Source organism: Streptomyces sp. NPDC007917 (assembly GCF_042959105.1).
Lineage (GTDB): Bacteria > Actinomycetota > Actinomycetes > Streptomycetales > Streptomycetaceae > Streptomyces.
Map to the genome: position 1 here is coordinate 1 of NZ_JBIBKK010000023.1, position 56,050 is coordinate 56,050.

A 56,050-nucleotide genomic window follows, 5' to 3' on the forward strand; every position below is an offset into this window, starting at 1 on the left:
GACGGCCTGGGCGAATTCGGCGTTCTCGGACAGGAAGCCGTAGCCGGGGTGGATGGCGTCGGCGCCGGATTCGGCGGCGGCGGCCAGGACCTTGGCCTGGTCGAGGTAGCTGGCGGCGGGGGTGTCACCGCCCAGCGCGTACGCTTCGTCGGCCGCGCGCACGTGTACCGCGTCCCGGTCCGGATCGGCGTAGACCGCAACACTCGCGATCCCGGCATCCCGACAGGCACGGGCAACGCGGACCGCGATTTCGCCACGATTGGCGATGAGCACCTTGCGCACGATGGCTCCCTCCTTGAAACAAGCCGAGTTTAGGTACTGGCGACACCACACGCCGAGAAGAACTCGGGCGTGAGCTTGACCACACGGAGCGTGAACCCTGCCGACAAGAGGCAGCCGACTCCCCCGTCGTTCCACGGTACGCCCGGTTTTTCGGGCCGCGCGGCGGTTCTCGATGTGGCCAGGATCTCCGGTGACCCAAGCGGCCGTCCTGGACGTTTCTTTGTGGAAACCCTACGAACGGGGGACGGAAACTTTGCCGCGGCGTTCCGGTCGAACAAGTGCGTTCACGACCCCTTGTCGGGGGGCTTACCCGTTAGTAGCGTTCGCGATGTCGAACCTCCTCGGGGGGACGGCCCCGAACCGGCGCAGCGGAAGAGGTGGGCGGGGTGGCGCGCAGACCCGTGGCCGTGGTGACGGCCGTGATGCTGATCGTGGAGGCGGCCGGGATAGCGCTGCTCAACTGGGTCCTCGGCCTGGTGGTCGACCGGCAGCAGATGTCCCTGGCGGGCCTCGACACGGACGCGATGTCCGTCGGCACGTGGGTCGCGGGCGGCCTCTTCGGCCTCTACCTGCTGCTGTGCGGCCTGGTGCTGCTGCGCACCGCCGTACGGGACCGCGCCCCCGGGCGGCTGGGCCGCGTTCTGCTCATCACCTGCGCGGTGGTGCACGGCCTGGTGGGCGCCTTCGCCGTCGGCCTGGTCGGCTGGACGGCCTTCGCGCTGATGATGGTGATGCTCGGTCTGATCGTGCTGAGCCTGCTGTCGTACGACGAGCCCTCGGGCGCGCCCGAGGGCGACGCCGCCGCCCCGGGCGCCACGGGGGCCCGGGGCGCGTCGGGCGGGGACGCTCCGCATCCGGATCCGGCGTGAGGGGCTGAGAGCCGCCGGCCGGGCGCCGCTTGAAGGCCTGGGGTCACTGCCCGGCGTCGGCCCACAGATCGGTGATGCCCACGCCCAGCTCGGCCAGGAGCCGGCGCAGCAGCGGCAGGGACAGCCCGATGACGTTCGCCGCGTCGCCCTCGATGCCGTCGACGAAGGGCGCGGAGCGGCCGTCGAGCGTGAACGCGCCCGCCACGTGCAGGGGTTCGCCGCTGGCGACGTACGCCGCGATCTCGGCGTCCGTCGGCTCGCCGAAGTGGACCGTCGTGGAGGCGGTGTCGGAGGTGCGGCGGCCGGTCGCCGTGTCGATCAGGCAGTGCCCGGTCCGCAGCACGCCGGAGCGGCCGCGCATGGACTTCCAGCGGGCGGTGGCCTCCTCGGCGTCCGCGGGCTTGCCGAGCGCCTGGCCGTCGAGCTCCAGGACCGAGTCGCACCCGATGACCAGCGCCCCGGCCGCCTGCGGAAGCGCGGCCACGGCGCCCGCCTTGGCCTCGGCGAGTATGCGCGCCAGCTCGGCGGGGGTGTCGGCGCTCAGCGCGTCCTCGTCCACGCCGCTGACGATCACCTCGAAGGCCAGGCCGGCCTGGTGCAGCAGGGCCCGGCGGGCGGGGGAGGCGGAGGCGAGGATGAGGGTGCGCTGCGAGTCAGTCATGCGCCCAGCGTAGGCGGCGGGCTGTGCCTCCACCCCGCCCCTGCCCGCGGTATCGATGTGCGGCTCCGCCGCGCGCGGGGCGCCCGGCCTCCGGCCCCGGTCGGAACCCGGCGCGGGCAGCCTCGGCCGCGGCTCACGGCCGCAGGCTCAGCAGCACCATCAGGGTGAGGGTCGCCACGGCGAGCACCGTGCCCGCGCGGCGGAGCATGTCCTGGGCCCGCCGCAGCTCGTCGGGCGGCTCATCAGGCGGGTCGGACCACAGCATGCGGTCGATCCTGCGCCGCCCCATGCCGTGGCGCCTGAGTACGCGTACTCAGGCGCCACGGGCGGAAGGGACCATCTTCGCGAAAAAGGTGCTGTCGCGAAAAAGGTGCCCGTCGCGAAAGCGATGACTCGGTGAGGCCGCGGGCTCGCCTCAGGTCGGCCAGTACGTCGTGCGCCACGCCCGCGGCCCCGGGTGCGGCACCCGGCGGGCGGGGACGGTGCGGGCCGGGTCGGACCACTCCGGTGGCGCGCCCTCGCCCTGCGCGGCGGCCGAGGCGGCCGCCGCGCGTGCTTGGACCACCGCGAGTGCGGCGGCCAACTCCTCCGGGGTCGGATTGCCCCGTACTATCTTGATCATGGAAACAGCCCTTCCGGGAGGTGGACGGGGGATGTTGCCTGAGCCGGGCGTTCGCTTTACAGCGGGATGTTGCCGTGCTTCTTCGGGGGCAGGCTCTCGCGCTTGTTGCGCAGCGAGCGCAGGCCCTTGACGATGTGGCGGCGGGTGTCGGACGGCATGATCACCGCGTCGACGTAGCCGCGCTCGGCGGCGATGTACGGGTTGAGGAGCGTGTCCTCGTAGTCGGCGATCAGCTCGGCGCGGGTCGCCTCGGGGTCCTCGGCGGCCGCGATGGTCCGCCGGTGCAGGATGTTGACCGCTCCCTGGGCGCCCATGACCGCGATCTGCGCGGTCGGCCAGGCCAGGTTGAGGTCCGCGCCCAGGTGCTTGGAGCCCATGACGTCGTACGCGCCGCCGAAGGCCTTGCGGGTGATGACCGTGATCAGCGGGACGGTGGCCTCCGCGTAGGCGTAGATCAGCTTGGCGCCGCGCCGGATGATGCCGTTGTACTCCTGGTCGGTCCCGGGCAGGAAGCCGGGCACGTCCACGAAGGTCAGCACGGGCACGTTGAAGGCGTCGCAGGTGCGCACGAAGCGGGCGGCCTTCTCCGAGGCGTCGATGTCCAGACAGCCCGCGAACTGCAGCGGCTGGTTGGCGACGATGCCCACCGGGTGGCCCTCGACCCGCCCGAAGCCGGTGATGATGTTCGGCGCGAACAGCGGCTGGGTCTCCAGGAACTCGCCGTCGTCCAGGACGTGCTCGATCGCCTTGTGCATGTCGTACGGCTGGTTCGCCGAGTCCGGGATCAGCACGTCCAGCTCCTGGTCCTCGTCGCTGACCTCCAGGTCGGCGTCGTCGGCGAAGGCCGGGGGCTCGGAGAGGTTGTTGGACGGCAGGTAGGACAGCAGCGCCTTGACGTACTCGAAGGCGTCCTTCTCGTCGGCCGCCATGTAGTGGGCCACACCGGAGGTGGTGTTGTGCGTACGGGCGCCGCCCAGGGCCTCGAAGCCCACGTCCTCGCCGGTGACCGTCTTGATCACGTCCGGTCCCGTGATGAACATGTGCGAGGTCTGGTCGACCATCACCGTGAAGTCGGTGATCGCGGGCGAGTAGACGGCCCCGCCCGCGCACGGCCCGACGATCAGGCTGATCTGCGGGATGACGCCGGAGGCGTGAACGTTTCGGCGGAAGATCTCGGCGAACAGGCCGAGGGCGACCACGCCCTCCTGGATCCGGGCGCCCCCGCCGTCGTTGATGCCGATGATCGGGCAGCCGGTCTTGAGGGCGAAGTCCATGACCTTGACGATCTTCTCGCCGTAGACCTCGCCGAGCGAGCCGCCGAAGATCGTGAAGTCCTGGGAGTAGACGCAGACCGGACGGCCGTCCACCGTGCCGTAGCCGGTGACCACGCCGTCGCCGTACGGGCGGTTCTTCTCGATGCCGAAGTTGGTCGAGCGGTGCCGCGCGAACTCGTCGAGTTCGGTGAACGAGCCCTCGTCGAGGAGCAGACCGATCCGCTCGCGCGCGGTCAGCTTGCCCTTGGCGTGCTGCTTCTCCACCGCTCGCGCCGAGCCCGCGTGCGTGGCCTCGTCGATGCGGCGCTGAAGATCCGCGAGCTTGCCCGCGGTGGTGTGACGATCGGGAATCTCGGGGGAGATCTCAGGCTCGGACATCGGGTTGCGGCTCCTGCTCGTCCTCGGGGGCCTGGGGGATCAGGCCCTGAAACGGGGGTCGGCGGGCGGGAAAGGGGCGCTTGCGCCGGCTGGGCTACCGGCTCGTAGCGTATCGGCGGGACTGCATGTGGGCACTGCGTCGTTGGCCACACCTCCTGACCCTAGGCTGGCCCTTATGACGCCATCTGACACCCCGGGGAGCCCGGGCACCCCGGGCGGCCCCGGCGGACGCTGGTCCGACCTGGAACGTCCCCCGCTGGTCGCCACCGCGCTGCGGCGCGCGCTGGTGCGGCCCGGCAGGCTGTGGACCGAGCTCGACGTGGTGCAGGCGACCGGCTCGACCAACACCGACCTGGTCACCCGGGCGGCCGCCGGGGCCCCGGAGGGCGCGGTGCTCATCGCCGAGGAGCAGACCGCCGGGCGCGGCCGGCTGGACCGCGCCTGGAGCGCCCCGCCCCGCTCCGGGCTGTTCTTCTCGGTGCTGCTGCGCCCGGGCGCCGCCGGGGTGCCCACCGAGCGGTGGGGATGGCTGCCGCTGCTCGCCGGGGTCGCCGCCGCCGGGGCGCTGTCCCGGACGGCGGGTGTGGACACCGCGCTGAAGTGGCCCAACGACCTGCTGGTGACGGTCGGGGGCCAGGAGCGGAAGTTCGGCGGGATCCTGGCCGAGCGGACCGGCGACGCGGTGGTCATCGGCATCGGGCTGAACGTCTCGCTGCGCGCCGATGAGCTGCCCGTGCCCACGGCCGGGTCGCTGGCGCTCGCGGGCGCCGTCTCCACCGACCGGGACCCGCTGCTGCGCGCGGTGCTGCGGTCGATCGAGGAGTGGTACGGGGAGTGGCGCCGGTTCGAGGGCGACCCCGGGCCGTGCGGGCTGCAGGAGACGTACGCGGCCGGGTGCGCCACCCTGGGCCGTAGGGTGCGCGCCGAGTTGCCCGGCGGCGGGGAGCGCGTCGGCGAGGCGGTCGCGGTCGACGGCGACGGGCGGCTGGTGCTCGCCACGGAGGGGGGCGTGCAGGAGCCGGTCTCCGCCGGGGACATCGTGCATCTGCACGCCGCGTCATAGCTCGCGTCATAGCCCCCCGGGCAGGGAGCGAGCAGAGATCCGCGAGAATTTTTGCGCCCCTGAGCAAAGAGTTTTCCCAGCTTCGCAGGGGAGAGTGAGCTAGGGCACACCTGACGTATCGTTGTGGCGGTCCGCCCAGTTCGGGGCGGCCGTGGGCCGGAACCGAACCGGAAGAGGGAACGGAAGGGCAGTGCGCAGGGATCGGACAGGGGGCCGCCGGTGACCGCCGACGACATGGATTCCGGCGCGGCTCCGGAGGCCGGGGCCCGGGACGCGGTCGGCGACGAGGCGACGGTCGGCGAGCGAGCGGCTGCCGACGGGCGTGCGGCTGCCAGTGAGCGTGCAGGTGCCAGTGAGCGGGCGGCTGCCGACGGGCGTGCGGCGGCCGGCGAGGACACCGCGGCCGGTGCCGGCGAGATCGAGCTCGACCCCCTCTCGCTCCGGCTCGAGCAGCTGATCCTCGGGGCGGAGCGGCAGTACACCCCCTTCCAGGCGGCCCGCAGCGCAGGGGTGTCCGTGGAGCTGGCCACCCGCTTCTGGCGGGCCATGGGCTTCGCCGACATCGGCCAGGCCAAGGCGCTCACCGAGGCGGACGTGCTGGCGCTGCGGCGGCTGGCCGGCCTGGTGGAGGCGGGGCTGCTGAGCGAGCCCATGGCCATCCAGGTGGCGCGGTCCACGGGCCAGACCACGGCGCGGCTGGCCGACTGGCAGATCGACTCCTTCCTGGAAGGGCTCACCGAGCCGCACGAGACGGGGATGACGCGGACCGAGATCGCCTACCCGCTGGTGGAGCTGTTGCTGCCGGAGCTGGAGGAGTTCCTGGTCTACGTCTACCGGCGGCAGCTGGCGGCCGCGACCGGCCGCGTGGTGCAGACGGCGGACGACGCGGAGATGGTCGACCGGCGGCTGGCGGTGGGCTTCGCGGACCTGGTGAGCTTCACCCGGCTGACCCGGCGGCTGGAGGAGGAGGAGCTCGGCGAACTGGTCGAGGCGTTCGAGACCACGGCCGCCGACCTGGTGGCCGCGCACGGCGGGCGGCTGATCAAGACGCTGGGCGACGAGGTGCTGTACGCGGCGGACGACGCGAGCATCGCCGCCGAGATCGGGCTGCGGCTGATCGAGACGCTGACCCACGACGAGACGATGCCCGAGCTGCGGGTCGGCATGGCGTTCGGGACCGTCACGACCAGGATGGGCGATGTCTTCGGGACGACGGTGAACCTGGCCAGCCGGCTGACCTCCATAGCCCCGAAGAACGCGGTGCTGGTGGACGGGGCGTTCGCGGAGGAGCTGGGGCGGCTGCGGGCGGCCCCGGTGTCGGAGGCCCAGGCCGCCGAGGAGGCGGCCGCCGCGGAGAAGGAGGGCGAGGAGCCGCCTTCGTACCGCTTCGCGCTCCAGCCCACCTGGCAGCGGCCGGTGCGTGGGCTGGGGGTCGTGGAGCCCTGGCTGCTGACCCGGCGGGGCTGAGGGCTTTCGGGTACCGAGGCCCGTGCCCTGTGGTCCAGGGCCCCTGCGCGCGAAGGCCTCGCGTACCGAGGCCTTGCCTGATGAGCCCTGTGCGCAAGGCCCTGCGCGCCGAGGCCTTTCGTACTGAGGATCCACGTACTTCTGTGCGCAGTTCCTGTGCTTCTTCGCCGAAGCCCGGGGTGCATCCCCGGCGTCTCGCGCTAGCCTACCTGCGCGCGATGGGAGTGGATCTTGGCGATCCCCCGCGGGCCCTGCGCTCGATGCCCTCGCGCTGTCGGCCTGTACCGAAGACAGAAGCCAGGAGCACTGTGAGCCAGCCTTACGAATCGGTCGCCCAGCCGACTGCCGTTCCCCCGCCGGGCTGCCCGGCGCACGCCGGCGGCACCGGCACCGGCACCGGACCCGAGCCGCTCTACACGCCCGAGTTCTTCCAGGACCCGTACGCCGTCTACAAGCGGCTGCGCGAGACCCACGGCCCGCTCGCGCCCGTGGAGCTGGACCCGGGCGTCACGGCCATGCTGTGCGTCGGCTACGAGACGGCTCTGGAGATCATGCGGCGCCCCGAGATGTTCTCCAAGGACCCGCGGAACTGGCGGGCGATGAACGAGGGCCGGGTTCCCGAGGCCACCCACTCCGCGCAGCTGCTCAGGCCCCGGGCTCAGGCCGGCTGGGTGGACGGGGAGGCGCACCGGCGGCTGCGCAGCGCCGTCGACGACAGCATGAGCCGGATCGACCTGGGGGCGCTGCGCGGCTATGTGGAGCGCATAGCCGACTCGCTGATCGACCAGTTCGCCGCGGCGGGCGAGGCCGATCTGATCCCCGAGTACTGCCAGCTGGTCACGATGCTGGCCGTCGGCGAGCTGTTCGGCTGCCCGAAGGACATCGCGGACCGGCTGTTCGCGGCCATGGCGCGGCTGCTGGACGGTCGCGACCCGATGTCCGCGGCCCAGGACCTCGACGCGACGTTCCGGGACCTGATCGAGCTCAAGCGGGCCGAGCCGGGGCCGGACGTCACCTCCTGGCTGATCGCCCACCCGGCGCGGCTGGACACTGAGGAACTGGTCGAACACCTGCTGCTGCTGATGGGCATGGGCGTCGAACCGGTGGCCAGTCTGATCAGCAACGCCCTGCGGGTGCTGCTGATCGACGAGCGCTTCGCGGGGGACCTCGCGGGCGGGGGCATGCTCGTCGAGGACGCCTTGGACGAGGTGTTGTGGACCGACCCGCCGCTGGCCAATCTGGGGGTGCACTGGCCGCTGCGGGACGTCACGATCAGCGGGACCCGGCTGCGCGCGGGTGAGCCCGTGGTGATCAGCTACGCGGGGGGCAACCAGGACGCGCTCGACTCCTCCCAGCACAAGCAGGGAAACCGGGCCCACCTGGCCTTCAGCGCAGGGCAGCACACCTGCTCCGGCCGCAACCAGGGGCGGCTGATCGCGACCGCGGCCATCGAGAAGCTGCTGGACCGGCTCCCGGACATCGAACTCGCCGTCGCCGCCGAGAAGCTGGAGTGGCGCCCGGGGCTGTACCAGCGCGGGCTGACCGCGCTCCCGGTGCGGTTCGCCCCTGTCGGCGAGCTGCCCAAGCCCGCGGAGTGGGACGCCGGGCCCGCGGCTCCGGCTCCGGCTCCGCAGGTCCCGTCGGCCCCGCCGGTACCTGCCCCGCAGGCTCCGGTGGCCCCGGAGGTCCCGCCCGCCCCGACGGGCCTGCCGGCCGTGCCGGGAGCGGAGGGGGCCGTGGCGGAGCCCGGCGGCGCACCGGCGGACGCGGAGGCTGCCAAGCCGAAGCCGACCGGCGTGCTGGGCTTCCTGGCCAGGTGGCGGCGCTCGCGCAAGTGACCGGCGGCTGATCAGCGTCTGATCGGTGCCTGATCAGTGTCCGGCCGGAGTTCCGTCGCCCCCGGTGCCCACTGGCCGGGGGCGGCGCGGGCTGCGATGATCCGTCCCGAGGTGTTCACGGTCGTTAACCGGGAGGGTCGTGTGGGTGAGCAGCGCTACGGCGAGTGGGTCGCGGTCCGGCGGGAAGGCTCCGTGGCCGAACTGGTGCTGGACCGGCCGAAGGCCATGAACGCCGTCTCCACGGGGATGGCGCGGAGCATCGCCCAGGCGTGCGCCGCGCTGGCCGAGGACGGGTCCGTACGGGCCGTGGTGCTGTCCTCCACGCACGAGCGGGCGTTCTGCGTCGGCGCGGACCTCAAGGAGCGGAACTCCCTGAGCGACGCCGAGCTGGGGCGGCAGCGCCCGCTGGCGCGCGCCGCCTACACCGGGGTGCTGGAGCTGCCGGTGCCGACGGTGGCCGCGGTGCACGGCTATGCGCTGGGGGGCGGCTTCGAGCTGGCCCTGTCCTGCGATCTGATCGTCGCGGACGGCACGGCGGTGGTCGGGCTGCCCGAGGTCTCGGTCGGGGTGATCCCGGGCGGGGGCGGCACCCAGCTGCTGCCCCGCCGGGTGGGGGCCGCGCGCGCCGCCGAGCTGATCTTCACGGCGCGGCGGGTGGCTGCCGCCGAGGCCCGCGAGCTGGGCCTGGTCGACCGGCTGGTGGCGGACGGGGAGGACCGTACCGAGGCGCTGGAGCTGGCCCGGCGGATCGCCGCGAACTCACCGGTCGGGCTGCGGGCGGCCAAGCGGGCCCTGCGGGTCGGTTACGGGCTGGATCTGCGGGCAGGGCTCGAGGTCGAGGACGCGGCGTGGCGGTCGGTGGCCTTCTCCGGGGACCGGGCGGAGGGCGTCGCGGCCTTCAACGAGAAGCGCACACCGAACTGGCCCGGCGAATAACCCGGGACGGGACAAGGCGGAATTCGCCGAACATTCCTACGCTGGACTGTGCGGTGTGCGCGGCAGGGGAATGCGAGGCGTGGTGACGGGCGAGGGTGATGCGCGGCTGAAGGCCGTGGTGGGACTGGCGCAGTCGATGGCGGCCGCGCACACCCCGCGTGAGGCGGTGCGGTCCGCGGCGCGGGCCGCGTGCCGCGCGCTGGGCGGGAGCTTCGCGGCGGTCTCGGTGTGGGAGCGGGAGCTGGGGCGGCTGCGGGTGCTGGTCAACAGCGGGGAGCTGGCCCCGGGGGAGGAGGAGTTCCCCGAACGCGAGTTCTATCCGGTGCATGAGTTCCCCGAGATCACCGAGTTTCTGCATGAGCAGTGGGCGCGGGGCGGGGAGCCGCACGCCTGGGTGGAGGTGGCCGCCGGGGCGGACGGCGGCGGCCCGGGGGGCGTGCACACGGACGCGGCGGCGGGTGCGCCGCGCGGCGTCAGCCCCGGCCGGGTGGCGGCGCTGCGGCGGCGCGGGCGGGGCAGCTGTGTGGTCGCGCCGATCGTGCTGCACGGGCGGGCGTGGGGCGAGCTGTATGTGGCGCGGCGGGCCGGGGAGCCGGTCTTCGGCCGGGCCGACGCGGACTTCGCGACGGTCCTGGCCGCGGTGACCGCCGCCGGGATCGCGCAGACCGAGCGGCTGGAGGAGGCCCGCCGGCTGGCCTTCACCGATCCGCTGACCGGGCTCGGCAACCGCCGTGCGGTGGACATACGGCTGGACGAGGCGCTGGAGGAGCACCGCCGGGACGGGGTGGTGGTGAGCCTGGTGATGTGCGACCTCAACGGGCTCAAGCAGGTCAACGACGCGCTGGGCCATGCGGTGGGCGACCGGCTGCTGGAACGATTCGGCTCGGTGCTCTCGCTGTGCGGAGCCATGCTCCCGGGGGCCCTGGCGGCCCGGCTGGGGGGCGATGAGTTCTGTCTGGTGGAGGTCGGCCCCTCGGCGGACGAGGTGGTGCGGGTGGCCGATGAGCTGTGCCGCCGGGCCGCCGAGCTGGAGCTGGGCGAGGGGGTCGCGTGCGGGGTCGCCTCGACCGGCGATCCGATCGGCCCCGTACGCACCGCCCGCCGGCTGTTCCGGCTGGCGGACGCCGCCCAGTACCGGGCGAAGGCCGCTCGCTCGGCGAAGCCGGTGGTCGCCGGGCGGGAGGGCGGCCCGCAGGACCCGGTGGTGCGGCTGGCCGACACCTCGGCCCGGGGGCCCGAGCGCCGTCGCTTCAGGGGCCGCATCTAGGCCCTGTCCGGGCGAGAGCCCCTGGGGCGGGCCAGGGGCGGGTGACAGACCAGCCCCGCAGCGGACCAGGGGCGGGTGACAGACGGAGATTCACTATCTAGGGTGCCTGAATATGGATATGCATTCTGTGGTGCTGGGCACCTCCGGGACGACCGCCGCCGATGTGATCGCCGTCGCGCGCGACGGCGCGCGGGTCGAGCTCTCCGAGGAGGCCCTGGCCGCCGTCGCCGCCGCGCGCCGGGTCATCGACGACCTCGCGGCCAAGCCCGAACCCGTCTACGGCGTCTCCACCGGCTTCGGCGCCCTCGCCGTCCGCCACATCAGCCCCGAGCTGCGCGGCCGGCTCCAGCGCAACATCGTGCGCTCACACGCCGCCGGCATGGGGCCGCGGGTCGAGCGCGAGGTGGTGCGCGCGCTGATGTTCCTGCGACTGAAGACGCTCGCCTCGGGCCGCACCGGCGTGCGCCCGGTGGTCGTAAGGACCATGGCCGCCGTCCTCAACGCGGGGATCACCCCCGTGGTGCACGAGTACGGCTCACTGGGGTGCTCCGGCGACCTCGCGCCGCTGTCGCACTGCGCGCTGACGCTGATGGGCGAGGGCGAGGCCGAGGGTCCTGACGGGGTGCTGCGCCCGGCCGCTGAGCTGCTGGCCGAGCACGGCATAGAGCCGGTCGAGCTGCGCGAGAAGGAAGGGCTCGCGCTGCTCAACGGCACGGACGGAATGCTGGGCATGCTGATCATGGCCTGCGAGGACCTGGGCCGGCTGTTCACCGTCGCCGATGTGACGGCCGCGCTGTCGCTGGAGGGGCTGCTGGGCACCGACCGGGTGCTCGCGCCCGAGCTGCACGCCATCCGGCCGCACCCGGGCCAGGCGGCGAGCGCGGACAACATGCTGCGGGTGCTGGCCGGGTCCGGCCTCACCGGACACCACCAGGACGACGCGCCGCGGGTCCAGGACGCCTACTCGGTCCGCTGCGCGCCCCAGGTCGCCGGCGCCGGCCGGGACACGCTCGCGCACGCCCGGCTGGTCGCCGACCGCGAGCTGGCCTCCGCCGTGGACAACCCGGTGGTGCTGCCGGACGGCCGGGTGGAGTCCAACGGCAACTTCCACGGGGCGCCCGTCGCCTACGTCCTGGACTTCCTCGCCGTCGCCGTGGCCGACCTCGCCTCGATCGCCGAGCGCCGCACCGACCGGCTGCTGGACAAGAACCGCTCGCACGGCCTGCCGCCGTTCCTGGCGGGCGACGCGGGCGTGGACTCGGGGCTGATGATCGCGCAGTACACCCAGGCGGCGCTGGTGAGCGAGCTCAAGCGGCTGGCGGTACCCGCCTCCGTCGACTCCATCCCGTCCTCGGCGATGCAGGAGGACCATGTCTCGATGGGCTGGTCGGCGGCGCGCAAGCTGCGGACGGCGGTGGACAACCTGACCCGCGTGCTCGCGGTCGAACTGGTCGCGGCCACCCGCGCGATCGAGCTGCGGGAGGGGCTTGTCCCGGCCCCCGCGAGCCGGGCGGTGCTGGCGGCGGTGCGCCGGGCGGGCGTCGAGGGCCCGGGGGAGGACCGCTATCTGGCGCCGGACCTGGCGGCCGCGGACGCGTTCGTACGGTCGGGGCGGCTGGCGGAGACGGTGGAGCAGGTGACCGGCCCGCTGGCCTGAGGGCGGGGGCCTCGCCTCCGGCCGGGGCACCTCCCAGCGGCAGCTGGGGGAGAGCGGAGCCTAAAAAGAAGGCCGGCGGCGTACGGAGGCGGTCACCATGGCGACCCCGAGCCCCAGGAAGGCGGTGCCGCCGACCAGGTAGGGGGTGACGTCCACGCTGCCGGTGTCGGCGAGGTTCTCGCCGGAGGCGGGCTGGGTCCTCGTCTGCCCGGCGGGGGCCTGGCCGTCCCGCTCGACGGTGGCGTTCGCGGACGGGACGAACCACAGGGCGCACAGCAGCGAGCCCGCGGCGGCGGCGGTCAGCAGCGGTCGGCGTGCGGACAACGGCATCCTCCTTGAGGCTGCGGTCAATTGGCCCCGTGCGTCCGATCGTAGTGACAACTGCGGGTCGCACGGAAGCGAGACCGCCCGGAGGCATACCCTCCGTCGTATGGGCAGTCCTGAGACGTCATGCTTTGTGCCGCTTTGTATGTTTTTCTCCCCAGGGATCTTGATCGATCCGCGACCTCGACGCGCCGGAGTGGAACGGAGTTCGAGGGATCGGCGTCCTGGAGGATAAGAGGGGAAGGGACGACTGCGCCGCACGGGTGCTGGGTACCCCGGTCGGGCCATGGGCTTGACCGGCGTCTTTGCTAAGTGGCCTTCCGCACAGTTTTACTGTGCGTGGAACCGGCCAAAAGGTACAGGCGTTCTTGTCGGATAGGTCCGGGGTTTCTGGGGTCCAGATCAATGGAGAAGCGTGTGATGACGGACGGCAAGCGCCGTAGGGGGCTGGTGGCCGCGGCCGCCGTGCTCAGTGGAGTACTGACCCTCGCGGCGTGTGGTGGGGGCGACGACGGCGGCAGCGACGGCAACAAGAACAACGCCGGGGGCGACAAGTCCCAGTCGCAAGTGGACGAGGCGGCCGCCAAGGACGCGTCGGAAGCCCACATCAAGATCACGCCCAAGGCCGGAGTGACCAACGCGGGCATCAACAGCGACACGAAGGTCACCGTCTCCGGCGGCACGCTCAAGGACGTGACCATGACCGCCGCCGCGACCGGTGCCAAGGTCCCCGGCTCCATATCGTCCGACAGGAAGTCCTGGAAGCCGAGCGGACAGCTGGAGCGGTCCACCCAGTACAAGATCACTGCGACGGCCGAGGACTCCAAGGGCCGCAAGGCGACGGAGAACTCCTCCTTCACCACCGTCTCGCCGGCCAACAGCTTCATCGGCAACTTCACGCCGGAGAGCGGTTCGACGGTCGGTGTCGGCATGCCCGTGTCGATCAACTTCGACAAGGCGATCAGCGACAAGAAGGCCGTCCAGTCGCACATCACCGTCTCCTCCAGCAGCGGTCAGCAGGTGGTCGGCCACTGGTTCGGCACCCAGCGCCTGGACTTCCGGCCGAAGGACTACTGGAAGGCCAACTCGACCGTCACCCTGAAGCTGGACCTCGACGGCGTCGAGGGCTCGCCGGGGGTGAAGGGCGTCCAGGAGAAGACGGTCACCTTCAAGATCGGCCGCTCCCAGGTCTCCACGGTCGACGCCGAGGCCAAGACCATGAAGGTCGTGCGCGACGGCAAGCTGTTCAAGACCATCAAGATCTCGGCCGGCAGCCCGCAGAACACGACGTACAACGGTCAGATGGTGATCTCCGAGAAGTTCAAGGAGACCCGGATGAACGGGGCGACGGTCGGCTTCACGGACAGCGACGGCAAGGGCGAGTACGACATCAAGGACGTGCCGCACGCCATGCGCCTGACCACCTCGGGCACCTTCATCCACGGCAACTACTGGGGCGCCAAGTCCATCTTCGGCGCGGTCAACACCAGCCACGGCTGTGTCGGCCTGTCGGACACCAAGGGCGCGGGCGACCCGAACACCGACGGCGCCTGGTTCTACAACGAGTCGCAGATCGGTGACGTCGTCATCGTGAAGAACTCGAAGGACAAGACCGTCTCGCCGGACAACGGCCTGAACGGGTGGAACATGAGCTGGAGCGAGTGGATCGCGGGCAGCGCCACCGGCGCCTGACGCACCCTCAGGACTCCCGCCCCGGGCGGCGGTCGGCCTTCTTCGGGCCGGCCGCCGCCCGTCGGCTTTGGCCGGCAGCAGCGTGTGGCGATGCCGGTGGGGCCGTCAGCGCCGCAGGTCCTTGGCGCGTACGTAGCGCAGCCCGCAGGCATCCTCGTACGGGTCGCCGTCGTCTCCGAACAGGCTCAGCAGCGGCTGCATCGGAAGCCAGGTCAACCCGTAGGCCCAGCGCCGGACGGCCTGCCAGAAACGCGGCCGCCCGCCGTCCGCGTCGCGCACCACCCGGGCGAAGAACAGGAACTTGCCGATCGTCGTCCGGAAGATCCAGGGCCCCAGCACATGGTGGAGGAAGGACAGCCCGAACACCCCGGCCAGGATGGTGCCCCAGAACGGCTCCGGCCCACCGAGGGCGGGAATCAGCCGTACGGCGATGGCCGTGCCGCCGAAGAGTGCGACCAGGCCGTCCACGGTCGCCGAGAACCACCGCCGGAAATCGCCGATGGCCTCGGGGACGGCGGGCGGCTGTGGCTGTGGCTGTGGCTGCGGGGGATGGGCGTACGGGTGCGGGTAGGGCTGCCGTCCCTGGGAGTCGATCATGCCGGGCATCCTGCCGCACGCTTGTGACGGTCGTTTCTCAAGTTGGTGCGCGGCCGGTATCGATGAGGTGAGAGGCGTGTGGTGCCGCGCCGAGTGGCGGCCCGGCCGCACCACGGGACAATGGGCCGAGGGGGTGTTGCGTCCGGCCGCCGCGACGGCCGGGGACCGACCCGGAGGCGCCGATGCCCGAAGTCACCGAGCCGTACCAGCCCGGTACTCCCTGCTGGATCGATGCGGTGGCCCCCGACCAGGCGGCCGCCCTCGCCTTCTACGCCGAGGTCTTCGGCTGGGAGGGCCGCCCCGGCCCGCCCGAGACCGGCGGATACGCGCTGTGCACCCTCAAGGGCAAGCCGGTGGCCGGCATCATGTCGGCCGAGGCGATGGGCGACCAGCCCGCGCCGCCGCCCGTGTGGACCACGTACTTCGCCTCCGCCGACGCCGATGCCTCGCTTCAGGCGATCACCCGCAACGGCGGCACCGCGTTCACCCCGGTCGTCGAGGTGATGAACCTGGGGCGGATGCTGGTGACCGCCGATCCGACCGGGGCCGTCTTCGGCGTCTGGGAGCCGCGGGAGTTCCCCGGCGCTGGCGTCGTCAACGAGCCGGGCGCGCTGATCTGGAACGAGCTCAACACCACCGACCCCGAGGCGGCGGCCGCCTTCTACGAGGCGGCGCTGGGGTTCGAGAGCGCCCCGATGGAGGGCGCCGGGGACTACTTCTCGCTGTCCGTGAAGGGACGTCCGGTGGGCGGGATGCGGCCGCTGGACGCAGGCGCCCCGCCCGAGGCGCCCTCGCACTGGCTGGTCTACTTCGCGGTCGCGGACACCGACGAGACGGCGGCGAAGGTGGCCGAGGCGGGCGGGACGGTGTGCCGGGAGCCCTTTGACATGGTGGCGGGCCGGATGGCCGTGGTCCAGGACTCGCAGGGGGCGCCGTTCGCCCTGATCGCCCCGAAGCCGATGAGCGCGTGAAAGGCGACCGGGGTCAGGCCGCGTCGGCCCGCTTGAGCACGAAGTAACCGCCGCTGGAGCCGAGGTACGCGTACCGGGCGTTCGGGTGCAGCTGCTTGGCGTACGCGATGAGGTCATCGGGCGTGCGCTCCGGCTCCTGCAGGGCTATGTAGTCCGGCACGACCCCCTGCGTACCGCCGACCCACAGCACCCGGCAGCGGCTGGTGAGCCGGCTTATCGGCCCCACGTTGGCCTCGACCGACGCCCCGTCCGGGATGCGGTCCAGCAGCCGCTCGACCTCGGTGACCTCCTTCGGCTTGTGGTAGAAGTCCGGGTCGGTGAGGTTCTCCAGGGGCAGGGAGGCGGTCAGCGCCAGCGCCGCGCCGGCGGCCATGCCGGGCAGCTGCCGGGCGTAGGAGGCCAGCCAGGGGCGGTGGCTGTCGCGGGTGCGGTGGACGGCGTCGACGAGGGCGAGCGCGACGATCGGCATCAGCACCGCGCTGTAGTGCCAGTCCGTGCCCCAGTAGTGGTCGTCGTGGGAGACGAAGCGCCAGCCGAGGGTGGGCACGGCGGCCAGCAGCAGCGGGGAGCGCAGCGCGAGCAGGCCGCTGGTGGGCAGCAGCACCCACAGCAGGGTGCGCACCGCGGTCTCCAGGGGTATGGTCCCGGTCTGCTCGCCGCCGCTGCCGACCTTGTCCCAGTAGTCGTACGAGCCTGAGCCGTTGAAGCTCGGGATGATCACGCCGAGCGCGAGGGCGGAGGCCAGCACGCCGAAGCCGATGAGGCCGACCGCGAGCGGGACGATCCGCGGCGGGCGCTCCCGCCAGGTGCGGACCAGGATCACGGCGCCGATCGCGGCCACCGTGACCCCCATGTCCTCCTTGACGAAGACGAGCGGGACGGCCCACACCATCGCCGCCGTCCAGCGTCCGCGCACCACCGCCTCCAGGGAGAAGGCGAGCAGCGGCATGGCGAAGGCGATCTCGTGGAAGTCGAAGTCGACGGCCCGCTGGACGCCCCAGGACAGCCCGTACGCGACGCCGATCGCCAGCCCCCGTCCCCGCCCCAGCAGATGGGCCGCGACGCGTGTGACGGGAATGGTGGAGACGGCGAAGAGGGCGGCCTGGGCGACGAGGAGGGTGACGGGGGTGGGGAAGACCCGGTAGAACGGGGCGAGCAGGGCGGTGACCGGGCTGAAGTGGTCGCCGAGGATGTTGAAGCCGGGGCCCTTGAGATCGGCGACGGGGGTCTGGAAATGGGCGTAGGAGCGTATCGCCTGCTCGAAGATGCCCAGGTCCCAGGACATGGTGGCCATCCGCCGGAAGCGGGTGATCGAGATGGCCGCGAAGGCCACGAAGAAGCCCGCGGCCAGCCAGTACGGGTCCAGCCGGGGGTGGCGCAGCCGGGCTGCCTGGGTGCCGTCCGGCCGGGCACGGTCCAAGGTGGCGTCGCTCGCCCCCTCGGCGGTGGTGCCGGGCGGGAGTGCGGCGGCCGTGTCCATCCAGGGTCCTTATCGTGTGGGCGGTCTGTGCGAAAAGATACGCGAAGGAGGCCGGAGGGTTGCAGAGACGGTTTGGGCAGGTTCTGATTCCGGGGCTCGCCGCGCTGGCGTTGGTCTCCGGATGTTCGGGCGGGAGCGGGGACGACGGCGGTGGCCGGGGCGGCGGGGGCCGGGAGGGCGGCCCGGACGGTGGTGTGGCGCCGAACCCGTACGTGCTCAGCCCGCTGAAGAATCCCGACGGTACGAAGCCGGGCCTGGGGCCCGTGACCAGCGACGCCGACAAGGCCGCGGCCCGGCGCCTCATCGACCAGCTGCTCACCAAGGGGCGGGGGCCGAGGACCGGCTACGAGCGGGACGAGTTCGGCTACGCCTGGATGGACACGGCCGACGGGGTGCCGCTCGCGCGCAACGGCTGTGACACCCGCAACGATCTTCTGAAGCGCGACGGCCGGCGGCTGCGCTTCCGGTCCGGCTCCGACTGCGTGGTGGTCTCCATGACCCTGCGCGACCCGTACACGGGCAAGACCATCGAGTGGCGCAAGCAGAAGGCCACCGAGGTGCAGATCGACCATGTGGTGCCGCTGTCGTACAGCTGGCAGATGGGCTCCTCCCGCTGGCCGAAGAGCAAACGCGAGCAGCTGGCCAACGACGCGCTCAATCTGATCCCGGTCGAGGGCCGTGCCAACTCGGCCAAGGGCGATTCCGGGCCCGCGTCCTGGCTGCCGCCCAGCAAACAGATCAGGTGCGCCTACGCGGTCCGGTTCGCCCAGGTCGCCATCAAGTATCAGATGCCGGTGACTGAACCGGACAAGCAGATGATGCTGCGCCAGTGCGGCGGTTGACGAGCGGCCCGGGCGGTCTCTACGCCGTGAAGAAGTCGATGAGATGGCCGGCGATCGTGCCGGGGGCGTTCTCCGTGGGGATGTGGTCCGCCTCTGGGATACGTACGAGTGTGGTACGCGGGATCTCCGAGGCGAACCGCTCGGCGTACTCCACCGTCTCGAAGGCGTCGTCCTCGCCCCAGATCAGCAACTTGGGCGTCGTCGATCGCCGCAGTGCGGGAACGAGATCAAGGGTGTGGCGGCTGTCGGCCGCGCCCGCCATGGCCATCCAGGAGCGGCGAACCCGCGGATCGGTCCACGGGTCCAGATAGTCCGCGATCCGCGGCTCGGTGGCGGCGCTGCCCAGCGCCGCCGTCACCGCCTGCCGGCGGGCGGCGAGAACGTCGTCGGCTGTGGTCCCCGGGCCGCGGAACCGGGCCACGTGGGGCGCCGGCCAGGAGTCGTAGGTGACCGAGTTGACCAGCGCCAGCCGCGACACCTCCAGGCGACCGTGGACGAGAAGGTGCTGGGCGACGGCGCCGCCGATGTCATGGCCCGCCACGGCGACCGGCCCGGAGATCTTCAGCGCGGACGCGAATCGCGCCACCCAGTCCGCAAGCGCCGGGACCGTGGCCGTTTCCGGGGTGAGCTCGCCTCCCGAGCGCCCCAGTCCGGGGAAATCGACCGCAAGGGGCCGCATCCCCGCCTCGGCGAGGCGGCCCAGCACCGGGAGCCAGACCCGACTCCAGTACGTGCCGTGCAGCAGCAACACGACCGGGCCGTCCTGCTCCGCGGTCAGGTAGCTGGCCGACCGCCGTCCTCAACACTCTCGTTCCGGTGGTTCCACTCATGGGACCACTGTGACCGGGGCCGGCCTCCCGGTCCGAGAGTCCGGAAAGACACCTGTGGGTACATTCCTGCCATGAACCTCCATCGGGTGGTGGCCCTGCTCACCCCGCCCCAGTCGCCCTTCGAGCTCGCGTGTGCCGCCGAGGTCTTCGGCACCGCCCCGCAGGACGAGCCGGCCCGCTACAGCTTCCGGATCTGCGCCGAGCGCCCCGGTTCCGTGCGGACCACCATCGGCTTCGCGATGCTCGTCGACGCGGGTCTCGAGGCCCTGCGGGACGCGGACACCGTGGTCGTCCCCGGCTGGCAGCAGTACGGCACGCCCGTGCCCCCGGCCGTCACCGGTCCACTGCGCGCTGCCCACCAGCGGGGGGCGCGGATCGTCGCCATCTGCACGGGGGCCTTCGTCCTCGCCGAGGCCGGACTGCTCGACGGCCGTCGCGCCACCACCCACTGGCGCAGCACTGCCCGGCTCGCCGCCGCCTTCCCCGAGGTGCGGGTGGACCCGAACGTGCTCTTCGTGGACCACGGCGACGTGGCGACCAGCGCCGGAACCGGCGCGGGCATCGACCTGTGCCTGCACCTGGTGCGTTCCGACCACGGCGCGGCATACGCCGCCCGGATCGCCCGGAACATGGTCCTGCCACCACACCGGGAGGGCAGCCAACTCCAGTACGCGGTCCAGCCCGCGCCGGCCAGAGCGGACGAGTCACTGGCGCCACTGCTGGAGTGGGCCACCTCCCGGCTCGACACCCAGCTGACCCTCGGTCGCCTCGCCGAACGCGCCGGGCTGTCCAGCCGGACCCTCGCCCGGCGGTTCACCGAACAGCTGGGCACCAGCCCGGGGCAGTGGGTGCTCGGCCAACGCCTCGACGCGGCACGGGCGCTGCTGGAGCAGACCGACCTGCCGGTCGAAGCCATCGCCACCCGGGTCGGACTCGCCTCGGCGGTCAACCTGCGACGCCGTTTCCGGACGCACCTCGGCACCACACCCGGCGCCTACCGGCGGACCTTCAGCGAAACCTGATGGCACAGCCGGGCGTTCCCGCACACAGTGCGGCGGATGACGGCTCCGGGGCCACCGGGGGACCGGGCGTGCGGCTGCGCTGCGCGCAGGCTCCGCTTCGCTGCGCCGATGCGCCGTCTCGCGGCATTCGGTTCGGGCGGGTGCGGGTTTCGTCTCGGACCCTCCGGGTCCAAAGCGCCGGCGAGAAGGGGGGGAGGGGGCGGCCGGCCCGGTGTCCCGATTCCTGGGCCCGGCGGGTGGCTGGGCTCAAAGAGGCTCCGCTGCGCTCCGCCGCAGCTGCTGCCGCGCGGTGGTTGAGCGACGGGGAGCTGCCCGCGCAGACCTGGGCCTGGGCCCCGTCCGTGGACGGGGCCTGACGCCCTGCAGGCGGGTGGCCGGTCGGCTTTCGCTCAGGCGGCGTCGAGGTCGACGATGTCCCCGGTCGGGGCCTTGGCGTCGACCGGCTTGTCGAAGTCGCTGAACTTGACCGTGCCGGGCTCCTTGCCGCCCTTGATGACCATCTTGAGGATGTACGGCTTGCCCTCGGTGGCGACGTAGGTCGTGTACGTCTCGTCGCCGTCGGTCTCGGTGAGGGTGATGGCGGGCTTGCCGTCGACCGTGGTGGTCTTACCCTTGCGCGCGAGGTTCGGGCCGCCCTCGAAACCGGCCAGCATGGTGTCGGAGTCGCAGGCGCTGGCGAAGTCCTTGAAGTCGGAGCCGGACGCCTTGGACTTGGTCCAGCGGTCGCCGATCGTGTCGGCCGCTGCCGCGCCGTCCTTGCCGCCCTGTGACTTCCAGAAGGCGCGGTCGAACTTCATGTAGATCAGGTCGCCGGTTTTGACCAAATCGACCTTGCCCTCGGTGCCGAAGGACATGTTGCCCACGCACTCGCCGTTGTTGGCCGAGGACATGCGGTACTTCATGGGGCCGCCGTCGACTATGCCGTCCAGGTCCGTGGTCAGGGACGTCGCCGACTTCATCGCCTTCATGGCCTTGTTGGCGATCTGCGGACCGGTCAGCTTCTCCAGATCGGAGCCGGGGGCCTTGGCGGACTTGCTGGGTGTGGCCTTGGAGCTCGCCGAGGCCGACTGCCCGGACTTGCCGGCGTCGCCCTTGTCGTCGTCGGAGCCACAGGCGGTCAGGGCGAGTGCGGTCACGGCGCACAGGGCCGCCAAGGTCATGGTGGAGCGCATCAGCTGGTCTTCTTCCAGTTCTTGCAGCCGTTGGTCTTGAAGTATCCGTCACCCGCGGCGATCGTCACGATGCCGTTCGCGGAGACGTTCTCATTGGCGATGATCGAGTCGATGCCGTGCAGGGCGTCCTTGCTGCGTTCCCAGTAGCAGGTGTCGTCATCGGCGTTGCCGGTCGACTTGTACGTACCGGGGGCGATGTCGGCCCCGATCCGGTACATGCCGCCGTTCCCGTCCACCTCGGACTTGGGGGTGCCGGAGGCCTTGGCGGGGACGGCTTCCCAGTCCTTGCAGCCGTTCGACTTGAAGATCTTGTCGCTCGCCTTGATCGTCACATAGGCGGTGCCCATGACGTTGTCGTTGGCGATGAGCGAATCGGTCTCGCCGCTGGAGTCCTTGGCCCGCTCCCAGTAGCACATACCGTCGGTGTTGTCCGTGGATCTGTAGGTGCCGGGCTTGACGTCGGAGCCGACCTGGAAGGCGCCCTCGCCGCCGATGGCGGGCTTGGCCTTGGGCTTGTCGCCGCCCTTGTCCTTCGAGCCCCCGCCGGAGGTGTCCCCTTGGGCGACGGTGTCCTTGCTCTTGTCCTTGCTGTCGTCTCCCCCGCTCGCCAGGGCACCGCCGATGGCGATCACCACGACGAGCGCCCCCGCGCCTGTGAGGACCTTGTGCCGGGCAAACCAGTTCTGCTGCTGCGACATGCGACAGCCCACCCCTTCTGACTCGTCCGGGAGCCGGTTGCGGCCTCCGTGAACCGATGGGTCAATAAGAGCAGAGTCTGTGAACCGAGTCAACAAGAGTTCGATCGGGGGTACGATTCACAATGTGAACGGGTCTATTTGAAGATCGCTATCGGTATGCTCGACGTGACAGCCGCACCACGGGACGGAGTCAGCCAGGTGCCCGACAACGCAGCAGAGGTGACCGCCGCCGGGATCGCCCGGCTGGCCGGGGTCGGCCGCGCCGCCGTCAGCAACTGGCGCCGCCGCCACGCGGACTTCCCCAAACCGGTCGGCGGCACCGAGACCAGCCCGACCTTCGCCCTCGGCGACGTCGAGCGATGGCTGCGCGCCCAGGGCAAGCTCGCCGAGGTGCCGCTGCGCGAACGCGTCTGGCAGGCGCTCGCCGGGCATCCGGACGGGGCCGCCGCCGCGCTCGGCCCCGTCGGCGCCGCACTCCTCCTCGTACGGGACCGGCCCGCCCAGTGGCGCCGGCTGAGCGAGGCCGACGACCGGCAGCTGGCCGAGCTGCTGCCGCTCGCGCTCGCCCCGGTGCTGACCGCCCGGCTCGGCGAGGACCACCCGGTGCCCGTCGCGGACCCGGCCGGGCTGCGGCCCTTCGTACCGCTGCTGCGCCAGGCCGTCGAACTGGCCGCCGAGACCGGCCCGCGCGAGACCTATGAGTTCCTGATCGGGCGACATCTGGACGCCAACCCACGGCAGTACACCGTCACCCCGCCCGAACTCGCCGAGCTGATGGCCGCCCTGGCGGGCGTGGCGGGCTCGCCGGCCGAACCGGCCGGCCCCGGGCCCACCGTTCTCGACCCCGCTTCGGGCACCGGCGGGCTGCTGTGGGCCGTGCTGCGCACCCACAGCGCGGCCACGCTGTACGCCCAGGAGCTGGACCGCGACCTGGCCGCGCTCACCGCGCTGCGGCTGGCTCTGACCCACGAGGCCCCTGACGCACGGGTGCGGGTGCACGGCGGCGACAGCCTGCGCGCGGACGCCCTGCCCCAGCTCTCCGCCGACGCGGTCGTCTCCCACCCGCCGTTCAACGAGCGCAACTGGGGCCATGACGAGCTCGCCTACGACCCCCGCTGGGAGTACGGCTTCCCGGCCCGCACCGAATCCGAGCTCGCCTGGGTCCAGCACGCCCTCGCGCACGTCCGCGACGGCGGCACCGCCGTGCTGCTCATGCCCCCCGCCGTGGCCTCCCGCCGCTCCGGCCGCCGCATCCGCGCCGACCTGCTGCGGCGCGGCGCGCTGCGGGCCGTGGTCGCGCTGCCCGCCGGGGCCGCCCCGCCGTACGGCATCCCGCTGCACCTGTGGGTGCTGCGCCGCCCCGCCGCCGGACAGCCGAGCGCGCCGCGGCTGCTGCTGGTCGACGCCGCCGCGGCCGTGGCCTCGGCCGCGGGCCCGGCCGACGGCCCGGCGGCGGCCGTCCCCGGGTACCCGGCGGCCGCGGCCTCCCCGGGCCGGGACAAACTGCCCTGGCAGACCGTGCGCGACACCGTCCTCGACGCCTGGCGCGCCTTCGACGGCGGCGACGGCGCCCCCGAGCGGCCGGGGGTGTGCCAGGCGCTGCCCGTGATCGAACTTCTCGACGACGACGTCGACCTCGCCCCCGCCCGCCATCTGCCGCCGCCCGCAGCGGGCGGCGGCGCCGAGGAGCTTGCCGCCGTCCGCGACCGGCTCACCGCCACCCTGGCCCGCACCGTCGAACTGACCCCCGTCGCGCCCGGCGGCCCGGATGCCCCCGAGGACCGGGCGGCGGGCGCGCCGGCCGGGGCGCAGGGCGCCCGCTGGCCCATGACCACCGTCGGCGAACTGGCCCGCGCGGGCGCCCTGGTGCTGCGCACCGGCGGCGCGGCGACGGTGCCGGGCCCCGGACGGCAGCCGGCGGGCGGGGGACCGGGGGCGCCCCCGGTGCTCACCGAGACCGATGTGCTCGCCGGGACCGGCCCCACCGGCGCCCTCCCCGCCCCCGCCGCCCCGGCCCCCGCGCCCGGCCCGGCCGCCGCTGAGCGGACCGAGACCGCCGCCGAGGAGCCGGTGCTGACCGAGCCGGGCGATGTGGTGGTGCCGCTGATCGGCGGCGGCACGGTCGCCCGCGTGGTGGACGAGGCCGCGGCCGGGGCACTGCTCGCCCGCAATCTGTGTCTGCTGCGGCCCGATCCGCAGGCGCTCGACCCCTGGTTCCTCGCCGGGTATCTGCGCGGCGGCGCCAACCAGCGGCAGGCCAGCAGCTACGCCTCCACCGCCACCCGGCTCGACGTACGCCGACTGCGGCTGCCCCGGCTCCCGCTCGACGACCAGCGGCGCTACGGCGAGCACTACCGCACCCTGGCCTCCTTCGAGGAGGCGCTGAGGCTCGCGGGGCGGCTGGGGGACCAGTTGGTACGGGGGCTGTACGACGGCCTGGCCGACGGCACGGTCCAGCCCCATTGATCACGATTGTGTGATCAAAGAGACGACGGATCCGTACAACCCGGGTTCGCCCCGCCACGTCGATGTATACGCTCAAACGCGCGCACGCGCGCGAGCACCCCTCGGCACCAGGTCCCTCCAGGAGCAGCCATGCACGGCCACGCCCCCGCGCCGCCGCCCCGCCCCGCGTCCACCGCCACGGTGGCCCTCCTGCGGGTGGTCTTCGTCGGCCTGACGATGCTGACCTTCGGCCTGCTGTCGTGGGTGACGATGCTGCGCGTGGCCATCCTGCGCCGCCGGGCGCTGGACTGGCTGCTGTTCTGGGGCACCTGTGTGGTGGTGGTGCTCGCCTTCGTGGAGTTCGGGACCGGACCGGATGAGCCCGACGCGCTGGCGTACACCACCCTGGCGGGGATGTTCCTGCTGTCCTGCGCCGTGGCGACGCACTACCTGATCGTCGACATCAAGCACCACCGACCGGCGCCGGGTGTCGCGCCGGGTGTCGGGCCGTACGTCCCGCCGGGGTATCCGGCCGGGCCCGGGCCGTACGGCTACCCGGTCCCGCCCCACCAGGCCGTACCGCCGCAGCAGCCCCTCCAGCCGCAGCAGCCCCTCCAGCCGCAGCAGCCCGTGCCGCCGCACCAGCCTGCGCCGCCGCACCAGCCCGTCCAGCCCCAGCCCCAGGCTCAGCCTCATCCGCAGGCCGAGCCCCAACCGCAGCCCCAACCCCAACCCCAGCGCATCCAGCGCGTGCGCGCCGAGCTGGATGAGCTCAGCGACTACCTCCGCAGGGAGCAGGGCCGTTGAACGGACGCGTCGTCGCCGACCGCTATGAGCTGGCCACGCTCCTCGGCCAGGGCGGCATGGGCCAGGTGTGGACCGCCTACGACCGGCGGCTCGACCGCCGGGTCGCGGTCAAGCTGCTGCGCCCCGACCGGATGGCGATACCCAGCGACGGCGGGGACGGCGTGGACGATCTGCGCCGCCGCTTCGTCCGCGAGTGCCGGGTCACCGCACAGGTCGACCACCGCGGTCTGGTCACCGTGCACGACGCGGGCAGCGACGGCGACGACCTGTACCTGATCATGCAGTACGTCGAGGGCGCCGACCTCGCCGACCACCTCGCCGAACACGACCCCTACCCCTGGCAGTGGGCGGTGTGCGTCGCGGCGCAGCTGTGCGCGGTGCTCTCCGCCGTCCACGCGGTGCCGATCGTGCACCGCGACCTCAAGCCGCGGAACGTGATGATCCGCCCCGATGGCTCGGTGACCGTCCTCGACCTCGGCGTCGCCGCCGTCCTCGACACCGACACCACCCGCCTCACCCACACCGGCTCGCCCATCGGCAGCCCCGCCTACATGGCCCCCGAGCAGGCCATGGGCGGCGCCGTCGGCCCGTACACCGACCTGTACGCGCTGGGCGTGCTCATGCATGAACTCCTCATCGGCAATGTGCCCTTCGCCGGCTCCACCGCGCTCGGCGTACTGCACCGCCACCTCTACGAGCCGCCGGTCCCGGTCCGCCAGGCGCGGCCCGAGGTGCCCGAGGCGCTGGAGGCGCTGGTGCTGCGGCTGCTCGCCAAGGACCCTCAGCACCGGCCGGCCGACGCCCAGGAGGTCTACCAGGCGCTGGCTCCGCTGCTGCCGTACGCCGCCGCCGCGCCCGGTGTCGCCGCCACCGGCCCCATGGACCCCACGCGCCCCTTCCTGCGCCCGCACGCCCCCTGGCCGGACCGCCCCGCCCCACCGCCCGCCCCCGCCCCGCCGGCTCCCCCCGCCGCCCCCGCCCGCTCGGATGTGGCGGCGGCCGTCGACGAGGTCAAGCGCCTGCTCGACCAGGGGTGGATCACCCAGGCCGTGGACATCCTCGGCGCGATCCTCCCGTCCGCCGCCGCCGAACACGGCGAGCTCTCCCCGGTCGTACGGTCGCTGCGCAAGCAGTACGCGGTGACGCTCATGGACGACGGGCAGTACCGCCGGGCCCTGCCCGAGCTGCGCCGGCTCGCCGACGAGTACGCCGCCGAGTCGGGCCCCGAAGCGCTGCGCACCTCGCTGCAGTTCCGCTACGAGGCGGCCCAATGCCTCGAACAGCTCGGCGAGGCGGCCCAGGCGCTGGTCGAATACCGCACGCTGCTCCCGTACTTCGAGCAGTACGCGGCCACCGACCCGGCCACGCCGCTGGAAATCCGCCGCAGGACCGGGCACTTGCTGCTCTCCCTCGGAGACCGCCCGGCCGCCCATGACATGCTCGCCCGCCTCCTGTACGACGCCGAGCGGCTGCACGGCCCGCACCACCCCTTCCCGGAGGAGATCCGCCGCACGCTGCACTGGCTCGGGCAGGTCCGCGGCTGACGAGGTGGCCTAAACCCCCGGCGAATCGTTGTCGAAGCTTCCCTGACGTGTGATAAATTTGCTGCGCCTCGTAAGAGGTCGGTTCGGGCTGGACCGCAACCCTCGGGTTGGAAGCACCTTCCTTCGGGTAAGGGAGCGGAGTCACACCATCGATCAACGCCAGGTCGATTTACGCCGGGAGGCCCCCATGCTGGAAAACAATGGGGGTCAACCCCCATATCGCCGAAAGACCCGCGCCGCCCTCGCCGTCCCCGCCGCGTCCGTGCTGCTCGCCGCCCCGCTGCTGACCGCCTGCGGCAATGACGCGCACCCCGGTGCCGCCGCCGTCGTGGACGGCAGCCGGATCACCGTCTCGGAGCTCCAGGCGCGGGTCAACGACGTCCGGGACGCGCAACGCGGCTCTCCCAAGTCCGAACAGCTGGTGGCGGGCAGCGGTCAGCTGAGCCAGAGCACCCTGATCCGCATGATCCAGTTCCGGGTGATCGAGCGGGCCGGCAGGGACAACGGGGTGCGGGTGACCCCCCGCGATGTGCAGCAGTGCCGCAAGGCCGTCGAGTCGGCGGGCGGCGCCGAGGTGCTGCGCGGCCTCCAGATGGGGCAGACGACGAAGTGCCGCCCGACCTCCGAGGCGCAGCCGGGCGGCGCCTCGGCGCTGCGCGACTTCTATCTGGAGCAGGGCATCGCCCCGGACCGCATCGACGACGCGCTGCGCGTGGAACTGCTGCGCAACGGGCTGGTGCACAAGCTCGGCAGCGCCAAGGTGAACCAGGTCTTCGCCCGGACCTCGAAGGCGCTGGCGATCGAGGTCAACCCGCGCTACGGGACGTGGGACGACACCCGGGGCACGGCGGTGCTGACCAAGGAGACGTGGCTGCGGACCTCCGGGGATGTGAAGCAGCAGGCGTAGGTTACGTTTCAGGGGTGACCGCCTCCGAAGCCCCGGGCGCAGCCCCTGCCGCAGGCCCTACCGGCCGTATCGTCCTGCTCACCACCAGCCACCGGGTGGCGCCCGGACTGCTGTCGTGGCCCGCGTGGCAGGCGCTGCGCGGCGCGGACCGGGTGCTGTGCGCGGACTCGGCCCATCCGCAGCTGCCGTATCTGCGGGACGCGGGCGTCGAGGTGGAGGAGGCGGCGCCCGGCGCGCGCGAGCTGGTCGACTACTGCGCGACCGCGCCGGGCCGTACCGCCGTGGTGCTCACCTCGGCGGACGGGGAGTCCGCGCTGACCGACGGGCTGGCCCGGCTCGCCGGGTCCGGGCGGGAGCGGATGCCGGACCTGGAGCTGCTGCCCGGCGCGTACGACCTGCCGGGCGCCCGGCTGCTCGACCTGGTCCAGGTGATGGACCGGATCCGGGTCGAGTGCCCGTGGAGCGGCGCCCGCACCAGCGAGGAGCTGGTGAAGTACGGCATCGAGGAGGCGTACGAGCTCGTCGAGGCCATCGAGCAGGGTGACCGCGAGGCGCTGCGCGAGGAGCTGGGCGATGTGCTGCTGCAGGTCGTCTTCCACGCCCGGATCGCGCAGGAGGACCCGGACGAGCCGTTCTCGATCGACGAGGTGGCGGGCGGGATCGTGGACAAGCTGATCCGCCGCCATCCGCATATCTTCGGCGAGGAGGCAGCCGAGACCGCCGAGGACGTCAGGGAGCACTGGCTGCGTACGAAGGCGGCCGAGAAGCGGCGCGACTCGGTCACCGACGGTGTGCCATTGGGGCAGCCCGCGCTCGCGCTGGCCGCCAAACTGGCCTCCCGCGCCCGTACGGCGGGCCTTGACGTGCCGCTGCCCGAGGGGGAGGGCGTCGGCTACGAACTGCTCGCCCTGGCGGTGCGGGCGGCCGAGCGGGGCGTCGAGCCGGAGACGGCGCTGCGCGCCGCGGCCCGTACGTACCGGGACGCGATCCGGGCGGCCGAAGGCGCGCGGGGCGGCGCGCAGTAGCGCCTGCGATCCCCTGCGAGCCCCTGGGCCGCAGGGGGTCGCAGGGGGTCGCAGGCGGATCAGGCGTCCGCCGACCGTCCGGCGGCGATCACCGACGCCATGAGCTCGGCGTCCAGCAGGCTGGTGTCGGCGAGCCGGCTGCTGGAGGCGTAGGAGTTCAGCAGCGCCTTGGTGACCCGTAGCGCCGCGGCGGAGCGGCGGACGACGGGCCGGGTCCACTCGTCCACCACACGGTCCAGCTCGGCCTCCGGAACGACCCGGTGGAGCACCGACAGCCGCTCGGCCTGGATCGCGTCGAACCCGGCGCCGGTCAGGATCAGTTCGCGGATCCGGGCGGCTCCCGCCTCCTGCAGCAGCCGGGGCAGCGAGCCGCCCCAGGCGGCCGGGAGGCCCAGGGCGAGCTCCGGCAGCCGGAAGCGGCAGTCGTCGGCCCCGACGCGCAGATCGCAGAAGAGGGCCAGGGCCAGTCCGGCGCCGACGACCTGGCCGTGCAGCCGGGCGATGGTGACGGCGCTCGTGGTGGCCAGGGCGTCGCACACCCGGCGGGCCTTGCCGCCGGTGGTCCGCAGCCCGTTGCCGGTGGGGTCCGTGGCGAGTTGTTCGGCGTATTCCCGGCGGTCGCCGCCCGCGCAGAAATGCGAACCGGCCCCGGAGAGGACGACCACCCGGATATCGGGGCGGTCGTGTACGGCGCCGAGTACCGCGAGCAGATCGTCCAGTACGCGGTCCGTGATGGCGTTTCCGTTTTCCGGGGTGTTGAACCGCACCTGCACCACGGGGCCGTCGTGGGTGACGTACAGAGACTTGAGCGACACGCCGCTTTCCTCTTCCCGCTGCTCAGCGTTCGGCGACATGGAGTGCGGTGAGTCGGCGGAACGCCATGCGTGGTTCCCACAAGGGTGGTGTGGTGACGCGCAGCGTCGGGAAACGGCGGTTGAGGCCCTGGAGCAGTTCGGTCGCCTCCAGCCGGGCGAGCATCGCTCCGATGCAGAAATGAATGCCGCCGCCGAAACCGAGGTGACTGGCCGTGCGTCCGATGTCGAAGGTGTCGGGGTCGGCGAATTGGGCCGGGTCGTGATTGGCTGCCGCGATCATGACGTGCACCACCTCGTCCCGCTGTATTCGGATGCCGGAGAGAATGCTGTCCTCCGTGGCGACGCGGGTGGTCAGATGAATGGGCGGATCGTAGCGCAGGACCTCCTCGACGGCGTTCGGCACGGCCTCGGGGTGGGCCAGCAGCCAAGCGCGCTGCCGTGGGTGCTGGTCGAGCAGCCAGACCATGTTCGACAGCAGGGTGGAGGTGGTCTCCAGCGAGGCGATGACGATGAACATCACCAGGTGGTAAAGCGTTTCGTCAGCGATCTCGCGGTCCGGTTCGAGCTCGTCCCAGGTGCGGATCCAGCGGGAGAGCGGGTCGTCGCCGAGGGAGCGCCTGCGCTCCGCGACCACCGCGGTGAAATACTCGCGTAGACCTTCGGCGGCGATATTGGCGTGGTTCAGCTGGCTCTTCGAGGGGAGTAGTTCCTGGGCATATGCCTGGCCGTGGGTGAGCTCCCTGAGCAGGGCGTGGTCGGCATGGGGGAGTTTCAGCCAGTGGCTGATAGTGGCCACCGGCAGCTCCTCGCCCACCAGGGTGGAGAAATCGGCCTCACCGGTCGCGCGCATCCGGTCGGAAAGCCGGTCGAGAAGGTTTTCGACGGTCTGCGTGACAAAGGGCTGCAGACCGGCCAGTGTGGAGCGGTCGAATACGTTGCCGAGGGAGCGCCGCTGCTGGGTGTGCACCGGCGGATTGAGGCCCTGGAGAGTTTTGCTCAATTGACGTGAGGCGGGCGCGTTCCAGCGATTTCCATCGCCCTGGCGCGCCCGCCACTCGGCATCGAAGGTGGCCCACGCTTTGCTCCGGAGGACCTGGTCGCACAGTTCGTGCGAGAGCAGGAGGTGGCCGCCCCAGGGGGCGGGCACGACGTCGCCCATTGCCCTTAGTTCGGCGTAGATGGGGTAGGGGTTCGCCTGACCCCGGGAAGCTCGTAGGCGGGATATGAGTGAAACCAAGGAGCGTCGGTCAACAATGGTGCCGGCGGCGGTAGGTTCCACAACCACTCCTTCTGGACAGCACCCCGGTTGGGGTCACACTAAGTCGCGTAATTGGCCGGAACTGATCAGTCCGCGCGAATTCGCGGTAGGTCCTACCCGCACGATTGAACATCCATTCATACGGAAATTGGTTCGAATTGTGGGCAAGATCACGACTTCCACCAGGCGAGGAAAGAGCTCCACACGCTGCTCTTCGACGCCTTGCCCTGGGGGCGTGCCTGCGGTACGGCCGCGGCGGTGACCGCGGGGCCGGTCTGCGCGGGGGGAGTCATCATCGGGGTCTGCTGGGCGCGGACCGGGGCGAAACGGGCCGGAAGCGAGGTCAGCGCCCGGTGGAAGGGGCCGGGCCGCCACTGCAGGCTCTCCACCGGCACGGCCAGCTCGACATCCGGCAGCTGGTTGAGCAGGTTCTCGATCGCCCCCACCGCGATGAGCTGGCCGGAGTCCTTGGCCGGGCAGGCGTGCGGCCCGGCGCTCCAGGCCAGGTGCGCGCGCTTGCTGAGGACCTGGCGGGACGAGGACAGCGCGGGGTCGGTGTTGGCGGCCGCGAAGCTGATCAGCACGAGATCGCCGGCCTTGAGCACGCTGCCGCCGAGTTCGACGTCGTACACCGGGTAGTGCGGGGCGTAGTTGGCCATCGGCGGAAAGTTCCACAGGACGTCGTCGATGACGTCCTCGACCAGCAGCCCGCCGGCCTGCGAACCGCCGGCGTGCTTCTCGTCGCACAGCAGCAGGTACAGACCGTTGGCGATCAGGTTGCGCTGGGGCTCGGTGCCGGCGCTGATGAGCATGACCAGCTGATGGATCATCTCCTCGTCGGTCAGCTTGGCCGGGTGGGCCATCAGCCGCGAGGTGACGTCGTCGCCCGGCTGCCGCCGCTTGAGGGCGATCAGCTCGATCAGGGCCTGGGTGAGCTCCTCGTTGGCCTTCTCGGCGTCCATGCTGGCGTCGAAGATGCCGGAGGTGCCGATGACCAGCCGGTCGCCGATGGACGGCGAGCAGCCGAAGAGCTCGTTGAAGACCAGCAGCGGCAGCATCTTGGCGTAGTCGTTCAGCAGGTCGGCCTCGCCGAGGGCGCTGAACTGGCTGATCAGGTACGAGGAGACCCGCTCGACCTGGCGGCTCAGCCAGTGGGCGTCCACGCCGGCGAGGCTGTCCGTCACCGCCTGACGCAGCCGCATGTGCTCCGCGCCATCGGTGAACAGGGCGTTCGGCCGGTAGGCCAGCATGGGCAGCACCGGGTTGTTCGGCGCGACCTTGCCCTCGTTCAGATCACGCCAGCGGCGCGAGTCCTTCCGGAACGTGTCGGGGTTCTGCAGCAGTTGGAGAGCCGCCGAGTAGTCCGTGACGAGGGTGGCGTCCACCCCGGGGGCCAGCTCGACCGGCGCGGTTGGCCCGTAGTGGCGCATATGGCTGTAGAACGCCTGGGGATCGGCCGCGAACTCCGGTCCGTACATCGGCACCCGCCGACCGCTGTTGTGAGCGGGGCAACCGGGTGGTGGTTCGGGGAAGGCCGACTGGTTGTTCATGCTTGCTCCTAGCGGGCACGGTCCTGCAGATAGCGCACCAGCGTGATCAGCGCGTTGGCCGATGACTTCTCATCGCGCGCGTCACAGGTGACGACGGGGGTCTCCGGAAGCAGATCAAGAGCCTCGCGCAGCTCATCGTCGGAGCGGACCGGCGTGCCGTCGAAGTGGTTGACGGATATCGCGTAGGGGAGTCCGTACTGCTCGACCAGGTCGATGACGTCGAAGGACTCCTTGAGGCGCTCGGGGTCGACCAGCACCAGCGCCCCGAGGGCGCCGCGGGTCATGTCCTCCCAGACCTGCACGAAGCGCTGCTGTCCGGGCGTCCCGAACAGGTACAGGACAAGTCGGTCGCTGAGGGTGAGCCGGCCGAAGTCCATGGCCACGGTGGTCGTGGTCTTGCCCTGGACGCCGCGCAGATCGTCGACGTGAGCCGCCGCCTGCGTCATGGTTTCCTCGGTACGCAGCGGGGGAATCTCCGACATGGTGCCGATGAAGGTCGTCTTGCCTACCGCGAAATGTCCCACCACCAGGATCTTGGCAGCTATCTGCACATCGTTGCGCAGATAGACGTCCTCATCCGAAGCGGGCCTGGAGACCATCGAGCACCTCCTGAAGGACCGATACGTCGACGAGTTGGGCGGGGGGTGCCGGGGCGCGCGTGACGAGATAGCCGTCCGAGGAGAGATCGGACAGCAGGACCTTCACGATGCCGATGGGAAGTCCCAGGTGTCCCGCTATTTCGGCGACCGAGAGGTAGCCTCCGCCGCACAGGTCAAGCAGGCGGCGCTTCTCCGGGTCGTAATGGCTCGGTGGCTGTTTTTCGGAGGCGGTGACCAGCGTGATCAGATTGAACTGGTCGTTCTCCGGCAAACCGCGACCGTTGGTGATGACGTACGGTCGCACTAAGGGCGCGGCCTCTGGCTCTTGCTCACCCGGTGTAATCATGCCTGAATACTTGTGTTCTCTCGAGGCGGAGTGCTGAGGGCCTTGCCGAGCTGGCCGACGAGCTGCTGCATCCGGAAGGTGATGTCCGCCATGTCGACGTCGGGGGCGGACGAGACGGCCAGATAGGCGCCCTCACCGGCGGAGATCAGGAAGACCCAGCCGCCGTCGAACTCCACCAGCGTCTGACGCCAGCTCATCCGGGGGTCGCCACAGAAGGTGGACATCGTGCGGCTCAGTGACTGGATGCCGCTCATCGCCGCGGCGATCGAGTCGGCCTCGTCCTTCTGGACGTCCTTGGAGCGGGCCATCAGCAGACCGTCGGCGGAGACCAGGAGCGCATGACGTGCGCCTGGTACCTCCAGGGCGCTCTCAAGCATCCATGACAGATCGTTGTTCACGAAAGATCGTGCCCTTCCCTGCTCGGGTTTGCGGAGCGGCCTGACTGAGTGCCGCGCTGGAAGGCGCCCATGATCGAGGCGGTCTCCTCACTCGACCGGGTCGCGCCGGGCGTGAAGTCCGCCCTGGGCACGATGGAGATCGAGCCCTTGCGTCGGCGTTTGGGCAGTCCCCCGGGGGTGGAGGCCTCGTCGGCGGGAGCCTCCTCGCCTCGGGCCCGGGCGGCGGGCGGGACGACCGCCGGCGGCTCCTCCGGCTCGGGCATGTTGGTCAGAAGGTCCTCGGGCAGAAGTACCACTGCGCGCACACCACCGTAGGGAGAGGCCGAATCCACGGAGACAGTGAAGCCATATCGGGCGGCGAGCACACCGATGACCGCGAAACCGAACTGCGGGGGGTTTCCCAGGCCCGTGACGCCCGACGCGCGCTTGGAAGACAGGAGCTCATCGGCCCTGTTCTTCTCTTCCTCGTTCATACCGACACCGGCGTCGTCGATGATGATGCAGACGCCCTTGGGCACGGTGCGGATGGTGATGTCGATGGGGGAGTCCGGCGCCGAGTAGCTGGTGGCGTTGTCCAGCAGCTCGGCCAGTGCCAGCGCGACCGGTTCGACGGCGCGGCTGACCACCGCGAAGTTCGACTGGGAACGGATCTCGACGCGTGTGTAGTGGCGGATGCGGCCCTTCGCGCTGCGGACCACGTCGTACACCGAGGCGACGGAGCGCTGACGGCCGAGCCAGCCGTCACAGAGCACCGCGATGGACTGGGCGCGCCGACCGAACTGCGAGTTCATGTGGTCGATCTCGAGGAGGTCCTGGAGCATGTAGTGCTCGCCGTACTTCTCCTGCGTCTTGGAGATCGCCAGCTGCTGCTCGTTGGCGAGACCCTGGAGGGTACGCATCGCGGACTTCAGCGCGCTCTTCGTGGCCTCTTCAGCGCGGGTATGGGCTTCCTGTACCGATGCCGAATAGTTGCTTTCGAGCTCGGTATAGCGATTCTGGAGCTCGATCTTCTCGTTGACGAGCTTTGTACGCGCCTTTCTCCCGCGAAATATGGCGGTTGCGGCGAGAGGCGTACCAACGATCAGAGCCCAGAGCGCTGGATCCTGTATGTATTGCGTCATGAGACTCTCTTTAAACGACTAGACCGCCAGGGACTGAAAGGGTTTCGCACGGTGCGTTCCGAATTCGTGGACGGGGCGACGGCGAGTCAGTGCCCGGACGGCGCCCGCTCGGCCCGAGGACGGTGCGCTCGTCTCCACGGCGCCAGTGCGGGGGCGTCGGTCTGCCGGATCGGCTCCACATGCCCGACTGGCGGCATAATGCTCCTCAGAGTGATGACCCTTTTCGGCTTTTTGCCGGATCGCCGCGTGTCTACGCGCCCATGGCTCGCCTGGCAAGCGCGGTGATCGTATCACCAGGGTCAGGGACCGATGTGCATGTGCCTCCGTCCCATTCGCGCACCTGACGCCGATTCAGCCATCCGCTCTTCGCCCCGCGTTCACGGGGGTCGCCGAGCGCGGCAGGACATCGCGGGGCCGGGCGGGCGAGGGCGCCGCCGGATGTGCGGTGGCGGTCTGATATCGGCCAATCACACTGCGCTGGAGTGCGCGACCGGACAATTCGTACACGCATCGGATAAACACCCGGTGTTTATGCCCTTTTTCTATGGAATCAGGGATTCCGGGGCCCTGCCGTATTGTCGGGGGGTGTCAGACCAGTCCCGCCCCGCCTGCTCCCCCACCCTTTTCAGCTGGGAGTTCGCCACCGATCCGTATCCCGCGTACGCCTGGCTGCGGGAACACGCCCCCGTTCACCGGACCACTCTGCCCAGCGGCGTCGAGGCATGGCTGGTGACCCGCTACGCCGACGCCCGGGCCACGCTCGCCGACCCCCGGCTGTCGAAGAATCCGATTCACCACAGCGAGGCGGCGCACGCCAAGGGCAAGGTGGGCATTCCGGGCGAGCGCAGCGCGGATCTCATGACACATCTGCTCAATATCGACCCGCCCGACCACACCCGGCTGCGGCGGCTGGTGTCCAAGGCGTTCACCCCCCGCCGTGTGGCGGCCTTCGCCCCGCGGGTGCAGGAACTGACCGACGGCCTCATCGACGGCTTCGAGACAAGAGGAGAGGCGGACCTGATCCATGAGTTCGCCTTCCCGCTGCCCATCTACGCCATCTGCGATCTGCTGGGCGTCCCCCGCGAGGATCAGGACGACTTCCGGGACTGGGCGGGGATGATGATCCGGCACGGCGGCGGGCCGCGCGGCGGGGTGGCGCGGGCGGTGAAGCGGATCCGCGCCTACCTCGCCGATCTCATCCACCGCAAGCGGGAGTCGCTGCGCGAGGATCAGGAGGGGAGGGCCGACGATCTGATCTCCGGGCTGATCCGGGCCAGCGACCACGGCGAGCACCTGACCGAGAACGAGGCCGCGGCCATGTGCTTCGTGCTCCTGTTCGCGGGTTTCGAGACGACCGTCAACCTCATCGGCAACGGCACCTATGCGCTGCTGCGCGACCCCGCCCAGTGCGACCGGCTGCGGCGGGCCGCCCATGAAGGGGACGAGGGGCTGCTGGCGACCGGCGTCGAGGAACTGCTCCGCTATGACGGGCCGGTGGAGATCGCGACCTGGCGGTTCGCCACCGAACCCGTGGTGATCGGCGGGCAGCGGATCGCCACGGGCGAGCCGGTGCTGGTGGTGCTCGCCGCCGCGGACCGTGACCCCGCGCGCTTCGACTCACCCGATGTGCTCGATCTCTCCCGTACCGACAACCAGCACCTCGGCTACGGCCACGGCATCCATTACTGTCTGGGCGCGCCGCTGGCCCGGCTGGAGGCCCAGACCGCCATCGGCACCCTGCTGCGGCGCCTTCCCGACCTGCGGCTCGCGGTGGAGCCGCAGGAGATCCGCCGGCGCGGCGGCCTGATCATGCGCGGGCTGCGCGAACTGCCCGTGACCTGGGGTCCGGTCAACTAGTGCGGTGCCCCGTCCGGTGGTGAGCAACGTCCTTGGGGCCCCGCATATGTGACAAAACATCAGCGGCGTGACCGCTGCGTGACCTGGGATACATCTGCTTGTGATGATCGGATGGCGTCGCTATGTTCAACCGACGACTCAGCCGCCACACGAGAGGCAGAACGCATGCGCTCCGGGAACGGTCGACACCGCCGCCCCCGTCAGGCTCCGGCAATCGTGGTCGCAGCGGGGGTGACGGGAGCGAGCATCGCCATGCCGCTCTTCGGCGCCGCCGGCGCCCAGGCCGCGGATGCCACCCAGGCCTGGGACCGCGTCGCCGAATGCGAGAGCGGCGGGATGTGGAGTGCCAACGGAGGCAATGGCTTCTACGGCGGTCTGCAGATCACGTTGGACATGTGGCGGAAGTACGGCGGCCAGCAGTACGCCCCGCGCCCCGACCTCGCCAGCCGCTCCCAGCAGATAGCCATCGCCCGGACGATCCTCGCCGACCGCGGCCCGGACGCCTGGCCGAGCTGTGCGCTGGACGCCGGGCTCGCGAGGCTCGGCGACGCGCTGGAGCTGAACCCCGGCGGAAAGGACGCGCCGGAGGCCAAGGGGTCGGAGGAGCCCACGGGCATCGACGACTCCGACGCGGCTGAATCGTCCGACAACTCCAGCCGGGGCGATCGGACGGACAGTTCTGGTGTTTCCGACAGTTCCGGAGAATCCGGTACGTCCGACAAGGCCGGTAAGCCGGATCCCTCCGCGACGCCCGGCGGCACGTCCGGCGAATCCGACGCGTCCCGCGAGAAGGGCGGCTCCGCCCCGGACGAGGACGGCGCGCACTCCGGCCGCGACGCCAAGGGCGAGGACGACTCCTCCGGCGCCCCCAGTGGCCGTCACCGCGGTACGCCCGACGCCCGCGAGCAGGACTCCGCGGGCGCGGCGGACGACGACACCCGGTCCTCGGGGCGCCACGCCTCGCGCGACGGCGCGGAGCGCGCCGAGACGCCCCTCCAGCCCCTCGGGCGCGCGGACTACACCGTGCGCGACGGTGACAACCTGTCAGACATCGCGGACGACGAGAAGGTGGACGGAGGGTGGCCCGAGCTCTATGAGGCCAATGAAACCCTCATCGGAGCCGACCCGGACCTCATTCACCCTGGTCAGCGTCTCGATCTCAGTGCGAGGTAGCGGCAGTTCGGGGTGAAATGCCCGATCTGGCGGCGGTGAGACATACATCTCGTCACATCGCCCGGCGTGCGTCGGCTGTCCGATCTTTCCGTACCCGGCCTCACCTGCGTAGATGTGGGACGGCTGGGTGTGGATACGGCCTCATTCGCTGGGATGTCGGTGTTTGAACCTCGTCGGAAGGTGTGTTTAACGTCTTTCCGCTCGCCACCGCGGGCACCGTCGATCGTCACGCCGAGTCCTGCCGGCGGTCGGGGGGAACCAGACGCGTTTGCGCCGAAGGCAGGAGCGGGGGAACCAAGGTAGGCGCCGTAGCGGCCCGGAGACGGGCGCGTTCGGCTCGGGGTGAAGCCAGGGTGCGGTCAGCCGCACCCGGCCGGGCAACTCACAGCCCGAACCCGACAGCTCACCTCGTAGGCGTCGGTGAGGAACGAACATGCGTAACGACAAGGGTAAGCACCGCCGTCCCTCCAAGGTCACCCGCATCGCCGCGCTCGCCGGCGTCGCCGGTGCGGCCGTCGCCGCACCGCTCCTGGGGGCCACTTCCGCCTCGGCCGCGACCACCGCCCAGTGGGACGCGGTCGCCCAGTGCGAGTCCGGCGGCAACTGGTCGATCAACACCGGCAACGGCTTCTACGGCGGCCTGCAGTTCACCAACTCCACCTGGGCCGCGTACGGCGGCACGGCCTTCGCGGCCCGCGCCGACCTGGCCACCAAGGACCAGCAGATCCAGATAGCCGAGAAGGTCCTGGCCGGGCAGGGCAAGGGCGCCTGGCCGGTGTGCGGCAAGGGGCTGACCACCACCGGCTCCCCGGCCCCCGCCACGTCCACCACCCAGCCCTCGAAGCCGGCCGCCCAGCCGGCTCAGAAGGCCGAGCCCGCGCAGCCCGCGAAGCCGAAGGCGCAGCCCCGCACCGAGGGCGAGCACGCCGGGCGCGGGCAGGCCCGCCACGCGATCAAGAAGGGCGACGGCGAGTACAAGGTCAAGGCCGGCGACACCCTCTCCAAGATCGCCGAGGCGCGCCACGTCAAGGGCGGCTGGAAGAAGCTCTTCGAGCTGAACAAGGACATCGTCGAGGACGCCAACCTCATCTACCCGGGCCAGCAGCTCCACCTGTCCTGACCCGCCCCGCCGGGCCTCCCCCCACCCCGGCAGCCGGGCCTTCCCCCCACCCCGGCACCCTCGGCACCGACACCCCCCAAGACTGCCCCGGCAGGGCGCCCCGCCCCCCACGCGAGGCGCGCCCCGCCGGGGCTTCGTCGGGTGGGCCCTCCGGGCCCGTTAGGCTCGTGCTGCAGAGACAGACCCATACGAAGGAGATCCTCGTGCCGTCCATCGACGTCGTCGTAGCTCGCGAGATCCTCGACTCGCGAGGCAACCCCACGGTCGAGGTCGAGGTCGGCCTCGACGACGGCAGCACCGGCCGTGCCGCCGTGCCCTCCGGGGCCTCCACCGGTGCCTTCGAGGCCCTTGAGCTCCGCGACGGCGACAAGAGCCGTTACGGCGGCAAGGGTGTCGAGAAGGCCGTCCTGGCCGTCATCGAGCAGATCGGTCCGGAGCTCGTCGGCTACGACGCCACCGAGCAGCGCCTGATCGACCAGGCGATGTTCGACCTGGACGCCACCCCGGACAAGTCCTCGCTCGGCGCCAACGCCATCCTCGGCGTCTCGCTCGCGGTCGCGCACGCCGCCTCCGAGGCCTCCGACCTCCCGCTCTTCCGGTACCTGGGCGGCCCCAACGCCCACCTGCTGCCGGTCCCGATGATGAACATCCTCAACGGCGGCTCGCACGCCGACTCCAACGTGGACATCCAGGAGTTCATGATCGCGCCGATCGGCGCCGAGTCCTTCTCCGAGGCGCTGCGCTGGGGCACCGAGGTCTACCACACCCTGAAGTCCGTGCTGAAGGAGCGGGGCCTGTCCACCGGCCTCGGTGACGAGGGCGGCTTCGCCCCGAACCTGAACTCCAACCGCGACGCCCTGGACCTGATCGTCGAGGCGATCAAGAAGGCCGGCTACCAGCCGGGCCAGGACATCGCGCTGGCGCTCGACGTCGCCGCCTCCGAGTTCTACAAGGACGGCTCCTACACCTTCGAGGGCCAGTCGCGCAGCGCCGCCGAGATGACCGCGTACTACGCCGAGCTGGTCGACGCGTACCCGCTGGTCTCCATCGAGGACCCGCTGAACGAGGAGGACTGGGACGGCTGGAAGACGATCACCGATCAGCTCGGTGACAGGGTCCAGCTGGTCGGCGACGACCTGTTCGTCACCAACCCGGAGCGGCTGGCCCGCGGCATCGAGAGCGGCACCGCGAACGCGCTGCTGGTCAAGGTCAACCAGATCGGCTCGCTGACCGAGACCCTGGACGCCGTCGAGCTCGCCCAGCGCAACGGCTTCAAGTGCATGATGTCGCACCGCTCCGGCGAGACCGAGGACGTCACCATCGCCGACCTGGCCGTCGCCACCAACTGCGGCCAGATCAAGACCGGTGCCCCCGCCCGCTCCGAGCGCGTGGCCAAGTACAACCAGCTGCTGCGCATCGAGGAGATCCTCGACGACGCGGCGGTGTACGCGGGCCGCTCCGCCTTCCCGCGCTTCAAGGGCGCGGTCCTCAAGGGCTGAGCCCCGCCGAGCCTGACGCACGTCCCCGGCCATGGTCCCGTACCGTGGCCGGGGACGGCGTACGCAGCGAAGTCACGACCGGGGAGGCGACGTGCCGGCGGATCGGGATCGGTTCTCCACCGCGACCAGGCTCAGGGCGCTCGGCGAGCACGCCGCCGCCCGCGTCTACCGCGCCCGCATCCGGCGCCGCCGCAGCCGGCTCACCGGCCGGGCCGCGCTGCTCGCGCTGGTCGTGTGCTCGCTCGTGGTGGCCCTCGCGTATCCGATGCGGCAGTACATCTCGCAGCGCTCGGACATCTCCGACCAGCGGCGCCAGGCCCAGAAGGAGCGCGAGGACGTCAAGCGGCTGCGCGAGCAGAAGGCCAGGCTCAAGGACCCCGCGTACATCGAGCAGCAGGCCCGCGAGCGGCTGCACTTCACGCGGCCGGGGGAGACCGGCTACAGCGTGGTCGACGGCGGCGGTGAGACCGAGCGCTCCTCCGACCAGGGCGCGGCCGGCCGCTCCTGGTACAGCAATATGTGGGGAAGCGTGGATCGTGCGGACAGCGCCGCCGGCACCGGCAGGGCTGACGGCGCGAAGCGCTGACCGAAGAACCGGCCGCCGGAGGCGACCGGCCCCGAACCGATCGAAGAGAACTTCCGACCCATGGACACGCCCCCTCCGCAGACGGAGCCCACCGCGCCCGACGACGCGGACATCGCCGCCGTCAAGGAGCAGCTGAACCGCCTTCCGCGCGGGCTGCGCGCCGTCGCGCACCGCTGCCCCTGCGGCAATCCGGACGTCGTCGAGACCGCGCCCCGGCTCGAGGACGGCTCGCCCTTCCCGACGCTCTACTACCTGACCTGTCCGCGCGCCGCCTCCGCGATCGGCACGCTGGAGGCCGAGGGCGTGATGAAGGAGATGACGGCCCGGCTGGCCACCGACCCCGAACTGGCCGACGCCTACCGGGCGGCCCATGAGGACTATCTCGCGCGCCGGGACGCGATCGAGGTGCTGGAGGGCTTCCCGAGCGCGGGCGGCATGCCGGACCGGGTCAAGTGTCTGCATGTCCTGGTCGCCCACTCCCTCGCCGCGGGGCCGGGCGTCAACCCGCTCGGGGACGAGGCCATCGCCATGTTGCCCACGTGGTGGGCGAAGGGGCCGTGCGTGGCACCGTGCGCCGGGAAGGGGACGCGGGACGCGGGGGAGAGCGCGGGGGAGAGGGCATGACCCGCGTCGCGGCCGTGGACTGCGGCACCAACTCCATCCGGCTGCTGGTGGCCGACGCCGACCCGGCCACCGGCCGGATCACCGAGCTCGACCGCCGGATGCGGATCGTCCGGCTCGGCCAGGGCGTGGACCGCACCGGGCGGCTGGCCCCCGAGGCCCTGGAGCGCACCTTCGCGGCCTGCCGTGAGTACGCGGAGGTGATCGGCGGGCTCGGCGTGGAGCGGGTCCGCTTCGTCGCCACCTCCGCCTCGCGCGACGCGGAGAACCGCGGGGAGTTCGTGCGCGGCGTCGTGGAGATCCTGGGCGTGGAGCCCGAGGTGATCAGCGGCGACCAGGAGGCGGAGTTCTCCTTCACGGGTGCCACCAAGGAGCTGACGGACCGTGAGGGGTTCGCCCGGCCGTATCTGGTGGTGGACATCGGCGGCGGCTCGACCGAGTTCGTGGTCGGCGACGACCATGTGCGGGCCGCGCGCAGCGTGGACATCGGCTGTGTGCGGATGACGGAGCGCCATCTGGTCGTGGACGGACGGATCACCGATCCGCCGACGGCCCATCAGGTCGCCGCCATACGGGCCGATATCGAGCGGGCGCTCGACCTCGTCGAGGAGACGGTGCCGATCCGCGAGGCGGGTAGTCTGGTCGGGCTCGCGGGCTCGGTCACCACCGTCGCCGGTATCGCACTGGAGCTGCCGGAGTACGACTCCGCCGCCATCCACCACTCGCGCGTCTCCCTCGACCAGGTCCGCGCGATCACGGACAAGCTGATCGGCTCCACACACGCCGAGCGGGCGGCGATCCCCGTGATGCACGAGGGCCGGGTGGATGTGATCTCCTCGGGTGCGCTCGTACTGCTGACGATCATGGAGCGGTGCGGGGCCCGGGAGGTCGTGGTGAGCGAGCACGACATCCTCGACGGCATCGCCTGGAGCGTCGCCTGAAGGGGCGCGGAAGGCTGCCGGAGGGGGGTGTGGACCCCGCGTGAGGGGCCCGTGGAGACCGCCGCGGCAAAAAGTTCGTGAAAAGCTTCACATGAAAAAATGGCCTGGTGACCGGAGGGTGTGACCCCTGAGCCCCGTACGCGGGCGCTTTCGCGGGGCGCACTCGCCCGGCGGCCCCCTCGGCGCCCGTTTCCGGCGCGGGACCGCGATGCCCCGAGCCCCGGTGGTCTACTTCCGCGTTCAACCGCAAGCGCAGATCAGCGGGGCTGTCAACGCGCGAGGCGGGCAGGTGGTTCCCCGTGCCGGGTATGGGATGTGTCACGGGGGCGGCGGAGTGTAGCAGACCCCCTCACCATGCTTGTGAAGGGGCTCACGAGGCACCCCCCTGAGGGTGCTGGATACTCGAAACATGAGCACCACGGAGCGTCCCAGGATCCTCGTTGTAGGCGGTGGGTACGTAGGCCTGTACGCGGCACGCCGCATCCTGAAGAAGATGCGGTACGGCGAGGCGACCGTCACGGTCGTCGACCCCCGCTCGTACATGACGTACCAGCCCTTCCTCCCAGAAGCTGCGGCCGGCAGCATCTCCCCGCGCCACGTCGTGGTCCCGCTGCGGCGCGTGCTCCCCAAGGCGGAGGTCCTCACCGGCCGTGTGACGACCATCGACCAGGACCGCAAGGTCGCCACCGTCCAGCCGCTCGTCGGCGAGGCGTACGAGCTGCCCTTCGACTACCTGGTCGTCGCTCTGGGCGCGGTCTCCCGCACCTTCCCGATCCCCGGCCTCGCCGAGAACGGCATCGGCATGAAGGGCATCGAGGAGGCCATCGGCCTGCGCAACCACGTCCTCGAGCAGCTCGACAAGGCCGACTCCACGACCGATGAGGAGATCCGCCGCAAGGCGCTGACCTTCGTCTTCGTCGGCGGTGGCTTCGCGGGTGCGGAGACCATCGGCGAGGTCGAGGACATGGCGCGCGACGCCTCCAAGTACTACCCGAACGTGAAGCGCGAGGACATGCGCTTCATCCTCGTCGACGCCGCCGACAAGATCCTCCCCGAGGTCGGCCCGAAGCTCGGCCAGTGGGGTCTGGAGCACCTGCAGAAGCGCGGTGTCGAGGTCTACCTCAGCACCTCGATGGACTCCTGCGTCGACGGGCACGTCGTGCTCAAGAACGGCCTCGAGGTCGACTCCAACACCATCGTGTGGACCGCCGGCGTCAAGCCGAACCCGGCGCTCGCCCGCTACGGTCTGCCGCTCGGCCCCCGGGGCCACGTGGACACCGCGCCGACGCTGCAGGTGCGGGGCACCGAGTACATCTGGGCCGCGGGCGACAACGCCCAGGTGCCGGACCTCGCCGTGGGCGAGGGCGCCTGGTGCCCGCCGAACGCCCAGCACGCGCTGCGCCAGGCCAAGGTGCTCGGCGACAACGTGATCTCGGGCATGCGGGGCTTCCCGCAGCGCGAGTACAAGCACGCCAACAAGGGTGCGGTCGCGGGGCTCGGTCTGCACAAGGGCGTCGCGATGATCGTCTTCGGCAAGACGAAGATCAAGCTCAAGGGCCGGCTCGCCTGGTACATGCACCGTGGCTACCACGGCATGGCCATGCCGACCTTCAACCGCAAGATCCGGGTCTTCGCCGACTGGACGCTGGGCATGTTCCTCAAGCGCGAGGTCGTCTCCCTCGGCGCCATGGAGAACCCCCGCGAGGAGTTCTACGAGGCGGCCGCCCCGGTCTCCGCGGCTGCGGCGAAGAAGGCCGAGGCCACGGCAGAGAAGGCCAAGGCGTCCTGACGCTGCTGCCTTTTTAAGGCTCGGTTCTCCCCCAGCTACCGCTGGGAGGTGCCCCCGCCGGGGCGCCTCAGCCCCTGTCGACGGTCGATCGTGCTCGGCCCCTCGTTCCTCGGGGCCTGCGCGCGTTCTCCCTTTCGACAGGGTCGCGCCCCTTCGGCTCACTCGCCAGGGCCACCCATATCCAACGCCGAAGGGCGTCCGCCATCCGTGGGGCGGACGCCCTTCGGCGTTTCCCGCATTCCCGTCCCGGGCGGCCCTCATGCGCGCGAGCGGATGGTTTTGCCGATTCCAAACGTGTCGGCGGGACTGTACGGCGGGCCTCGTGGTGTTTACGTGGTGAGTGAATCTTCCTGACTCACCATCACGGAGGTGTCTGATATGCCCGACGCCGCCCAGCGGCTCGCCGCACTGGCCGAGGAGGTGCTGGGAGCCCCGCTCCCCATCCGGATCCGCGCCTGGGACCACAGCGAGGCGGGCCCTCCGCACACCCCCGTCCTGGTCGTACGGCGCCGCAGGGCGCTGCGCAGGCTGCTGTGGAAACCGGGCGAGCTGGGCCTGGCCCGCGCCTGGGTGGCCGGCGACCTCGACGTCGAGGGCGATCTGTACGGGGCCCTGGACCTGATGGCCGGACTGGTGTGGGAGCGCGGCCCCGCGGCTCAGCGGCGGTCGAAGGCCGCCGCCGCCCTCAAGGCGCTGCGCGACCCCGCGCTGCGCTCCGCCGCCCGCACCCTGGCCGGCCTCGCCGGGCCCGGGCTGCCGCCGCCCCCGCCCCGCGAGGAGGCGCGCCGGGCGCGGCGCGGACCGCTGCACACGCTGCGCCGCGACAAGGAGGCCATCAGCCACCACTACGACGTCGGCAACGACTTCTACGAGCTGGTGCTCGGCCCCTCCATGGTCTACTCGTGCGCCTACTGGGAGGGCACCGAGGCCGAGGGCGCCACGCTCGAGGACGCCCAGCGCGCCAAGCTCGACCTGGTCTGCCGCAAGCTGGCGCTGCGGCCCGGCCAGCGGCTGCTGGACGTGGGCTGCGGCTGGGGCTCGATGGTGCTGCACGCGGCGCGCGAGTACGGCGTGCGGGCCGTCGGCATCACCCTCTCGCAGGAGCAGGCCGCGTACGCCCGTAAGCGCGTCGCCGACGCCGGGCTCACCGACCAGGTCGAGATCCGGGTCCAGGACTACCGCGAGATCACGGACGGCCCCTACGACGCGATCTCCTCGATCGGCATGGCCGAGCACGTCGGCTCCGCGCGCTACGCCGAGTACGCGGCCCACCTCCACGCCCTGCTGAAACCCGGCGGCCGGCTGCTGAACCACCAGATCGCGCGGCGCCCCGAGCCCGACGAGGAGGCGTACCACGTCGACGAGTTCATCGACCGCTACGTCTTCCCCGACGGCGAGCTCGCCCCGGTCGGGCGGACCGTCACCCAACTGGAGGAGGCCGGCTTCGAGGTGCGCGACGTGGAGGCGATCCGCGAGCACTACGCCCTCACGCTGCGCCGCTGGGTCGCCAATCTGGAGGCCCACTGGAAGCAGGCCGTACGGCTCACCTCGCCGGGCCGGGCCCGGGTGTGGCGGCTGTACATGGCGGCCTCGGCGCTGTCCTTCGAGCGCAACCGGATCGGGGTGAACCAGGTCCTGGCGGTCCGTACGCCGGAGAGCGGGGCGTCCGGCATGCCGCTGCGCGCCCGCGACTGGCGGGCCGAAACGCCTGAGAAGCCCTGAAACGCCCGAGCGCCGGACGGGTGTGGCCCGTCCGGCGCTCGGGGGAGGGGTGGCGCGGGCGGCTACTCCGCCTTGATGGCCGCCAGCATGTTGAGCTTCGCCGCCCGCCGGGCCGGCCACAGCGCGGCCAGGACGCCGACGAACCCGGCCAGCACCAGGAAGACGGACATCCGCCCCCACGGCAGGACCAGTTCGTAGGTGGGCAGCCCGCTGGAGATCAGCTCACCGGCCGCCCAGCCGAAGAAGACGCCGAGGCCGATGCCGAGCACCCCGCCGAAGAGCGAGATCACCAGCGACTCCAGGCGCACCATGCGCTTGATGCCGCGCCGGTCGAGACCGATGGCCCGCAACATGCCGATCTCCTGGGACCGCTCGAACACCGACATCGCGAGGGTGTTGATGACGCCGAGCACCGCGACGATGACGGCCATGGCCAGCAGCCCGTAGAGCATGTTCAGCATCAGGGTGAAGAACTGCGCGATGCCGTTGGAGATGTCCTGCTTGTCCTGGACCTGGATCGCGGGGTTGTCGCCGAGCGCCTTCTCGATGGCGTTCTTGGTGGCCTCGGAGGCCCCGTCCTTGGTCTTCAGCATGACCTGCATATCGGTCACGGTGCGCATGTGCGGGGTGAGGGTGGCGTTGTCCAGCATGATGCCGCGGATCATCTGGTTGCCCTCGTAGACGCCCACGACCGACAGCCGGCCCTTGCGGCCGTCCTCGTAGGTGACCGGGAAGGTCGAGCCGCGCTTCCAGCCGTTGCTCTCGGCGGTCTTGTGGTCCACCACGACCTTGTCGCCGCCGAGCCCGGCGAAGGAGCCCTCCTTGAAGTCGACGCCGACCAGCTTCTGGATGGTCTTTCCGTTGACGCCCGTCAGGTACTCGGTGTCGCCGTTGATCCGGGACGCGGAGTTGCGCAGCGGGCTGAGCTCGGTCACCTGGTCGAGCTTGTCCAGGGTCCGCTCCACATCGGGCGAGAGCGGGCGGACGCCGTCGAAGCCGCCCAGGCTGACGACGTAGTCCGACTTCAGGGCGCCGGTGGCCAGGTTGTCGATGCCCTTCTGCACACTGCCCGCGATCACGGTCATGCCCGTGATCAGCGTCAGCCCCACCATCAGCGCGGAGGCCGTGGCGGCGGTACGGCGCGGATTGCGCACCGCGTTCTGCCGGGCGAGCTTGCCGGAGACCCCGAAAGCGCGCAGGACGGGAGCAGCGGCCGCGATGAGCGGCCGGGACAGCAGCGGGGTGAGCACGAACACCCCGATCACCAGGACGGCCGCGCCAAGCCCCATGGGGAGCTTGCCGTCGCTGCCCATGCCGCTTCCGGCCAGGACGCCCGCCGCACCGGCCCCGGCGAGGACGGCGCCGATGGTGTTCCGTACCACCAGGCCGCGGGTGGTCGGCGCGGCGTGCACGCTGTTCATCGCGGCGACCGGCGGGATCTTCGCGGCGCGGCGGCCCGGCAGCCAGGCGGCGAGCACCGTGACGACGACGCCGACCACCAGCGAGACCGCGACGGCGGTCGGGGAGACGATCAGCGGGCCGTCGGGGACGGTGGCCCCGGTGGAGTTGAGCAGGGAGCGCAGCCCGGCGCCGATGCCGATGCCGGCCACCAGCCCGGTGACGGCCGCGACCGCGCCCACGGCGGTGGCCTCGATCAGCACCGAGCGGGTCACCTGGCGGCGGGACGCGCCGACCGCGCGCATCAGGGCCAGTTCGCGGGTGCGCTGGGCGACCAGCATGGTGAAGGTGTTGGCGATGATGAAGATGCCGACGAAGAGTGAGATCCCGGCGAAGACCAGCATGCCGGTCTGCATACCGCTCATCTGCTGCTTGATCAGGTCGGCCTGGTCGTCGGCGAGCTTCTGACCGGTGGTGGCCTCGGCCTCCTTCGGCAGGATCTTGTCGACGCCCGACTTCAGGGTGGCCTGCGAGGTGCCCGCGGCGGCCTTCAGGTCGATCTCGTCGAACTCACCCGGCTTGGCGAACAGCCGCTGGGCGGTGGGGGTGTCGAACAGCACCAGGCTGCCGCCCGCGGCGACATTGCCGTCGTCGGTGGTGAAGACGCCGACGACCTTCTCCTTGCGCACCGGGCCGTCCACCGACAGCCGGACCGCGTCGCCCACCTTGTAGTGGCCGCGGTCGGCGGTCTTGGAGTCGAGCGCGACCTCGCCCGCGGACTTGGGGGCGCGGCCGTCGGTCAGCGTGTAACGGGGGTCCTTGCCGCCGCTGCCCGGGTAGTAGTTGCCGCCGGTGTTGGCGAACCCGTTGCCCAGCAGGTCGCCCTGCTTGTCGGCGACGGCGGTGTAGCCGGAGACGGCGCCGGTGGCCGAGGCGGCGCCGGGCACCTGGCGGGCCTGGTCGAGCAGGCGCTCGGTCAGCCGGGGCGCGGCGCCGGGGTTTCCGGAGTCCTCGTCGGCCTTGTCCGGCTTGATGGCGACGTCGACGCCCGCGAAGCCCTTCTCGGAGCTCTTCTGGTAGGCGCTGGAAATGGTGTCGGTGAACACAAGGGTGCCGGAGACGAAGGCCACGCCGAGCAGAACGGCGAGCACGGTCATCATCAGCCGGGCCTTGTGCGCGAGCACGTTGCGCAAGGCGGTACGGAGCATGGTCAGTCCAAGTCAGGGGGCGGCTGTGGGGCGTCAGGAGGCGTGCGGGCGCGGTTCGGGCGCCCGGCTCAGCTCGTACGGCCCTTGGCGTCGAAGCGCTTCATCCGGTCCAGGACCGCCTCGGCGGTCGGGTCGCGCAGCTCGTCGACGATCCGGCCGTCGGCGAGGAAGACCACCCGATCGGCGTAGGCGGCGGCGACCGGGTCATGGGTGACCATGACGACGGTCTGGCCCAGTTCGCGCACCGAGTTGCGCAGGAAGCCCAGGACCTCGGCGCCGGCGCGTGAGTCCAGGTTTCCGGTCGGCTCGTCGGCGAAGATGATTTCGGGCTTGGCGGCCAGGGCGCGGGCCACCGCGACGCGCTGCTGCTGACCGCCGGAGAGCTGGGCGGGGCGGTGCTTGAGCCGTTCGGACAGGCCCACGGTCTCCACCACCTGGTCCAGCCACGCCTTGTCCGGCTTGCGGCCGGCGATGTCCATCGGCAGCGTGATGTTCTCCAGCGCGTTGAGCGTGGGCAGCAGGTTGAACGCCTGGAAGATGAATCCGATCTTGTCGCGGCGCAGTTGGGTGAGCTTCTTGTCCTTCAGCGAGGTCAGCTCGGTGTCGCCGATGCGGGCCGAGCCGCTGGAGACGGTGTCCAGGCCCGCCATGCAGTGCATGAGGGTCGACTTGCCCGAACCCGACGGACCCATGATGGCGGTGAACTCGGCCTGCTGGAACTCGACGGAGACGCCGTCGAGGGCGACGACCTGGGTCTCGCCCTGCCCGTAGACCTTGGTGAGGTCCGTGGCGCGCGCCGCGGCGATCGCGCGGGCGGCGGCGGTCTGGACGCCGGAGGGGGTCGTGGTCACGGTGGGGGCTCCTGTCGTGCGGTCGGGGACTTCAGGACGTTCCTCCCATCGTCACAGGCGCAGGGAGGGCCGGTATCAGTCCGCGCTCCGGTTTCCGTACGGGACTCGGGACGTATACCCCCGCCCACGGGTCCTCCTTGGGGAGGAGGAGGCCCCCCGTCCGGGGGCGTCGAGATTGCGTCAATCCCCGCCATGCGGGTGGTGCGGCATATGAGCAGGTCCGATGGACGCGGGTGTGTGCGGTTGCCCCGACCCGATGCTGATGGGCCCTCAGTTGCCAATAAAATAAGACAACCTCGGTTCGTCGATCCGCTGTTCGGGGGCGTGCCCCCGGATAGGCTCGTGGTTGCTCTCCTATGGGGAGGGACGTACGCGCTCGTACGGCCCAGGGAGCCAGAGCCCGGATGGTGGAATGCAGACACGGCGAGCTTAAACCTCGCTGCCCCTCGCGGGCGTACCGGTTCAAGTCCGGTTCCGGGCACACCCAGACCTTGTCGCCGCACGCTGCGTGCGCATCCGGTCGCCCAACGTCTATCGCGCGGGGCCCGCATGGGCCTCGCGCCGCTCGCGCGCGCGTGGAAATATCCTCCCTGGGCACTAGGGTGCTTTCTTTGCTTACCTATTACTCTGTAGTCAAGGTCGCGCAGGGCGGCCATGGAGGAGTGAGATGAGGAGCAGCAACCCGGTCTTCTCGCGACGGGGGTTCAGCCGCGACGGCGGCTATGCGGGCTTCGGCGCGGCACCGCAGGCCGGGGGCCCCGCCGCAGCCCAGGGCAACCCGTACGCCGGTGGTAATCCGTACGCGCAGACGCAAGCCCCGACCAACCCCTACGCGGTCGGTGACCAGCAGAACCTGACGCCTGACCAGCTGCAGCAGATGTACGGCGCGCCGCCGGCGGGCCCGCTGCAGACCGGCCGGATGACGATGGACGACGTCGTCATGCGCACCGGCATGACGCTCGGCACCGTCATCCTCGCCGCGGCAGCCGCCTGGATCATGGAGCTGCCGGTCGCCGTCGGCTTCGGCGCCGCGCTCGTGGCGATGGTGCTCGGCCTCGTCCAGTCGTTCAAGCGCAAGGCCTCGCCCGCGCTGATCATGAGCTACGCCCTCTTCGAGGGCCTTTTCCTCGGCGTCATCAGCCAGGTCTACAACGAGCGCTGGTCCGGCATCCCGATGCAGGCAGTGCTCGGCACGATGGCCGTCTTCGTCGGTGTGCTCGCCGCGTACAAGACCCGGCTCATCCGGGTGAACGCGCGGTTCCAGCGCTTTGTGCTGGGCGCGGCCATCGGCTTCCTGCTGCTGATGTCGGTCAACCTGCTGTTCGCCGCCTTCGGCGGCGGTGACGGCCTGGGCTTCCGCAGCGGCGGCATGGGCATCGTGTTCGGCATCGTCGGCGTGCTGCTCGGCGCCGCGTTCCTGGCGATGGACTTCAAGCAGGTCGAGGACGGCGTCCGCTACGGCGCTCCGCGCGAGGAGTCCTGGCTGGCTGCGTTCGGTCTGACCCTGTCCCTGGTGTGGATCTACCTGGAGCTGCTCCGGCTGATCTCCATCTTCAGGGACTAGATCTTCGGGACCCGGTCTTCGGGGATCTCCTCCCCGGGGACCGGGCCCGGCAAGAGATCACGAAGGGCCCGCGGAGCATTCGCTCCGCGGGCCCTTCGCCTTGTTCCACTGTGTCGGGGAGGGGGAGGAGGTCAGAGCAGCTTGCGCGCGGCCCGCCTCAGATCGTGCTCATGAATGATCGCCTTGGCATGGCCGTACGCGAGCTGGTGTTCGCCGCGCAGCCAGCTGACCTTCTCCTCGAATCGGAAGAGGGCAGGTCCTTCGTCTACGGTGCGCAACCAGTCGGCGACTTCACGGCCGGTGCATTGGGGGATCCGGGAGAGCAGGTTCCGGTGGGTCTCTTCGGAGAAGGATTGGGACATCGGCGCCTCCGACGCGTCCGTTTTCCGGGCCGTTCTTCATGGCCCCGGGTGCGGTCCTTCAGCTCACCGTGCCTGACTGTTCGGCCGTTGGCAACAGTCTGTGGGTGGCGCATAGGCTCGCGATGTGAATGATGTGACCCCTCTGCTGACCGTCGTCGACCGGCTCGCGGACCGCCTGCGCGCCCTCCCGCAGTCCCTTCTGGACCGGGGCGCGGCGGCCGAAGCCCTGGCGCTGGCAAGGGAATTGTCGGTGCGGGCCCAGCGGATCGAGGAGCCCGGGAGCAGCCCGAGGATCATGCCGGACGCGGGGATGTTCGCGGTCGCTGACCAGGTGGCGGTGGCCGGACATGATCTGGCACATGCGCTGGAACGGGCACCGGAGGGCGGCGCGGGAGGCGGGGCCCGGGGAGACGGCGGGCAGGCCGAGGACGCGCTGGCCTCCGCGGTGGCGCTCGTGGAGGCCACGGCCAAGCGGTGCGGCCTGTGAGCGGTATCCGCCGCGGTCTCCCGGCGGCCGGCGACGGGCCTGAGCCGCCTGTGAGGGCTTTGTGAGGGGTTTGTGGGCCGCCCCCGAGGCCGCCAGGGCCCCCTGGGGCGGCCTCAGGGCCCTGGGGCGGCTCCGGGCTCTGGAGGCGGCTGGGCGGGGCCGGGGGCGGGCCGGCGGGGCTACAGCGAGGCGATGACGCGGTCGGCGAGGACGTACACCTGCTCGTCCCCGCAGCCGAAGGTCAGCGCGTAGGCGCCGAGCACGCCGGAGCTGCCCAGCAGCACCGGGGTGGGGCCTTCGAGCAGCGCGTCCGCCAGCCGCTCCGCCGTCTCGCGGTGGCCGGGGGTCATGCAGACCGTGGTGCCGTCGGCGAAGACGTACACATCGAGGGTGCCCAGCGGGCCGGGGCGTACATCGGCGAGCGGGGTGCGGGCATCGGCCAGCGCGGTGAGCTGGCCGACGGTCCGGTCGTGGTCGGCGACGGCGGGGTGTGGCGAGAAGTCCGGATGCGAGGGGTGGCGCCGGCGCGCGGCCGCCAGCTCGGCCGACTCCACGGCCTCGGCCGCCGGCTCCGCGGCCGGACGCTCCGCGTCCAGGCGCTCCGTGTCCAGGCGCTCCGTGTCCAGGCGCTCCGTGTCCAGGTATTCGGTGTCCAGGCCGAGGTCCACCTCGACCTCGGTGCCGACCTCCGTCGCGGTCTCCGGCTGCCGGTCCGGCTCCCCGGCGGGGTCCACGGGGTCGGGGCCGAGCGCGTCCAGGTCCAGCAGCGGCTCCACGCCGCCCGGGTCGGCCTGCCGGGGCACATACGGGACGAGATCCGGCTGGGGCTCGTCGCCGAGCCCGGCCAGCCTGCCGAGCAGCGGATGCGCGTCGGCGGCCGCCGCGGTGTCCCGGGCCTCCTGAGCGGCCCAGAACGCCCGCGCCTCGGCCAGCTCGCGCTCCCGCTCCTCGGCGAGCGCGTCGGCGACGGCGGCGCGTATCTCGGCGGCGGGGGAGGCGGTGCGCGGCGCGGGGACCGCGACGGCGCCCGGCTCGCCGGCCGACTCCGGACCCGTCCCGCCGTCCCGGCCGGCGGCGGGAGCGGCCGCCGCCGCGAGCTCGGCGCGCAGCTCGGCGATCTGCCGCCGGACGCCGCGGGCGGTGAGCAGGGCGGAGGCGCCCACGGCCGTGGCGGTGGCCGCGGCCAGGAGGGCGGCAAGAGTCATGGGGCTCACTGACTTAACTCCCGGTTGCTGTGGATCCCCCGAATTCCTACCTCAGCTTGGCCCGTGGTGCCGCCCCGTGTCAGTGCATAACATCACCAAGTGGACGGAAATCGGGCTCGTGAGGTGCGGAGGGTGCCCCGAAGACCGCCGCTGAGCTGGGCTTACACCACTCCCCCAGGACATTGGTCACATCCTGGGGGAGATTCGGTCACGACTCATACGTTGAGATCATGCGATCAGCTCAGCTCGGCTCAGCTCAGCCGCTCCAGCACCATCGCCATGCCCTGGCCGCCGCCCACGCACATGGTCTCAAGACCGAACTGCTTGTCGTGGAACTGGAGCGAGTTGATCAGCGTGCCGGTGATCCGGGCGCCCGTCATCCCGAAGGGGTGGCCGACCGCGATCGCGCCGCCGTTCACATTGAGCCGGTCCAGGTCGACGCCCAGATCGCGGTAGGACGGGATGACCTGCGCGGCGAAGGCCTCGTTGATCTCGACCAGGTCGATGTCGCCGATCGTCATCCCGGCGCGGGCGAGCGCCTGCTTGGACGCCTCCACGGGCCCGTAGCCCATGATCTCCGGCGAGAGAGCCGAGACGCCCGTGGACACGATCCGCGCCAGCGGCGCCACGCCCAGCTCGCGCGCCTTGGTGTCCGACATGATCACAAGCGCCGCGGCGCCGTCGTTGAGCGGGCAGCAGTTGCCCGCGGTGACAAGACCGTCGGGGCGGAAGACCGGCTTGAGGCCGCGCACGCCCTCCAGCGTGGTCCCCGCGCGCGGCCCGTCGTCCTTGCTGACGACCGCGCCGTCCGGGGTGGTCACGGGGGTGATCTCGCGCTCCCAGAAGCCGTTCTTGATGGCCTCCTCGGCGAGGTTCTGCGACCGTACGCCGAACTCGTCCATCTCCTCGCGGGTGATCCCCTTGAGCCGGGCCAGGTTCTCGGCGGTCTGGCCCATCGCGATGTACGCGTCGGGGATGAGGCCGTCCTCGCGCGGGTCGTGCCAGTCGGTGCCCTCCTGCTCGGCGCGCGCGGCGGTGCGGGCCTCGGCGTCCGCGAAGAGCGGGTTGTGGGTGTCCGGCAGCCCGTCCGAGGTGCCCTTCACCGAGCGGGAGACCATCTCGACGCCCGCCGAGACGAAGACGTCGCCCTCGCCCGCCTTGATCGCGTGCAGCGCCATCCGGGAGGTCTGGAGCGAGGAGGAGCAGTAGCGGGTGATGGTGCAGCCGGGGAGGTGGTCCATGCCCATCTGCACGGCCACGATCCGGCCCAGGTTGTGCCCCTGCTCGCCGCCCGGCAGACCGCAGCCGAGCATGAGGTCGTCGATGTCGCGCGGGTCCAGCTCGGGGACCTTGGCGAGCGCTGCCTGAATGATCTCGGCGGTCAGATCGTCCGGCCGCAGGTCCTTGAGTGAGCCCTTGAAGGCCCGGCCGATGGGGGAGCGGGCTGCAGAGACGATCACGGCTTCGGGCATCACGGCTCCAGGGGGCGCGAGGGCTGGCGGGACTCTGAGGGAAGTTACCCGCACGTATCACAGGGGTCACGGCATCAGGGCTGTGATGCGGGCCTCTTTTTCCAAGCGTATGCTCAGCGCCTTCTCGGGGCCCGGACGCCTTGAGATCCCGGGCCCCTGAGCGCTTGTCGGGCCCGCGCCTTGTCGGGCCCGCGCCTTGTCGGGCCCGCGGCATATCGGGCCCGCGGCTTACCGGGCCGCCGGGGGTGAGCCGGTGGAGGAGGGCGCCTCGGCCGTGCTCGGGGCCGCGGGCGCCCGCTCGCCCGAGGCGCGGCCGTCGCGGCGCAGCAGCCGGGCCCAGGGGCCGCGGGCCGCGGTGACCTCGGTGCCGCCCTCGGCCGCCGCCTCGGCCGCGGCCTTGGCCACCGGCAGGATGCCCACGTCACGGGTCTCCTCGGGCTCCTCGGGCCACAGGCCCAGCGCCCCGCACAGCGTCGGCAGCACGGCCATCGCGGCCGTGGCGTACCCCTCCGCCGAGGGGTGGTAGTTGTCAGGCCCGAACAGCTCCCGCGGATTGGCCGCGAACTCCGGCCCGAGCAGATCGCCCAGCGAGACCGTACGCCCGCCCTGCTCGACCACCCCGATGGTCTGCGCGGCGGCCAGCTGGCGGCTGAGGCGGCGGGCGATCCAGCGCAGCGGCTGGTAGACGGGCTCGATGGTGCCGAGATCGGGGCAGGTGCCCACCACCACCTCGCAGCCGCCGTCGCGCAGCCTGCGCACCGCCTCCGACAGCAGCCGTACGGACTGGGCGGGCGGCATGCGGTGGGTGACGTCATTGGCGCCGATCATGATCACGCAGATGTCGGGGCGGGCCGCCGGGTCCTGGAGCACCAGCGTCACCTGGCGCTCCAGGTCATTGGACTGGGCGCCGGGCTGGGCCACGTTGCGCAGGTCGACGGGGCGCTCTGCGACCGCCGCGAGCCCGGAGGCGAGCAGCGCGCCCGGGGTCTGGCTGGGCCGGTGCACGCCCTGCCCGGCGGCGGTGGAGTCGCCGAGGAAGGCCAGCCGCAGCGGCGGCCGGCCGGTGCGCAGGACGAAGTCGAAACCGTAGAGGCCGTCGGCGCGCGGAGGCGGGTCCTCGGACCCGCCCACCACCCGCTTGGCGTGGGAGACCTCGGTGAGCAACAGAACGGCGGCCACGCCGCCCAGCAGCCCGATGCCGCCGCCTCCGTACGCCGCCGCGGCGGCGATCCGCCGCGCGACCCTCGCTCTCGACATAGACATGGGTCCGAGCCACCTCCGTCCACACGCCTTGTTGCTCCTTTGTACCCTTTTTTGTACGACTTGCTAACCACTCGACGCCCGGCTTGTTGCCGCGCTCGCGCCGGGGCGCCACACACCGGCCGAGCGGGCACGGCGCGCAATAAGCTGGGCAGCACGGGCCCGCGACGGCGGCCGC

The 56,050-nt window shown here is 71.5% G+C and carries 51 protein-coding genes, 1 tRNA gene and 1 riboswitch; of the genes, 28 read left to right on the plus strand and 24 right to left on the minus strand.

Annotation, left to right across the window (positions count from 1 at the left end; translation table 11 throughout):
* Positions 1-282: biotin carboxylase N-terminal domain-containing protein (locus ACFZDL_RS34160; protein WP_391193264.1), on the minus strand; the 282-nt coding region annotated here is incomplete at its 3' end.
* 386 nt (positions 283-668) lie between these two features.
* Between ACFZDL_RS34160 and ACFZDL_RS34165 the strand changes: the two genes are divergently transcribed.
* Complete coding sequence (locus tag ACFZDL_RS34165) at positions 669-1,151, plus strand: hypothetical protein (RefSeq protein WP_353597330.1); 483 nt, start codon at positions 669-671, stop codon at positions 1,149-1,151.
* 43 nt (positions 1,152-1,194) lie between these two features.
* Here the strand turns inward: ACFZDL_RS34165 and ACFZDL_RS34170 are convergent, their stop codons facing one another.
* The 4 genes from ACFZDL_RS34170 to ACFZDL_RS34185 form a co-directional block, all read right to left on the minus strand.
* Positions 1,195-1,812, minus strand: a complete 618-nt coding sequence (locus ACFZDL_RS34170; protein WP_353597331.1) for a nucleoside triphosphate pyrophosphatase — start codon at positions 1,810-1,812, stop codon at positions 1,195-1,197.
* Between the two features lie 133 nt (positions 1,813-1,945).
* On the minus strand, positions 1,946-2,077 hold the full coding sequence (gene mmpB, locus ACFZDL_RS34175) for a morphogenic membrane protein MmpB (protein WP_353597332.1): 132 nt from the start codon (positions 2,075-2,077) through the stop codon (positions 1,946-1,948).
* A gap of 150 nt (positions 2,078-2,227) precedes the next feature.
* Positions 2,228-2,434: an acyl-CoA carboxylase epsilon subunit gene (locus ACFZDL_RS34180; protein ID WP_353594423.1), complete on the minus strand. Its 207-nt coding sequence runs from the start codon at positions 2,432-2,434 to the stop codon at positions 2,228-2,230.
* 56 nt (positions 2,435-2,490) lie between these two features.
* The gene (locus ACFZDL_RS34185) at positions 2,491-4,086 is read right to left on the minus strand and encodes an acyl-CoA carboxylase subunit beta (RefSeq protein ID WP_353594422.1); all 1,596 of its coding nucleotides are present in this window, start codon (positions 4,084-4,086) and stop codon (positions 2,491-2,493) included.
* A gap of 175 nt (positions 4,087-4,261) precedes the next feature.
* On the opposite strand from ACFZDL_RS34185, the gene ACFZDL_RS34190 reads away from it, so the two are divergent.
* From ACFZDL_RS34190 to hutH, 6 genes are all read left to right on the plus strand, one after another.
* Positions 4,262-5,149, plus strand: a complete 888-nt coding sequence (locus ACFZDL_RS34190; protein WP_353594421.1) for a biotin--[acetyl-CoA-carboxylase] ligase — start codon at positions 4,262-4,264, stop codon at positions 5,147-5,149.
* 219 nt (positions 5,150-5,368) lie between these two features.
* Positions 5,369-6,616 (plus strand): adenylate/guanylate cyclase domain-containing protein, encoded by a 1,248-nt coding sequence (locus tag ACFZDL_RS34195; RefSeq protein ID WP_353594419.1) that lies wholly within the window; start codon positions 5,369-5,371, stop codon positions 6,614-6,616.
* Between the two features lie 308 nt (positions 6,617-6,924).
* Entirely contained in the window at positions 6,925-8,454 is a 1,530-nt protein-coding gene (locus tag ACFZDL_RS34200) for a cytochrome P450 (protein WP_353594418.1), read from the plus strand.
* Positions 8,455-8,595: 141 nt separating this feature from the next.
* On the plus strand, positions 8,596-9,390 hold the full coding sequence (locus ACFZDL_RS34205; RefSeq protein WP_353594417.1) for an enoyl-CoA hydratase-related protein: 795 nt from the start codon (positions 8,596-8,598) through the stop codon (positions 9,388-9,390).
* Between the two features lie 136 nt (positions 9,391-9,526).
* The gene (locus ACFZDL_RS34210) at positions 9,527-10,657 is read left to right on the plus strand and encodes a GGDEF domain-containing protein (protein ID WP_353594428.1); all 1,131 of its coding nucleotides are present in this window, start codon (positions 9,527-9,529) and stop codon (positions 10,655-10,657) included.
* Between the two features lie 112 nt (positions 10,658-10,769).
* Positions 10,770-12,314 (plus strand): histidine ammonia-lyase, encoded by a 1,545-nt coding sequence (gene hutH, locus ACFZDL_RS34215; protein ID WP_353594416.1) that lies wholly within the window; start codon positions 10,770-10,772, stop codon positions 12,312-12,314.
* Between the two features lie 60 nt (positions 12,315-12,374).
* Here hutH and ACFZDL_RS34220 read toward each other — a convergent pair whose 3' ends face one another.
* Positions 12,375-12,644 (minus strand): hypothetical protein, encoded by a 270-nt coding sequence (locus ACFZDL_RS34220; RefSeq protein ID WP_353594415.1) that lies wholly within the window; start codon positions 12,642-12,644, stop codon positions 12,375-12,377.
* Between the two features lie 399 nt (positions 12,645-13,043).
* Between ACFZDL_RS34220 and ACFZDL_RS34225 the strand changes: the two genes are divergently transcribed.
* Positions 13,044-14,330: an Ig-like domain-containing protein gene (locus tag ACFZDL_RS34225; RefSeq protein ID WP_353594414.1), complete on the plus strand. Its 1,287-nt coding sequence runs from the start codon at positions 13,044-13,046 to the stop codon at positions 14,328-14,330.
* 105 nt (positions 14,331-14,435) lie between these two features.
* Here ACFZDL_RS34225 and ACFZDL_RS34230 read toward each other — a convergent pair whose 3' ends face one another.
* Positions 14,436-14,927, minus strand: a complete 492-nt coding sequence (locus tag ACFZDL_RS34230) for an RDD family protein (protein ID WP_353594413.1) — start codon at positions 14,925-14,927, stop codon at positions 14,436-14,438.
* A 182-nt stretch (positions 14,928-15,109) separates the two neighbouring features.
* On the opposite strand from ACFZDL_RS34230, the gene ACFZDL_RS34235 reads away from it, so the two are divergent.
* Entirely contained in the window at positions 15,110-15,898 is a 789-nt protein-coding gene (locus ACFZDL_RS34235) for a VOC family protein (RefSeq protein ID WP_353594412.1), read from the plus strand.
* Between the two features lie 13 nt (positions 15,899-15,911).
* Here the strand turns inward: ACFZDL_RS34235 and ACFZDL_RS34240 are convergent, their stop codons facing one another.
* On the minus strand, positions 15,912-17,378 hold the full coding sequence (locus tag ACFZDL_RS34240; protein ID WP_353594411.1) for a DUF2079 domain-containing protein: 1,467 nt from the start codon (positions 17,376-17,378) through the stop codon (positions 15,912-15,914).
* A 59-nt stretch (positions 17,379-17,437) separates the two neighbouring features.
* Here ACFZDL_RS34240 and ACFZDL_RS34245 point away from each other — a divergent pair, with 59 nt between their 5' ends.
* Positions 17,438-18,220 carry an HNH endonuclease family protein gene (locus ACFZDL_RS34245; RefSeq protein WP_353594410.1) on the plus strand — a complete coding sequence of 261 codons (783 nt, stop codon included), beginning with the start codon at positions 17,438-17,440 and terminating at the stop codon, positions 18,218-18,220.
* Between the two features lie 19 nt (positions 18,221-18,239).
* Here ACFZDL_RS34245 and ACFZDL_RS34250 read toward each other — a convergent pair whose 3' ends face one another.
* Positions 18,240-18,971 (minus strand): alpha/beta hydrolase, encoded by a 732-nt coding sequence (locus tag ACFZDL_RS34250; protein WP_353594409.1) that lies wholly within the window; start codon positions 18,969-18,971, stop codon positions 18,240-18,242.
* Positions 18,972-19,121: 150 nt separating this feature from the next.
* Between ACFZDL_RS34250 and ACFZDL_RS34255 the strand changes: the two genes are divergently transcribed.
* Positions 19,122-20,072 (plus strand): helix-turn-helix domain-containing protein, encoded by a 951-nt coding sequence (locus ACFZDL_RS34255; RefSeq protein WP_353594408.1) that lies wholly within the window; start codon positions 19,122-19,124, stop codon positions 20,070-20,072.
* A 389-nt stretch (positions 20,073-20,461) separates the two neighbouring features.
* Here ACFZDL_RS34255 and ACFZDL_RS34260 read toward each other — a convergent pair whose 3' ends face one another.
* Both ACFZDL_RS34260 and ACFZDL_RS34265 read right to left on the minus strand, forming a co-directional pair.
* Positions 20,462-21,244, minus strand: coding sequence for a hypothetical protein (locus tag ACFZDL_RS34260; protein WP_353594407.1), 783 nt, complete (start codon positions 21,242-21,244; stop codon positions 20,462-20,464).
* Entirely contained in the window at positions 21,244-21,942 is a 699-nt protein-coding gene (locus ACFZDL_RS34265) for a hypothetical protein (RefSeq protein ID WP_353594406.1), read from the minus strand. The genes ACFZDL_RS34260 and ACFZDL_RS34265 overlap by 1 nt, the downstream gene beginning before the upstream one ends.
* 156 nt (positions 21,943-22,098) lie before the next feature.
* Between ACFZDL_RS34265 and ACFZDL_RS34270 the strand changes: the two genes are divergently transcribed.
* The 5 genes from ACFZDL_RS34270 (at position 22,099) to ACFZDL_RS34290 (ending at position 28,670) form a co-directional block, all read left to right on the plus strand.
* A complete protein-coding gene (locus ACFZDL_RS34270) occupies positions 22,099-24,408 on the plus strand; it encodes an N-6 DNA methylase (protein ID WP_353594405.1) in 2,310 nt (769 codons plus the stop codon).
* A gap of 129 nt (positions 24,409-24,537) precedes the next feature.
* Positions 24,538-25,194 carry a hypothetical protein gene (locus ACFZDL_RS34275; protein ID WP_353594404.1) on the plus strand — a complete coding sequence of 219 codons (657 nt, stop codon included), beginning with the start codon at positions 24,538-24,540 and terminating at the stop codon, positions 25,192-25,194.
* Positions 25,191-26,738: a serine/threonine-protein kinase gene (locus ACFZDL_RS34280; RefSeq protein WP_353594403.1), complete on the plus strand. Its 1,548-nt coding sequence runs from the start codon at positions 25,191-25,193 to the stop codon at positions 26,736-26,738. The genes ACFZDL_RS34275 and ACFZDL_RS34280 overlap by 4 nt, the downstream gene beginning before the upstream one ends.
* Before the next feature lie 187 nt (positions 26,739-26,925).
* Positions 26,926-27,645, plus strand: coding sequence for a SurA N-terminal domain-containing protein (locus ACFZDL_RS34285; protein WP_353594402.1), 720 nt, complete (start codon positions 26,926-26,928; stop codon positions 27,643-27,645).
* A 14-nt stretch (positions 27,646-27,659) separates the two neighbouring features.
* The gene (locus ACFZDL_RS34290) at positions 27,660-28,670 is read left to right on the plus strand and encodes a nucleoside triphosphate pyrophosphohydrolase (protein ID WP_353594401.1); all 1,011 of its coding nucleotides are present in this window, start codon (positions 27,660-27,662) and stop codon (positions 28,668-28,670) included.
* Between the two features lie 59 nt (positions 28,671-28,729).
* Here the strand turns inward: ACFZDL_RS34290 and ACFZDL_RS34295 are convergent, their stop codons facing one another.
* The 7 genes from ACFZDL_RS34295 to ACFZDL_RS34325 form a co-directional block, all read right to left on the minus strand.
* Positions 28,730-29,485: an enoyl-CoA hydratase/isomerase family protein gene (locus ACFZDL_RS34295; protein WP_353594400.1), complete on the minus strand. Its 756-nt coding sequence runs from the start codon at positions 29,483-29,485 to the stop codon at positions 28,730-28,732.
* A gap of 22 nt (positions 29,486-29,507) precedes the next feature.
* Positions 29,508-30,764 carry a cytochrome P450 gene (locus ACFZDL_RS34300; protein ID WP_391193272.1) on the minus strand — a complete coding sequence of 419 codons (1,257 nt, stop codon included), beginning with the start codon at positions 30,762-30,764 and terminating at the stop codon, positions 29,508-29,510.
* Between the two features lie 149 nt (positions 30,765-30,913).
* A complete protein-coding gene (locus ACFZDL_RS34305; RefSeq protein WP_353594398.1) occupies positions 30,914-32,293 on the minus strand; it encodes a cytochrome P450 in 1,380 nt (459 codons plus the stop codon).
* 8 nt (positions 32,294-32,301) lie between these two features.
* Positions 32,302-32,892, minus strand: coding sequence for an ATP/GTP-binding protein (locus tag ACFZDL_RS34310; protein WP_353594397.1), 591 nt, complete (start codon positions 32,890-32,892; stop codon positions 32,302-32,304).
* On the minus strand, positions 32,867-33,238 hold the full coding sequence (locus ACFZDL_RS34315; RefSeq protein ID WP_353594396.1) for a DUF742 domain-containing protein: 372 nt from the start codon (positions 33,236-33,238) through the stop codon (positions 32,867-32,869). The genes ACFZDL_RS34310 and ACFZDL_RS34315 overlap by 26 nt, the downstream gene beginning before the upstream one ends.
* A complete protein-coding gene (locus tag ACFZDL_RS34320; protein WP_353594395.1) occupies positions 33,235-33,636 on the minus strand; it encodes a roadblock/LC7 domain-containing protein in 402 nt (133 codons plus the stop codon). The genes ACFZDL_RS34315 and ACFZDL_RS34320 overlap by 4 nt, the downstream gene beginning before the upstream one ends.
* A complete protein-coding gene (locus tag ACFZDL_RS34325; protein ID WP_353594394.1) occupies positions 33,633-34,757 on the minus strand; it encodes an ATP-binding protein in 1,125 nt (374 codons plus the stop codon). Before ACFZDL_RS34325 ends, ACFZDL_RS34320 begins: the two co-directional genes overlap by 4 nt.
* Positions 34,758-35,342: 585 nt before the next feature.
* Here ACFZDL_RS34325 and ACFZDL_RS34330 point away from each other — a divergent pair.
* The 9 genes from ACFZDL_RS34330 (at position 35,343) to ACFZDL_RS34370 (ending at position 46,065) form a co-directional block, all read left to right on the plus strand.
* Positions 35,343-36,614, plus strand: coding sequence for a cytochrome P450 (locus tag ACFZDL_RS34330; protein WP_353594393.1), 1,272 nt, complete (start codon positions 35,343-35,345; stop codon positions 36,612-36,614).
* Positions 36,615-36,845: 231 nt separating this feature from the next.
* The gene (locus ACFZDL_RS34335) at positions 36,846-37,787 is read left to right on the plus strand and encodes a transglycosylase family protein (protein ID WP_391193275.1); all 942 of its coding nucleotides are present in this window, start codon (positions 36,846-36,848) and stop codon (positions 37,785-37,787) included.
* 261 nt (positions 37,788-38,048) lie between these two features.
* A riboswitch (cyclic di-AMP (ydaO/yuaA leader) is annotated at positions 38,049-38,219 on the plus strand.
* Position 38,220: 1 nt separating this feature from the next.
* Positions 38,221-38,907 (plus strand): transglycosylase family protein, encoded by a 687-nt coding sequence (locus tag ACFZDL_RS34340; protein ID WP_353594391.1) that lies wholly within the window; start codon positions 38,221-38,223, stop codon positions 38,905-38,907.
* Between the two features lie 203 nt (positions 38,908-39,110).
* Positions 39,111-40,406, plus strand: coding sequence for a phosphopyruvate hydratase (gene eno / locus ACFZDL_RS34345; protein WP_353594390.1), 1,296 nt, complete (start codon positions 39,111-39,113; stop codon positions 40,404-40,406).
* Positions 40,407-40,497: 91 nt separating this feature from the next.
* Complete coding sequence (locus tag ACFZDL_RS34350) at positions 40,498-40,992, plus strand: septum formation initiator family protein (RefSeq protein WP_353594389.1); 495 nt, start codon at positions 40,498-40,500, stop codon at positions 40,990-40,992.
* A 60-nt stretch (positions 40,993-41,052) separates the two neighbouring features.
* Positions 41,053-41,616 carry a DUF501 domain-containing protein gene (locus ACFZDL_RS34355; RefSeq protein ID WP_353594388.1) on the plus strand — a complete coding sequence of 188 codons (564 nt, stop codon included), beginning with the start codon at positions 41,053-41,055 and terminating at the stop codon, positions 41,614-41,616.
* The gene (locus tag ACFZDL_RS34360; protein WP_353594387.1) at positions 41,613-42,554 is read left to right on the plus strand and encodes a Ppx/GppA phosphatase family protein; all 942 of its coding nucleotides are present in this window, start codon (positions 41,613-41,615) and stop codon (positions 42,552-42,554) included. The genes ACFZDL_RS34355 and ACFZDL_RS34360 overlap by 4 nt, the downstream gene beginning before the upstream one ends.
* A 409-nt stretch (positions 42,555-42,963) precedes the next feature.
* Positions 42,964-44,343, plus strand: coding sequence for an NAD(P)/FAD-dependent oxidoreductase (locus ACFZDL_RS34365; protein WP_353594386.1), 1,380 nt, complete (start codon positions 42,964-42,966; stop codon positions 44,341-44,343).
* Positions 44,344-44,721: 378 nt separating this feature from the next.
* Positions 44,722-46,065, plus strand: a complete 1,344-nt coding sequence (locus ACFZDL_RS34370) for a cyclopropane-fatty-acyl-phospholipid synthase family protein (RefSeq protein WP_353594427.1) — start codon at positions 44,722-44,724, stop codon at positions 46,063-46,065.
* Positions 46,066-46,127: 62 nt separating this feature from the next.
* Here ACFZDL_RS34370 and ACFZDL_RS34375 read toward each other — a convergent pair whose 3' ends face one another.
* Together ACFZDL_RS34375 and ACFZDL_RS34380 are read right to left on the minus strand one after the other, a co-directional pair.
* Positions 46,128-48,671: an ABC transporter permease gene (locus ACFZDL_RS34375; RefSeq protein ID WP_353594385.1), complete on the minus strand. Its 2,544-nt coding sequence runs from the start codon at positions 48,669-48,671 to the stop codon at positions 46,128-46,130.
* 68 nt (positions 48,672-48,739) lie between these two features.
* The gene (locus tag ACFZDL_RS34380) at positions 48,740-49,522 is read right to left on the minus strand and encodes an ABC transporter ATP-binding protein (protein ID WP_353594384.1); all 783 of its coding nucleotides are present in this window, start codon (positions 49,520-49,522) and stop codon (positions 48,740-48,742) included.
* A gap of 398 nt (positions 49,523-49,920) precedes the next feature.
* On the opposite strand from ACFZDL_RS34380, the gene ACFZDL_RS34385 reads away from it, so the two are divergent.
* Positions 49,921-50,003 (plus strand) — tRNA-Leu (locus ACFZDL_RS34385).
* 186 nt (positions 50,004-50,189) lie between these two features.
* Positions 50,190-51,086, plus strand: a complete 897-nt coding sequence (locus ACFZDL_RS34390) for a Bax inhibitor-1/YccA family protein (RefSeq protein ID WP_353594383.1) — start codon at positions 50,190-50,192, stop codon at positions 51,084-51,086.
* Positions 51,087-51,217: 131 nt separating this feature from the next.
* Here ACFZDL_RS34390 and ACFZDL_RS34395 read toward each other — a convergent pair whose 3' ends face one another.
* Positions 51,218-51,448, minus strand: a complete 231-nt coding sequence (locus ACFZDL_RS34395; RefSeq protein ID WP_353594382.1) for a DUF4287 domain-containing protein — start codon at positions 51,446-51,448, stop codon at positions 51,218-51,220.
* Between the two features lie 124 nt (positions 51,449-51,572).
* On the opposite strand from ACFZDL_RS34395, the gene ACFZDL_RS34400 reads away from it, so the two are divergent.
* A complete protein-coding gene (locus ACFZDL_RS34400; RefSeq protein ID WP_391193279.1) occupies positions 51,573-51,935 on the plus strand; it encodes a hypothetical protein in 363 nt (120 codons plus the stop codon).
* A 179-nt stretch (positions 51,936-52,114) separates the two neighbouring features.
* On the opposite strand, the gene ACFZDL_RS34405 is transcribed toward ACFZDL_RS34400, so the two are convergent.
* From ACFZDL_RS34405 to ACFZDL_RS34415, 3 genes are all read right to left on the minus strand, one after another.
* Positions 52,115-53,140 (minus strand): hypothetical protein, encoded by a 1,026-nt coding sequence (locus ACFZDL_RS34405; RefSeq protein WP_353594381.1) that lies wholly within the window; start codon positions 53,138-53,140, stop codon positions 52,115-52,117.
* 251 nt (positions 53,141-53,391) lie between these two features.
* Entirely contained in the window at positions 53,392-54,612 is a 1,221-nt protein-coding gene (locus ACFZDL_RS34410) for an acetyl-CoA C-acetyltransferase (RefSeq protein WP_353594379.1), read from the minus strand.
* A gap of 228 nt (positions 54,613-54,840) precedes the next feature.
* Positions 54,841-55,875 carry an SGNH/GDSL hydrolase family protein gene (locus tag ACFZDL_RS34415; RefSeq protein ID WP_353594377.1) on the minus strand — a complete coding sequence of 345 codons (1,035 nt, stop codon included), beginning with the start codon at positions 55,873-55,875 and terminating at the stop codon, positions 54,841-54,843.
* Positions 55,876-56,050: the final 175 nt, after the last annotated feature.

Bases quoted from the DNA above. Each gene is read 5' to 3' on its own strand.
- ACFZDL_RS34170 (WP_353597331.1), bottom strand. From the start codon at position 1,812: ATGACTGACTCGCAGCGCACCCTCATCCTCGCCTCCGCCTCCCCCGCC.
- mmpB (WP_353597332.1), bottom strand. From the start codon at position 2,077: ATGCTGTGGTCCGACCCGCCTGATGAGCCGCCCGACGAGCTGCGGCGG.
- ACFZDL_RS34180 (WP_353594423.1), bottom strand. From the start codon at position 2,434: ATGATCAAGATAGTACGGGGCAATCCGACCCCGGAGGAGTTGGCCGCC.
- ACFZDL_RS34185 (WP_353594422.1), bottom strand. From the start codon at position 4,086: ATGTCCGAGCCTGAGATCTCCCCCGAGATTCCCGATCGTCACACCACC.
- ACFZDL_RS34190 (WP_353594421.1), top strand. From the start codon at position 4,262: ATGACGCCATCTGACACCCCGGGGAGCCCGGGCACCCCGGGCGGCCCC.
- ACFZDL_RS34210 (WP_353594428.1), top strand. From the start codon at position 9,527: ATGGCGGCCGCGCACACCCCGCGTGAGGCGGTGCGGTCCGCGGCGCGG.
- hutH (WP_353594416.1), top strand. From the start codon at position 10,770: ATGGATATGCATTCTGTGGTGCTGGGCACCTCCGGGACGACCGCCGCC.
- ACFZDL_RS34220 (WP_353594415.1), bottom strand. From the start codon at position 12,644: ATGCCGTTGTCCGCACGCCGACCGCTGCTGACCGCCGCCGCCGCGGGC.
- ACFZDL_RS34225 (WP_353594414.1), top strand. From the start codon at position 13,044: ATGGAGAAGCGTGTGATGACGGACGGCAAGCGCCGTAGGGGGCTGGTG.
- ACFZDL_RS34230 (WP_353594413.1), bottom strand. From the start codon at position 14,927: ATGATCGACTCCCAGGGACGGCAGCCCTACCCGCACCCGTACGCCCAT.
- ACFZDL_RS34235 (WP_353594412.1), top strand. From the start codon at position 15,110: ATGCCCGAAGTCACCGAGCCGTACCAGCCCGGTACTCCCTGCTGGATC.
- ACFZDL_RS34240 (WP_353594411.1), bottom strand. From the start codon at position 17,378: ATGGACACGGCCGCCGCACTCCCGCCCGGCACCACCGCCGAGGGGGCG.
- ACFZDL_RS34255 (WP_353594408.1), top strand. From the start codon at position 19,122: ATGAACCTCCATCGGGTGGTGGCCCTGCTCACCCCGCCCCAGTCGCCC.
- ACFZDL_RS34260 (WP_353594407.1), bottom strand. From the start codon at position 21,244: ATGCGCTCCACCATGACCTTGGCGGCCCTGTGCGCCGTGACCGCACTC.
- ACFZDL_RS34265 (WP_353594406.1), bottom strand. From the start codon at position 21,942: ATGTCGCAGCAGCAGAACTGGTTTGCCCGGCACAAGGTCCTCACAGGC.
- ACFZDL_RS34270 (WP_353594405.1), top strand. From the start codon at position 22,099: ATGCTCGACGTGACAGCCGCACCACGGGACGGAGTCAGCCAGGTGCCC.
- ACFZDL_RS34275 (WP_353594404.1), top strand. From the start codon at position 24,538: ATGCACGGCCACGCCCCCGCGCCGCCGCCCCGCCCCGCGTCCACCGCC.
- ACFZDL_RS34285 (WP_353594402.1), top strand. From the start codon at position 26,926: ATGCTGGAAAACAATGGGGGTCAACCCCCATATCGCCGAAAGACCCGC.
- ACFZDL_RS34305 (WP_353594398.1), bottom strand. From the start codon at position 32,293: ATGAACAACCAGTCGGCCTTCCCCGAACCACCACCCGGTTGCCCCGCT.
- ACFZDL_RS34310 (WP_353594397.1), bottom strand. From the start codon at position 32,892: ATGGTCTCCAGGCCCGCTTCGGATGAGGACGTCTATCTGCGCAACGAT.
- ACFZDL_RS34315 (WP_353594396.1), bottom strand. From the start codon at position 33,238: ATGATTACACCGGGTGAGCAAGAGCCAGAGGCCGCGCCCTTAGTGCGA.
- ACFZDL_RS34325 (WP_353594394.1), bottom strand. From the start codon at position 34,757: ATGACGCAATACATACAGGATCCAGCGCTCTGGGCTCTGATCGTTGGT.
- ACFZDL_RS34340 (WP_353594391.1), top strand. From the start codon at position 38,221: ATGCGTAACGACAAGGGTAAGCACCGCCGTCCCTCCAAGGTCACCCGC.
- ACFZDL_RS34355 (WP_353594388.1), top strand. From the start codon at position 41,053: ATGGACACGCCCCCTCCGCAGACGGAGCCCACCGCGCCCGACGACGCG.
- ACFZDL_RS34360 (WP_353594387.1), top strand. From the start codon at position 41,613: ATGACCCGCGTCGCGGCCGTGGACTGCGGCACCAACTCCATCCGGCTG.
- ACFZDL_RS34365 (WP_353594386.1), top strand. From the start codon at position 42,964: ATGAGCACCACGGAGCGTCCCAGGATCCTCGTTGTAGGCGGTGGGTAC.
- ACFZDL_RS34370 (WP_353594427.1), top strand. From the start codon at position 44,722: ATGCCCGACGCCGCCCAGCGGCTCGCCGCACTGGCCGAGGAGGTGCTG.
- ACFZDL_RS34375 (WP_353594385.1), bottom strand. From the start codon at position 48,671: ATGCTCCGTACCGCCTTGCGCAACGTGCTCGCGCACAAGGCCCGGCTG.
- ACFZDL_RS34390 (WP_353594383.1), top strand. From the start codon at position 50,190: ATGAGGAGCAGCAACCCGGTCTTCTCGCGACGGGGGTTCAGCCGCGAC.
- ACFZDL_RS34395 (WP_353594382.1), bottom strand. From the start codon at position 51,448: ATGTCCCAATCCTTCTCCGAAGAGACCCACCGGAACCTGCTCTCCCGG.
- ACFZDL_RS34405 (WP_353594381.1), bottom strand. From the start codon at position 53,140: ATGACTCTTGCCGCCCTCCTGGCCGCGGCCACCGCCACGGCCGTGGGC.
- ACFZDL_RS34410 (WP_353594379.1), bottom strand. From the start codon at position 54,612: ATGCCCGAAGCCGTGATCGTCTCTGCAGCCCGCTCCCCCATCGGCCGG.
- ACFZDL_RS34415 (WP_353594377.1), bottom strand. From the start codon at position 55,875: ATGTCTATGTCGAGAGCGAGGGTCGCGCGGCGGATCGCCGCCGCGGCG.